47 protein-coding genes, 1 tRNA gene and 6 pseudogenes (2 of these 54 cut by a window edge) are annotated in these 56,568 nt (G+C 68.4%); 32 read left to right on the top strand and 22 right to left on the bottom strand.

Annotation, left to right across the window (positions count from 1 at the left end; translation table 11 throughout):
• Window positions 1-154 (top strand): annotated as a pseudogene (locus F1643_RS24540) (hypothetical protein) (its annotated part extends 140 nt beyond the left edge of the window); the annotation flags it as partial.
• A gap of 252 nt (window positions 155-406) precedes the next feature.
• Window positions 407-2,287: a 1-acyl-sn-glycerol-3-phosphate acyltransferase gene (locus tag F1643_RS22525; protein WP_370540511.1), complete on the top strand. Its 1,881-nt coding sequence runs from the start codon at window positions 407-409 to the stop codon at window positions 2,285-2,287.
• A gap of 19 nt (window positions 2,288-2,306) precedes the next feature.
• On the opposite strand, the gene F1643_RS07355 is transcribed toward F1643_RS22525, so the two are convergent.
• The 5 genes and pseudogenes from F1643_RS07355 to F1643_RS07340 all read right to left on the bottom strand — a co-directional run bounded on the left by F1643_RS07355 (window position 2,307) and on the right by F1643_RS07340 (window position 5,970).
• Window positions 2,307-3,062 carry a hypothetical protein gene (locus tag F1643_RS07355; protein ID WP_255542506.1) on the bottom strand — a complete coding sequence of 252 codons (756 nt, stop codon included), beginning with the start codon at window positions 3,060-3,062 and terminating at the stop codon, window positions 2,307-2,309.
• Window positions 3,063-3,143: 81 nt separating this feature from the next.
• A pseudogene (locus tag F1643_RS24535) lies at window positions 3,144-3,272 on the bottom strand (hypothetical protein); the annotation flags it as partial.
• A gap of 281 nt (window positions 3,273-3,553) precedes the next feature.
• The gene (locus F1643_RS07350; protein WP_194912286.1) at window positions 3,554-4,588 is read right to left on the bottom strand and encodes a LysR family transcriptional regulator; all 1,035 of its coding nucleotides are present in this window, start codon (window positions 4,586-4,588) and stop codon (window positions 3,554-3,556) included.
• 142 nt (window positions 4,589-4,730) lie between these two features.
• Window positions 4,731-5,222, bottom strand: coding sequence for a TIGR02588 family protein (locus F1643_RS07345; RefSeq protein ID WP_255542504.1), 492 nt, complete (start codon window positions 5,220-5,222; stop codon window positions 4,731-4,733).
• A gap of 17 nt (window positions 5,223-5,239) precedes the next feature.
• Window positions 5,240-5,970: pseudogene (locus F1643_RS07340) on the bottom strand (TIGR02587 family membrane protein).
• A gap of 309 nt (window positions 5,971-6,279) precedes the next feature.
• Here F1643_RS07340 and coxB point away from each other — a divergent pair.
• The 3 genes and pseudogenes from coxB to F1643_RS07325 all read left to right on the top strand — a co-directional run bounded on the left by coxB (window position 6,280) and on the right by F1643_RS07325 (window position 10,210).
• Window positions 6,280-7,284 carry a cytochrome c oxidase subunit II gene (gene coxB / locus F1643_RS07335; RefSeq protein WP_194912283.1) on the top strand — a complete coding sequence of 335 codons (1,005 nt, stop codon included), beginning with the start codon at window positions 6,280-6,282 and terminating at the stop codon, window positions 7,282-7,284.
• A pseudogene (ctaD, locus tag F1643_RS07330) lies at window positions 7,281-9,835 on the top strand (cytochrome c oxidase subunit I). Before coxB ends, ctaD begins: the two are co-directional and overlap by 4 nt.
• A gap of 12 nt (window positions 9,836-9,847) precedes the next feature.
• Window positions 9,848-10,210, top strand: a complete 363-nt coding sequence (locus F1643_RS07325; RefSeq protein ID WP_194912281.1) for a hypothetical protein — start codon at window positions 9,848-9,850, stop codon at window positions 10,208-10,210.
• Between the two features lie 290 nt (window positions 10,211-10,500).
• Here the strand turns inward: F1643_RS07325 and F1643_RS07320 are convergent, their stop codons facing one another.
• The 3 genes from F1643_RS07320 to F1643_RS07310 all read right to left on the bottom strand — a co-directional run bounded on the left by F1643_RS07320 (window position 10,501) and on the right by F1643_RS07310 (window position 13,354).
• The gene (locus F1643_RS07320; RefSeq protein WP_194912279.1) at window positions 10,501-11,187 is read right to left on the bottom strand and encodes a peptidoglycan-binding protein; all 687 of its coding nucleotides are present in this window, start codon (window positions 11,185-11,187) and stop codon (window positions 10,501-10,503) included.
• 141 nt (window positions 11,188-11,328) lie between these two features.
• The gene (locus F1643_RS07315) at window positions 11,329-12,495 is read right to left on the bottom strand and encodes a c-type cytochrome (RefSeq protein WP_194912278.1); all 1,167 of its coding nucleotides are present in this window, start codon (window positions 12,493-12,495) and stop codon (window positions 11,329-11,331) included.
• A 4-nt stretch (window positions 12,496-12,499) separates the two neighbouring features.
• Window positions 12,500-13,354, bottom strand: a complete 855-nt coding sequence (locus F1643_RS07310; protein ID WP_194912277.1) for a cytochrome c oxidase assembly protein — start codon at window positions 13,352-13,354, stop codon at window positions 12,500-12,502.
• Between the two features lie 198 nt (window positions 13,355-13,552).
• On the opposite strand from F1643_RS07310, the gene F1643_RS07305 reads away from it, so the two are divergent.
• The 3 genes from F1643_RS07305 (at window position 13,553) to F1643_RS07295 (ending at window position 19,169) form a co-directional block, all read left to right on the top strand.
• A complete protein-coding gene (locus F1643_RS07305) occupies window positions 13,553-14,824 on the top strand; it encodes an efflux RND transporter periplasmic adaptor subunit (RefSeq protein WP_194912276.1) in 1,272 nt (423 codons plus the stop codon).
• Between the two features lie 4 nt (window positions 14,825-14,828).
• Window positions 14,829-17,981: an efflux RND transporter permease subunit gene (locus tag F1643_RS07300; protein WP_194912274.1), complete on the top strand. Its 3,153-nt coding sequence runs from the start codon at window positions 14,829-14,831 to the stop codon at window positions 17,979-17,981.
• Window positions 17,982-18,203: 222 nt separating this feature from the next.
• Window positions 18,204-19,169 (top strand): RNA polymerase factor sigma-32, encoded by a 966-nt coding sequence (locus tag F1643_RS07295; RefSeq protein WP_194912272.1) that lies wholly within the window; start codon window positions 18,204-18,206, stop codon window positions 19,167-19,169.
• Here F1643_RS07295 and F1643_RS07290 read toward each other — a convergent pair.
• Together F1643_RS07290 and F1643_RS07285 are read right to left on the bottom strand one after the other, a co-directional pair.
• The gene (locus F1643_RS07290) at window positions 19,117-19,992 is read right to left on the bottom strand and encodes a DUF2243 domain-containing protein (protein ID WP_206692389.1); all 876 of its coding nucleotides are present in this window, start codon (window positions 19,990-19,992) and stop codon (window positions 19,117-19,119) included. The two genes, F1643_RS07295 and F1643_RS07290, sit on opposite strands and share 53 nt — an antisense overlap.
• A gap of 71 nt (window positions 19,993-20,063) precedes the next feature.
• Window positions 20,064-20,225, bottom strand: a complete 162-nt coding sequence (locus tag F1643_RS07285; RefSeq protein ID WP_194912271.1) for a hypothetical protein — start codon at window positions 20,223-20,225, stop codon at window positions 20,064-20,066.
• A gap of 150 nt (window positions 20,226-20,375) precedes the next feature.
• Here F1643_RS07285 and F1643_RS07280 point away from each other — a divergent pair, with 150 nt between their 5' ends.
• Window positions 20,376-21,554 (top strand): OpgC family protein, encoded by a 1,179-nt coding sequence (locus F1643_RS07280; protein WP_194912269.1) that lies wholly within the window; start codon window positions 20,376-20,378, stop codon window positions 21,552-21,554.
• A 63-nt stretch (window positions 21,555-21,617) separates the two neighbouring features.
• On the top strand, window positions 21,618-21,911 hold the full coding sequence (locus tag F1643_RS07275; RefSeq protein WP_194912267.1) for a hypothetical protein: 294 nt from the start codon (window positions 21,618-21,620) through the stop codon (window positions 21,909-21,911).
• Between the two features lie 107 nt (window positions 21,912-22,018).
• Here the strand turns inward: F1643_RS07275 and F1643_RS07270 are convergent, their stop codons facing one another.
• Window positions 22,019-22,645 (bottom strand): ATP-dependent Clp protease proteolytic subunit, encoded by a 627-nt coding sequence (locus F1643_RS07270; protein ID WP_194912266.1) that lies wholly within the window; start codon window positions 22,643-22,645, stop codon window positions 22,019-22,021.
• A gap of 446 nt (window positions 22,646-23,091) precedes the next feature.
• Here F1643_RS07270 and F1643_RS07265 point away from each other — a divergent pair, with 446 nt between their 5' ends.
• The 5 genes and pseudogenes from F1643_RS07265 (at window position 23,092) to F1643_RS22505 (ending at window position 28,786) form a co-directional block, all read left to right on the top strand.
• Complete coding sequence (locus F1643_RS07265) at window positions 23,092-23,952, top strand: glycosyltransferase (protein ID WP_370540507.1); 861 nt, start codon at window positions 23,092-23,094, stop codon at window positions 23,950-23,952.
• A gap of 94 nt (window positions 23,953-24,046) precedes the next feature.
• Window positions 24,047-24,394: a hypothetical protein gene (locus tag F1643_RS07260; protein WP_194912261.1), complete on the top strand. Its 348-nt coding sequence runs from the start codon at window positions 24,047-24,049 to the stop codon at window positions 24,392-24,394.
• Window positions 24,395-24,497: 103 nt separating this feature from the next.
• Complete coding sequence (locus tag F1643_RS07255) at window positions 24,498-25,667, top strand: efflux RND transporter periplasmic adaptor subunit (protein WP_194912260.1); 1,170 nt, start codon at window positions 24,498-24,500, stop codon at window positions 25,665-25,667.
• Window positions 25,668-25,671: 4 nt separating this feature from the next.
• Window positions 25,672-27,489: pseudogene (locus F1643_RS22510) on the top strand (efflux RND transporter permease subunit); the annotation flags it as partial.
• Window positions 27,490-27,565: 76 nt separating this feature from the next.
• Window positions 27,566-28,786, top strand: a complete 1,221-nt coding sequence (locus F1643_RS22505) for an efflux RND transporter permease subunit (protein ID WP_370540506.1) — start codon at window positions 27,566-27,568, stop codon at window positions 28,784-28,786.
• A 332-nt stretch (window positions 28,787-29,118) separates the two neighbouring features.
• On the opposite strand, the gene F1643_RS07245 is transcribed toward F1643_RS22505, so the two are convergent.
• From F1643_RS07245 to folK, 3 genes are all read right to left on the bottom strand, one after another.
• Window positions 29,119-29,277 (bottom strand): hypothetical protein, encoded by a 159-nt coding sequence (locus tag F1643_RS07245; RefSeq protein WP_167562495.1) that lies wholly within the window; start codon window positions 29,275-29,277, stop codon window positions 29,119-29,121.
• Between the two features lie 309 nt (window positions 29,278-29,586).
• On the bottom strand, window positions 29,587-29,994 hold the full coding sequence (locus tag F1643_RS07240; RefSeq protein WP_194912259.1) for a hypothetical protein: 408 nt from the start codon (window positions 29,992-29,994) through the stop codon (window positions 29,587-29,589).
• Window positions 29,995-30,096: 102 nt separating this feature from the next.
• The gene (folK, locus tag F1643_RS07235; protein ID WP_194912255.1) at window positions 30,097-30,618 is read right to left on the bottom strand and encodes a 2-amino-4-hydroxy-6-hydroxymethyldihydropteridine diphosphokinase; all 522 of its coding nucleotides are present in this window, start codon (window positions 30,616-30,618) and stop codon (window positions 30,097-30,099) included.
• A 198-nt stretch (window positions 30,619-30,816) separates the two neighbouring features.
• Between folK and F1643_RS07230 the strand changes: the two genes are divergently transcribed.
• The 3 genes from F1643_RS07230 to F1643_RS07220 all read left to right on the top strand — a co-directional run bounded on the left by F1643_RS07230 (window position 30,817) and on the right by F1643_RS07220 (window position 32,755).
• Window positions 30,817-31,284 (top strand): hypothetical protein, encoded by a 468-nt coding sequence (locus F1643_RS07230; protein WP_194912253.1) that lies wholly within the window; start codon window positions 30,817-30,819, stop codon window positions 31,282-31,284.
• Window positions 31,285-31,444: 160 nt separating this feature from the next.
• Window positions 31,445-32,245 carry a carbon monoxide dehydrogenase subunit G gene (locus tag F1643_RS07225; RefSeq protein WP_255542502.1) on the top strand — a complete coding sequence of 267 codons (801 nt, stop codon included), beginning with the start codon at window positions 31,445-31,447 and terminating at the stop codon, window positions 32,243-32,245.
• Between the two features lie 129 nt (window positions 32,246-32,374).
• Entirely contained in the window at window positions 32,375-32,755 is a 381-nt protein-coding gene (locus F1643_RS07220) for a cytochrome c family protein (protein WP_194912249.1), read from the top strand.
• Between the two features lie 106 nt (window positions 32,756-32,861).
• Here the strand turns inward: F1643_RS07220 and pepN are convergent, their stop codons facing one another.
• From pepN to F1643_RS07205, 3 genes are all read right to left on the bottom strand, one after another.
• Window positions 32,862-35,519: an aminopeptidase N gene (gene pepN / locus F1643_RS07215; protein WP_194912246.1), complete on the bottom strand. Its 2,658-nt coding sequence runs from the start codon at window positions 35,517-35,519 to the stop codon at window positions 32,862-32,864.
• Between the two features lie 154 nt (window positions 35,520-35,673).
• Complete coding sequence (locus F1643_RS07210; RefSeq protein WP_194912243.1) at window positions 35,674-36,156, bottom strand: hypothetical protein; 483 nt, start codon at window positions 36,154-36,156, stop codon at window positions 35,674-35,676.
• 161 nt (window positions 36,157-36,317) lie between these two features.
• Window positions 36,318-36,758 carry a hypothetical protein gene (locus F1643_RS07205; protein ID WP_194912242.1) on the bottom strand — a complete coding sequence of 147 codons (441 nt, stop codon included), beginning with the start codon at window positions 36,756-36,758 and terminating at the stop codon, window positions 36,318-36,320.
• A 660-nt stretch (window positions 36,759-37,418) separates the two neighbouring features.
• Between F1643_RS07205 and F1643_RS07200 the strand changes: the two genes are divergently transcribed.
• Window positions 37,419-37,667, top strand: a complete 249-nt coding sequence (locus F1643_RS07200) for a hypothetical protein (RefSeq protein WP_194912241.1) — start codon at window positions 37,419-37,421, stop codon at window positions 37,665-37,667.
• Window positions 37,668-37,730: 63 nt separating this feature from the next.
• Here F1643_RS07200 and F1643_RS07195 read toward each other — a convergent pair.
• The 4 genes from F1643_RS07195 to erpA all read right to left on the bottom strand — a co-directional run bounded on the left by F1643_RS07195 (window position 37,731) and on the right by erpA (window position 39,773).
• A tRNA-Ser gene (locus F1643_RS07195) sits at window positions 37,731-37,820 on the bottom strand.
• An 85-nt stretch (window positions 37,821-37,905) separates the two neighbouring features.
• Window positions 37,906-38,478: a hypothetical protein gene (locus F1643_RS07190; protein ID WP_194912240.1), complete on the bottom strand. Its 573-nt coding sequence runs from the start codon at window positions 38,476-38,478 to the stop codon at window positions 37,906-37,908.
• A gap of 116 nt (window positions 38,479-38,594) precedes the next feature.
• On the bottom strand, window positions 38,595-39,368 hold the full coding sequence (locus F1643_RS07185; protein WP_194912238.1) for an exodeoxyribonuclease III: 774 nt from the start codon (window positions 39,366-39,368) through the stop codon (window positions 38,595-38,597).
• A gap of 48 nt (window positions 39,369-39,416) precedes the next feature.
• Complete coding sequence (gene erpA / locus F1643_RS07180) at window positions 39,417-39,773, bottom strand: iron-sulfur cluster insertion protein ErpA (RefSeq protein ID WP_194912237.1); 357 nt, start codon at window positions 39,771-39,773, stop codon at window positions 39,417-39,419.
• Between the two features lie 192 nt (window positions 39,774-39,965).
• Between erpA and F1643_RS07175 the strand changes: the two genes are divergently transcribed.
• The 13 genes and pseudogenes from F1643_RS07175 (at window position 39,966) to F1643_RS07115 (ending at window position 53,123) form a co-directional block, all read left to right on the top strand.
• Window positions 39,966-41,165: a deoxyguanosinetriphosphate triphosphohydrolase gene (locus F1643_RS07175; protein WP_194912236.1), complete on the top strand. Its 1,200-nt coding sequence runs from the start codon at window positions 39,966-39,968 to the stop codon at window positions 41,163-41,165.
• 58 nt (window positions 41,166-41,223) lie between these two features.
• The gene (argS, locus tag F1643_RS07170; protein WP_194912235.1) at window positions 41,224-42,984 is read left to right on the top strand and encodes an arginine--tRNA ligase; all 1,761 of its coding nucleotides are present in this window, start codon (window positions 41,224-41,226) and stop codon (window positions 42,982-42,984) included.
• On the top strand, window positions 42,981-44,018 hold the full coding sequence (locus tag F1643_RS07165; protein ID WP_194912234.1) for an SPOR domain-containing protein: 1,038 nt from the start codon (window positions 42,981-42,983) through the stop codon (window positions 44,016-44,018). The genes argS and F1643_RS07165 overlap by 4 nt, the downstream gene beginning before the upstream one ends.
• Window positions 43,990-45,093, top strand: coding sequence for a beta-N-acetylhexosaminidase (gene nagZ, locus F1643_RS07160; protein ID WP_206692388.1), 1,104 nt, complete (start codon window positions 43,990-43,992; stop codon window positions 45,091-45,093). Before F1643_RS07165 ends, nagZ begins: the two co-directional genes overlap by 29 nt.
• Window positions 45,094-45,109: 16 nt before the next feature.
• Complete coding sequence (locus F1643_RS07155; protein WP_194912232.1) at window positions 45,110-45,787, top strand: site-2 protease family protein; 678 nt, start codon at window positions 45,110-45,112, stop codon at window positions 45,785-45,787.
• 10 nt (window positions 45,788-45,797) lie between these two features.
• Window positions 45,798-46,613, top strand: a complete 816-nt coding sequence (locus tag F1643_RS07150) for a ScpA family protein (protein WP_194912231.1) — start codon at window positions 45,798-45,800, stop codon at window positions 46,611-46,613.
• Window positions 46,614-46,618: 5 nt separating this feature from the next.
• Complete coding sequence (scpB, locus tag F1643_RS07145) at window positions 46,619-47,251, top strand: SMC-Scp complex subunit ScpB (RefSeq protein ID WP_194912230.1); 633 nt, start codon at window positions 46,619-46,621, stop codon at window positions 47,249-47,251.
• A 154-nt stretch (window positions 47,252-47,405) separates the two neighbouring features.
• Window positions 47,406-47,645 carry a twin-arginine translocase TatA/TatE family subunit gene (locus F1643_RS07140; RefSeq protein ID WP_194912228.1) on the top strand — a complete coding sequence of 80 codons (240 nt, stop codon included), beginning with the start codon at window positions 47,406-47,408 and terminating at the stop codon, window positions 47,643-47,645.
• A gap of 77 nt (window positions 47,646-47,722) precedes the next feature.
• Window positions 47,723-48,238 (top strand): Sec-independent protein translocase protein TatB, encoded by a 516-nt coding sequence (tatB, locus tag F1643_RS07135; RefSeq protein ID WP_194912227.1) that lies wholly within the window; start codon window positions 47,723-47,725, stop codon window positions 48,236-48,238.
• A 15-nt stretch (window positions 48,239-48,253) separates the two neighbouring features.
• On the top strand, window positions 48,254-49,045 hold the full coding sequence (gene tatC, locus F1643_RS07130) for a twin-arginine translocase subunit TatC (protein ID WP_194912226.1): 792 nt from the start codon (window positions 48,254-48,256) through the stop codon (window positions 49,043-49,045).
• Between the two features lie 129 nt (window positions 49,046-49,174).
• A complete protein-coding gene (gene alaS / locus F1643_RS07125; protein WP_194912225.1) occupies window positions 49,175-51,844 on the top strand; it encodes an alanine--tRNA ligase in 2,670 nt (889 codons plus the stop codon).
• A gap of 75 nt (window positions 51,845-51,919) precedes the next feature.
• Window positions 51,920-52,252, top strand: coding sequence for a DHCW motif cupin fold protein (locus tag F1643_RS07120; RefSeq protein ID WP_194912224.1), 333 nt, complete (start codon window positions 51,920-51,922; stop codon window positions 52,250-52,252).
• 27 nt (window positions 52,253-52,279) lie between these two features.
• Window positions 52,280-53,123 (top strand): annotated as a pseudogene (locus tag F1643_RS07115) (MoxR family ATPase).
• Between the two features lie 82 nt (window positions 53,124-53,205).
• Here F1643_RS07115 and F1643_RS07110 read toward each other — a convergent pair.
• Window positions 53,206-56,568 carry the 3' portion of an AAA family ATPase gene (locus F1643_RS07110; RefSeq protein WP_194912223.1) on the bottom strand. Its footprint extends 414 nt past the window's final position, so the window shows 3,363 of its 3,777 coding nt (coding positions 415-3,777); its start codon lies off the right edge, out of view; the stop codon is at window positions 53,206-53,208.

Genomic DNA, 56,568 nt, shown 5'->3' with positions numbered 1-56,568 from the left:
CTGGCGGGGGCTGGACGGCGAACTGCCTTGCCCGCGCTTCGAAGGGGCGGCCCTGGACGTGCCGCTGCGCTGGAAATATCGCGGTCAGGTGGTCCCCACCAACCGGACCGTCACCACCGAGATCGAGATCTTGCGGATCGAGCGCGACGAGCGCGGCATCCTGGCCGTCGCCCGCGGCAGCCTGTGGGCCGACGACCTGCGCATCTACGAGGTGGACGGGCTGGCGGCGCGTCTGGTGCCCGGCGATGGCGGCGGCAACGGCGGCATCCGTCTGGATCTGGACAGCGCTCCCTGGCTCGGCGACCATCGCCCCACCCATACCGCAGCCGCGGTCCCGCTGACCTGTCTCGCCGACATCATGGCAGCGGCTCTTGGGGACTGCGTCGCCGCCCTGGAGGATGTCAGGGTGCAGCGCTGGGCGACGGTGCCGGTGACGCTGGTTCGGGCGGTGGAGCCCGACGGGCGCGTCACACTGCGGGACGAGGGCGGCATCCTGGCGACCGGCCGGGTGGTGCGGGCGGACGCATGGCCGGCCCCGCCGCAGCCCTTCACCCCCCTGGAGGATGCCCGGCCCTCGCCTTGCCCCTATGCCGCGGCGGAGCTGTTCCACGGCCCGGCCTTCCGGATGCTGAGCGGGTTGCGAACCGGCTCCCGCGGCGCATCGGCTGATCTGGATGCGGCCAAGGCGGCGCGGGTGCCGGGGCCGATCGGTCCGGCGCTGCTGGATGCCGGGCTCCATGCCACGCCCCGCCATGCCCCCGAACTCTGGTGGGGAGACAGGGCTGCAGGGATGCTCGCCTATCCCAGTGCCATCGAGCGGCTGAGCTTCTTCGGTCCGACACCGCGCGACGGCATGGTCCGCATCGAGGTGCGTGCGCTTCCCTTTGATGCCCAGGGGCGTGCCCGGTCGCGGCTGCAATGGATTGCCGATGGCAGGGTATGGGCCGAAATGGAGCTTGCCGACGTGCTGTTCCCCAAGGGCGCGCTCGGCAACGCGCCCGCCCTGGCGCGGCAGGCGTTCCTGCGCGACCGCAAGCCGGCACCCGGCGTGCGCCTGTCGCGGGCGGAGAACGGCGCCAGCCGGCTGAGCGCCCGCGAGGTGGCGGCGAGCAACTGGCTGCCGGGAACCCTGGAGAGCCTCTATGGCGTGTCGGGCAACCCCGCCGACATGGCCCGCGCCATTGCCGCAAAGGAGCATGCGGCGGCGCAGCTCGGCGTCCATCCGGGTGTGGTGACGGTCGAGGGCGATGTCGCCCGCTGCGCCGGCGCGCCGCTCAATCCGGTTCCGCTGTCTGTCGGTCGCGACGGGAACGATTGGGTGGTGAGCGGTACGGTCCCCGCCGCTCCCGACATCGCGCCGCTCAAGGCCTTCTGGCGCTCCCGTCTGGGGACCGGGGACTGGCCGGTGGAGGATCTGTTCTCGGCCCTAGCCGCCGAGTTCGTCGGTCAGGTGCGCGTGGCGGAGCCGGAGCAACTCGCCCGCATCCGCGACCGCGGCGCGCTGTTCCTCGGCAACCATCAGGTGGCGGTGGAGTCGCTGACCTTCACGCTGGTGGCCGCCGCCCTGACCGGCCGCCCGATCCTGACGGTCGCCAAGGCGGAGCATCGCAACACTTGGCTGGGTAGCCTGCTGGCCCTGTCCGGCAGCGCTCCGGGGCTTTGCCTGCCGCAGATGATGCTGCTGTTCGACCGGGAGGATCCGGCGGCCATGCTGGGGCTGGTGGAGCAGGCATGCGACGCGGTGAGGCGGGACGGCATGTCGATCATGGTCCATGCGGAGGGCACGCGGTCGCTGTCCTGCCGGGCGCCGGTGTCCCGGCTGTCCGGGGTGTTCCTGGATCTGGCGGCGAGGCTGGAGGTTCCCATCGTGCCGGTCCGCTTCGCCGGCGCCCTGCCGGTGGAGCCCGCGCCGGAGCGGCTGGAGTTCCCGCTGGGCTTCGCACGTCAGGACATCCACATCGGCGCCCCGCTGTGGCCGGACGACCTGGCGAGCCTGCCCTTGGCGGAGCGCAAGAGGGCCGTCCTCGACGCCATCAACGTGACCGGCCCTGGACTGACCGGCGAGTGTCCGAACGAACCGCGTCCCGACTTCGAAGCGGCGGCGAGGGCGATTGCCTCCACGCAAGGGCTCGCCTTGCCCCGCGCGGCGACCCTCCAGGCGGTGTCGAACGCGATCCCATGCGATCGTCCGCTGGCCCGTCTCGCCCGCAGCATCGCGGCGGGGGAGGGGGTGGAGGAGGCCGACCCGTGGCTGTCCGCCCTGGCCGGCTGGTTCCGAAATCAGTAGATGGGGATGCCCACGACCATCAGCCCGAAGACGCCGAGGATGGCATGGGACACGCTGCTGCCGACCAGCGATCCCTGCCGGGCGAAGATCCAGCCCCAATAGAGGCCGATGGGAACACCGCGAGCGCGAGCGCGATGGACACATGCAGGTGGGTGGCGCTGAACAGCATGTTGGACAGGACGATGGCCTCCGCCGTCTTGTATTTGCTGGTCAGGAAAAGCTGGAAGGACGCCTGGGTGCCGCGGGCGATGGTTTCCTGGATCGGCGTAAAGGCGCAATAGGCGCTGCCGTAGAAAAGGATTTCGCCCAGCGACAGCCCGGTGGACCGCGCGAAGTCGAACACCGGCTGCCCTTGCAGGGATGGGATCATCGTCACGCCGATCCATTTCAGAACGACGATCAGCAGGGCGATGGGGATGGACAGCACCACGCCTTCCAGCGCGTTGCGCCGCCAGTTCTTCAGGGTGAAACCATAGGCGCTGGGCGGCCAGGGGCTGGTCTTGACGGTGCGGTACACGCCGAAGGCGAAGGCGGTCAGGATCGGCAGGCTGATGAGGGAGGTGTCGGGAACCACCTTGCTGAGCGCCGTGGTGACGCCCAAAGCGAACATGTAGAAGCAGAGGCCGACCAGCAGGCGGAAGATGAACTTGCTCATCTCCACGCGGTTCTCGGCCTCGTTCAACTGGCGGCGCAGGGTCTGGACCGTCACCTCGTTGGTGCGGCGCAGGCGTGCGGCCAGCTCATAGGCCAGATTGATCTTGAGACGGCCGTCCACGCCGAGCCGGCTGTCGGGGTGTTCGCGCAGGCGGGCGAGCGGAACGGCGATGACCTCGCTGTCCTCGGTCGCGCGGACGGCGCCGGAGCGCGGGCCGCTGTCCAGCAGCGATACCTCGCCGATGGACTGGCCCGCCGTCAGCAGGGCGAGCCGGTGGCGGACGTCGCTGCCCTCCTCGCGCTTCAGGACCTCGAAGCTGCCGGAGAGGATGAAGAAGAGCGCGTCGCCGGGATCGCCCTCTTCGAACAGAAGCTGGCCCTGGGGATCTTGCAGGGGCCATCCATGATGGCGGCCAGCTGCCGGATGTTCTCGTCCGAAAAGCCTTCCAGAAGAGGCGCGCTCCTCAGACGCTCGTCGATTTCCAGATGCCGCGCATCCGACGGCGCGCCACCAACAACGTCCATCTCATCCCCCTCGCCCGAAAAGCGCGGGCACCTTAACGCAAGGGAGAAGGGGTTAGAAGTGACATGAGAAATCGGAACGCGCCCGGCTCACACGACGCAGAGGCAGGCACCCTCCTGGTCCATGGCGACGGAATCGACGGCGACCGGCAGTTTCTGCGCCTTCGCCGGCATCTTGGGCCGGTGGGCCTCGCCGCGGCAGGCATCGATCGGCACATCCTCCCCCTGCATCAGCGGGCAGCGCTCGAAGATCTCCGCCACCCAGTCGACGAAGACCCGCACCTTCGGCGACAGATGGCGGTTCTGCGGATAGAGGGCGGAGATCGGCATCAGGGCCGGGCGCCAGTCCGGCAGGATCTCCACCAGGGCGCCGCTGCGCAGATGGGGCAGGGCCATGAAGCGGGCGGGCTGGATGATGCCGAGCCCCTCCACCCCGCAGGTGACGTACGCGTCGGCGTCGTTGACCGAGACGGTGCCGGCCATCTTCACCTCGCGCTCCACCCCGTCGCGCTCGAAGCTGGGCTCGTGGACCTTGCCGGTCCGGGTGAAGTATTTGACGGCGACGTGGCTTTGCAGTTCGTCCAGCGTCTTCGGCGTGCCGTGGGCGGCGAGGTAGGACGGGCTGGCGCAGGTCACCGACCGGAAGGCGCCGACCCGCCGGGCGATCAGGCTGGAATCCTGAAGCTCGCCGACGCGCAGGACGCAGTCCACCCCCTCCTGGATCAGGTCGATGGGCCGGTCGCTGAGCCCCAGCATCAGTTCGATGTCGGGATAGGCGCTGTGGAACTCGTGGATCGCCGGGATGATGACCAGCCGGCCGATGGAGCCCGGCATGTCCACGCGCAGCCGGCCGCGCGGCGTCTTGCGCGCGCTGGTGAAGGAGGATTCGACCTCCTCCAGTTCCTGCAGGATGCGGGTGGCGCCCTCCAGATAGGCGGCGCCGTCCAGCGTCAGGTTCAGCTTGCGCGTCGTCCGCTGCAGAAGCCGGACGCCCAGCGACGCCTCCAGGTTCTGGATGGTGGTGGTGACGGAGGCGCGCGGCAGCCCCAGCGTGTCGGCCGCCTTGGTGAAGCTGTTTGCCTCCACAACCCGAACGAAGACGCGCATCGCGTGAAGCTTGTCCATGGCCGTCCTGTCCCGCCCTGCGTCGGCACCGCTCCCGGGCATGGGTGGTGCCGCTGGTTGAAGAGGCGCTATTTAACCACGACACGCGCCGCTGTCGATCATTCGGACGGACATGGCTGGGCAGATGGACCGGCGGAGGGCGCTACGGTTCGCTGTAGCTGGTGGGGATGATGCGCAACTCAAAGCGGGCGGGGTCCTGCTGGAAGATCAGGCCGCCGAAGCGTTCGGAGTAGGGTGGGAGATAGTCGAACTCGGCCTCCACCGCCTCGACCACACGGTCACCGGACCGCAACTCCCCGCGCACGCGCAGAGTGGCGGCGGTGGCGGTGGTGCGGTTGCGGATCTGGAAGCGCACGGTGTGGCCATGGCCACTCGCCTGCGTCTCCACGACGGTGATGTCGATCCTGCCGGGCACCTCGCCGTGCTCCCGCAGGCCGTACTGCACCATGTAGGCGATCATCGCGGCGATCAGCAGGGCGCCGATGCCCGCCACGACCCATTCCAAGGGGGAGGTCGGCGTCGCCCGCTCGGTCTCGCTCCTGCCCGTCTTCCGGTCCGCCGGTTGCGGCGGAGGCCGGGTCCGCTCCGTCGCGGAGTCCTTGGGCCGGGGGGCCGGTGCGTCTTGCGGGGTCATGGGGCCCTCTCTTCCCGTCACAGGATCAGGCGGGCGGCTGCTGCGCCGATGGCGCAGGGGAAGCCCAGGACGACGGTGGCGCTGATGATCTCGGCCAGCCCCGTGCCGTCGGTCCGGCCGAAGGTCCACAGCAGATAGAGGCAGATCGCCAGCACGATGACGTAGCCGACGACGGTGAAGCGCAGGAACAGGCTCCAGAATCCCACGCCGCCGGGCGGCTTCGACCCGCCGGGCAGTTCCACCGCATAGACGAAGGCGTGCATCAGCACGAGCGACAGCAGCAGAAGCGCGATTTCCCGCCACGGATCCATCATGTAGGACAGCAGGACCATCTCCTCCGTCGGGGCGACGTTGAGGCCGAGGAAGAGCGCGCCGACCGCCATCAGGAACAGCTCCTGCCCGTAGGTCATGGAGTCCTGGCGCTGCATGCTCTCGGCCGACTTCTCGCCCAGCTGGTCGCGGGCCAGCATGGCGCCGATGGCGGCGGGGAAGCTCTGCAGCGCGATCTTGCCGATCACCTCGCGCGCGGCATGTCGAAGGACAGCACCTTGAAGATGCCGAGGATGACGGCCGACATCGTCACCGCCACCGCGATGGCGACGAAGGCGTCGGCGATGTCGTCGCGCAGGCTGGCGTTGGTCTTGAAGCCGCTGACCACCGACAGGCCGATCAGCAGCGGGATCAGCAGGACCAGCAGCAGCACCAGCCGCCAAGGCGTCATGGTGAAGCCGATCCACCACATCTCCATGGTCATCAGCATCGGCAGCGAGAAGATCAGCGCCCCGGCGAAGGCGCGCGCCAACCCCACCAGGAAGGACCGGTTGTCCTCGTAGGCGGGCCGGCCGGTATCGGCGGTCATGCATCGTCTCCCCAACCCGGCCGCGCGGTCGTCGCAGCCCGCTTCCCAGGGTCAACACTCAAGGCCACGCATAGGTTTCCGCGCTCTCCGAAGGAAGATGAGGGTGCCGAGGAAACCGCTGAGCCTCTGCTGTGTTGACCCTGGTGGGACCATGGGGCGCGGGGCGACGAGCCTTCCCCATTGACGGCAGGAGGTGGCATGGACGGGCCGAGCCGGCGAACAGCGCGAAATCCTCTGCGGCCGGTCCTGCCGGCGGCGGTTCTGGCGCTTGCCGGGTGCGAGGGGCGGCAGTCGGCGCTCGATGCGGCCGGCGTCAGTGCGCAGGAGATCCTGGTCACCAGCTGGATCCTGTTCATCGGCGGGGCCGTGATCTTCCTGGTGGTGATGGCGCTGGCGCTCTATGCCGCCTTCGTCCGGCCGGAGCGCTTTCCCGGCCGCCGCGCCTGGGTGATCGGCGGCGGCATCCTGTTCCCGGTCGTCACGCTTACCGCGCTCCAACTGCATGAATTCGCCCTGGCCCGCCGACTGGCGACGCTGGCGCCGGAACCCGCCTTCGTGGTGGAGGTCACCGGGCTGATGTGGTGGTGGGATGTCCGCTACCTCGTGCCGGGGCAGGAACCGCTGCGCGCCGCCAACGAGATCGTGCTGCCCGCCGGGAAACCGGTGGAGATCAGGGTGGCCAGCGCCGACGTCATCCACAGCTTCTGGGTGCCCAGCCTCGCCGGCAAGATCGACATGATCCCCGGCCATGTGAACCGCCTGCCGCTGGTGGCGCAGCGGCCGGGGCTCTACCGCGGCCAATGCGCCGAATACTGCGGGGCGCAGCATGCCCTGATGGCCTTCGACGTGCGGGTTCTGCCGGCCGGCGAGTTCGACGCCTGGATGGCGGCGCAGCGCCGCCCGGCGCCGGAACCGCCGACGCCGGAACTGGTGCGTGGCCGCGATGCCTTCTTCGCGCTCGGCTGCCAGTCCTGCCATGCGGTGCGCGGCACCGAGGCGGCGGGGCTGGCCGGGCCGGACCTGAGCCGCATCGGCGCGCGTGCCTCGCTCGCCGCCGGGACGCTGCCGACGCGGGTGGAGACCATCGCCGCCTGGATCGCCGGCGCCCAGCACATCAAGCCCGAAAACCGCATGCCGTCCTTCGACGTGACCGATGGCGAGACCCTGCATGCCATGGCCGCCTGGCTGGAGAGCCTGAAATGACGCTGCGTACCGACGAGCCCCGCGACGAGTTCCCCGGCGGCCGGACGACTCCCAGCCCCATTCCCCGACCGCCGGGCGAGGAGGAGGAACTGCTCCGCCTCTGGCGTCTGCCGCAGGGTATCGCGCGCGTCACCGCGGTGAACAACACCAAGGTCGGCGTCTGGTACATCGGTACGGCGCTGCTGTTCTTTCTGATCGCCGGGGTGCTGGCGCTGGTGATGCGGCTGCAGCTGGCGATGCCCGGAAACGACCTGCTCGACCATGGCACCTACAACCAGTTCTTCACGGTCCACGGCACCGGGATGATGTTCCTGTTCGCCGTGCCGATCGTCGAGGCCATCGGCGTCTTCCTGCTGCCTTCCATGCTGGCGGCGCGCGACCTGCCCTTCCCCGGCTGTCGGCCTTCGCCTTCTGGGCCTACTTCTTCGGCGGCATATTCTTCTTCTGCTCGCTGATCTTCGACGCCGCCCCCGACGGCGGCTGGTTCATGTATCCGCCGCTGACCAGCTACGAGCATTCGCCCGGCATCAACACCGATTTCTGGCTGCTCGGCATCGGCTTCATCGAGATCTCGGCCATTGCCGGGGCCATCGAGATCGTGATCGGCATCCTGCGCACCCGTCCGCCGGGCATGACGCTGGACAAGCTGCCGATCTATGCCTGGTCGATGCTGGTGATGGCGGGGATGATCATCTTCGCCTTTCCCGCCGTCATCGTCGCCACCGCCCTGCTGGAGATCGAGCGCGCCTTCCACTGGCCCTTCTTCATCGCCGAGCGCGGCGGCGACCCGCTGCTGTGGCAGCATCTGTTCTGGTTCTTCGGTCATCCGGAGGTCTACATCATCTTCCTGCCGGCGGCCGGGCTGGTGTCGATGATGGTGCCGACGCTGGCCCGCCGGCCGCTGGTGGGGCATGACTGGGTGGTGCTGGCGCTGGTCGGCACCGGGTTCTTCAGCTTCGGACTGTGGGTCCACCACATGTTCGCCACCGGCATCCCGTCGCTGTCGCTCAGCTTCTTTTCCGCCGCCAGCATGGCGGTGGCGGTGCCCAGCGGCATCCAGGTGTTCGCCTGGATCGCCACGCTGGGGGCGGGGCGGGTACAATGGACCGTCGCCACCCATTTCCTGTTCGGCTTCCTGTTCATCTTCGTGCTGGGCGGGCTGACCGGGGTGATGGTGGCGGTGGTGCCGTTCGACTGGCAGGCCCATGACAGCTACTTCATCGTCGCGCACCTGCATTACGTGCTAATCGGCGGCATGGTGTTCCCTGTCTTCGCCGGGCTGTACCACTGGTGGCCGACGCTGAACGGCCGGCTGCTGTCGGAGCGGCTGGGGCGCTGGGCCTTCTGGCTCATGTTCATCGGCTTCAACGTCGCCTTCTTCCCCATGCACATCAGCGGCCTGCTGGGCATGCCGCGCCGGGTCTACACCTATCCCGGCGATCTCGGCTGGAACCTGCTGAACATGATCTCCACGGTCGGTTCCTTCGTTCTGGCCCTGGGCGTGCTGCTGGTGCTGATCGACATCGCGCGCAGCGCCTTCGGCGGCGGCCGGAAGGCGCCCGACAATCCATGGAACGCCGGGACGCTGGAATGGCTGCCGAACGAGCTTTACGGCACCCGCAGCATCCCGCACGTCACCGGCCTCTATCCCTTGTGGGACAAGCCGGACCTGTCGCGCGAGGTGCGCGAGGGCGCGCATTTCCTGCCCGGCGCCCCGACCGGCCGGCGCGAGACCATCGTCACCAGCCCGATCGAGGCCAAGCCGCAATATCTGATGCCGTTGCCCGGGCCGCATTGGGGCCCATTCCTGGCCGGGCTGTTCACTGCGGTGCATTTCATGTGCCTGACCGTGCAGTGGTATTATCCCTCCCTGATCCCGGCGGTGCTGGCCATCGCCATGGTGATCTGGTGGGTTTGGGGCCTTGATGCCGGCACCGACCGACCGCCGCAGGATGTCGGCGGCGGCTGGCGCGTGCCGGTCTACGTCCAGGGGCCGAAGAACCATTCCTGGTGGGGCGTGGTGGTCCTGATGCTGGTGGACGGCACGGCCTTCGCCTGCCTGATCTTCACCTACCTGTTCCTGTGGACGGTCAGCCCCGATGTCTGGCCGGCGGGTGGAGACGGGCTGCCGGGCCTGCCCTGGCTGGCCGGCGGGCTGGCGCTGTGGGGGCTGTCGGCGCTGGCCATCGGCTGGGCGCGGAGAGCGGTCGACCGCAACCGGCACGGCCGCGTCCGCGTCGGCCTGATCGTTGCGTGGGCGGCGATGGTCGGCGGCATCCTGCTGGACGCCAATGCCCAGATCGGGACCGGCCTCGTCGGTGCGGCCAGCGCCTATGGCGCCATCACCTACATGCTGGTGGCGTGGCAGGCGTTCCATGTGGCGGTGATGACGCTGATGCTGGGCTATACGCTGGCCCGCTCGGCCACCGGGCTTCTGCATGCGGAGCGGCGGGTGACCTTCGACAACACCATGCTGATGGGCTGGTACAGCGCGGCGCAGGGGACGATCGCCCTTCTGCTTCTGCACCTGTTCCCACGTCTGGCGATCTGAGAGGGGGGCGTCATGTCGGGCCGCAGCTTTCCCGTTACCTTCGGCGCGATGCTGGCGCCCTTCCTGATCTGGGCCGGGCATTTCGGCCTGGTCTACGCCATCAACGGCGCGGTCTGCGCGCGGGCGCCGGAGGGGGCGATGCTGTTCGGCTATCCGATGTCGGCGGCGCTGGTCACCGCCGCGACGGTCCTCGCGATGGTCTGGGTCGCGGTGCTGCTGGCGATGGCGCTGCAGGGGCGCGGTCCGGCCGGCCATGTCGCCTCCGCCGATCCCCGCCGCTTCGCCCGCTGGTTCGTGATTGCCGGGGCGGGCGCGGCATTGGTCGCCATCCTGTGGGTCGCTCTGCCGGCGCTGCTGGTGCCGGCCTGCGGGTGACGGCCGATCCGAGGTATAGGCGCTGACCTACGGGACTTTGCGCGCATCCCGATGGCCCCGCACCTTTCCGCTCGTCATCCCTGCGGAGGCGCTACGGAATGGACGAATCTCGCATCTGCGAGGTAGATACAGCCTTTGGGCGTGAATGGCCCTTCTCCCCTTGCGGGGCTTTCCTCAACGCCAATTCCTCAACAGACTTCGCCGGTTCCGAGGCACCTGCGGCGGCCGAGGGGGCCGCCGCGGATGTCTCGAAACCGGCGATGCGGTTTCAGAAGACCCTGACTGCCGGATTACTGCTGGGTGCCGGTCTGGCCCATCGAGCCCTGCGGAGTGCTCTGGTTCTGCGGGGTGTCGCTCGGCACGCTGCCGGTGGTGTTGCCCATGGTGTTGGTGCTCCCGGTCGTGCCGGTGCCCGTGTTGCCGGTCGTGCCCGTGCCGCCGGCGGTGCCGGTGTTGGTGGTGCTGCCGTTCACGTTCAGCGCGGCCATGGTCTGCTGGTCGGCGCGGCCGGTGACGCGCAGGCCGTTCTCGCGCTGGAACTGCATCAGGGCGCGGCGGGTGTTGGCGCCCCACATGCCGTCGACGGCGATGTCGCGGCCGTCGGTGCGGTCGTTCAGCGCCTGCTGGATTTCGCGCACCTGCTCGCTGCTGAGGTTGCTGGAGGACATGCTGCCGGAGCGGCGGGTCGACGAACGGTCGGAACCGCTGCCCGACGTCTCTTCCCGAACCTCCGCAGTCGCGCGGTCGGTCACACGGTCGGTCTTCTTGCTCAGGCTTTCGTCCATGGTGTTGCCGGCGACGGCACCGCCGACGCCACCGACCACCGCACCGACCGGGCCGCCGACGACGGCACCGGCCACGGCACCGCTGCCCGCGCCGGTCGCCGTCCGCGAGGTCTCCGTGCTGCCGCAGGCGCTCAGCGCGAACAGGGCGCCGGCTGCCGTGGCGGTCATGACGATCTTCGAAATCCCACGCATGGTTGCCATCCTTCTCGATTACGCTTCGATGTTGGCGACCCGCCGCCCGGTGCGGCCTGTACTGTCCTGCCGCGCGGCAAGCGACAGCTGGGTCATGTGATGAACAATCAGCAGCGGGCCTTCTTGTTCCCTGACGTCGTCTCAGGATTTTCCGTCATCGCCCTTCACCATGGCGTCACCGTGAGCGCGGCGGGAGTAATACTCGGCGACTGCATCGATCTGCTCGTCGGTCAGTCGGCGGACCGCGGCCTCCATGATGCGGGACAGCGCCGTGTTGCCGCGCGCCTCGTCGCGCCACAGCCGCAGCTGCCCGGCGATGTAGGAGGCATGCAGGCCGTCCAGGGTGGGATAGCGCGGGTCGCGCGCATGGCGGCTGTCGCCCGCCCCTTCGTGACAGCCGGAGCAGGCGGCGACGCCGCGTCCCGGATCGCCGGAGTCCGCGATCCGCCGGCCGAGCTCCAGCAGTTTCGGATCGGGTTCTCCGGCTGCAGGCGTTGGTGTTGCAGGCTTTTGCGCCGCGTAATGGTCGGCCAGCCCACGGATGGCCTCCTCGTCCAGACCGGCGGCGACGGGCTGCATGATGCCGCTGAACCGATTGCCCTGGGCATAGGCGCGCAGCGTCTCGAACAGGTAGTCCGCCGACTGCCCGGCGAGCCGCGGGAAGGCGCCGTCGGCCCCGCCGTTGCCGTCCCGGCCGTGGCAGCGGGCGCAGTCCTGCAGCGTCTCGCCCAGCCGGCCGGTTTCCGGGCCGCTGACGGGGCCGGTCAGATCGGCGACGCGGGCACGCCCATCCGGCTGGGTCCCGCCGAAAGCGAGGCTGCGGTATTCTTCCGCGCTCATCCCTTTGAGCCGCAGGAGAAAGGCGGTAACCGCCCAGGGTTCGTCCTTGCGCTGCTGCGCCGGCCAGGCCGGCATCCCGGCATATTTGATGCCGTTCAGCGTGATCCAGTACAACTCATGCGGCTTCCAGTCCGCCAACTGGCTTGGCAGATAGGGCGGCTCCGGCATCATGTGGCGGGAGATCGGGTTGCGCGTCGCGTCGGGCGCACCGTGGCAGGGCGCACAGCCATTCTCATAGTGGCCGGCGCCGCGGCGGATCAGTGCCGGGTCGTTCAGGTCGGGCGGCTCCTCGACGAAGGCGGCATGCGTCTCGACCGAGCTGCGCATCGCCATCTCGAAGAACATCTCGACGGGCGTCCAGTGCTCCTTGGTCGCCGCGACGCTGTAGAGGCCGGACCATGCGAACAGCAGTCCGCCGATGCCGGCCGCCACCGCCGCCAGGGCGAGGGTCGTCAGGGTGCGCCGCATGCCCTCACCCGGCCTTTCCGCCGGAGAACCGGCCGTCCTTGGTGCGATCGTCCCAAATCCGGTCGTCAGCGCTCTGCCGCAGCCAGCGCGCCGCACCGGCCAGCACCAGCGCCACATAGGCCAGCGACCCGACCACCCCCATGATCAGCCCGCCGAGCTGCTGGTCGGCCAGCGGCGACAGGCCCCAGGCCGCGGTGGTGGTCAGGTGGTAGGGGAACAGCGGCGTCCCGGCGAAGATCAGCAGCCCCGCCAGCATCGCCAGATGGACCGAGGTCCCGAAGGCCGCCAGCAGCCCGCGCAGGCGCATGGCGTTTCCGGCCGGCGCCAGCACGCTCCGCCACGCCGCCACCGCTCCGGCGAGCAGGGTGCCGTGCATCAGCCACAGCACGGCGTCGTTCGCCAGAGCCGCCATGTAGGGGCCCGGCAGGTGCCAGACCCACAGCGTGATGCCGAACAGGCCCCAGGCCAGCTCAGGCCGCTCCAGCGGCCCGACCGCGGTCCGAAGCCAGCCCGGCCAGCGCACCGCCCCGGCCGGCCAGCCGAGCACGAACAGCGGGGCCGCGACCTGCACGGTCAGCAGATGCTGGGCGACGCGGGCGGAGAACAGGGCGGAGGTGAGGTTGCACAGCGGAGAGACGAAGGCGATGCCCAGGACCAGCCAGCCGGCGGCGAGGCACCAGGGCCGGTGCCCGGACGCGCCGCCCGCAGTCCGCGTCCGACGCGTTACCGTCGCCAGCCCGGCCGCCGCCAGGACGAAGACGGCCAACAGCCATGGATCGGTGTTCCAGGCCGTCGACAAGTCACCCGGCACCGGTGGGGTGCCGCAGTAGGGGACGAAGGGTAGGGCGTCTGTCGGCATGGCTTGGCCTCGCGGAATCCGGGATCTCTCCGTCCTGTCCAATGACCGGGGTGGCGGGATGTTCCCGATAAAGCGACGTTTCAGTCCGAAAGGCATCGAGCGCAGGGAGCAGAACGCCCGCTGGGATGTTGTTCGCGCATGGCCGATCGCACATCCAACCGGTTATGGGCCAGTCGAAAAATGTTGCCGGAGACCGTGATGCCCGCCGCCCATCCCTGCCGCGCCGGCGCCCTTCCCGCCCTCTGCGCGGCGATGCTGGCGGGGCTGCTCGCCGCCGGACCCGCGAAGGGGCAGGGACAGCCGGGCGCCGGCCAGAATGCGCCGCCGCCGGCGGTGACAACCGTGCCGGTGCAGAACCGCAACGTGGCCCCGGCGACGGAGTTCATCGGCCGGATCGAGGCGATCCGCTCCTTCGACGCGAGGCCGCGGATTGAGGGCACCGTGGAGCAGGTCGCCTTCCAGGAGGGGCAGGACGTCCATGAGGGCGACCTGCTCTATGTGATCGAGCCGGCGCCCTATCAGGCGGCGCTCGACAGTGCCAAGGCGCAGCTCGCCAGTGCAGAGGCCAAGCTGCGCGAGGCGGAGCGCGCCTACAGCCGCGCCGACGAGCTGCGGCAGCGCGGCAACGTCTCGCAGGCGCAGCTGGATCAGGCGCTGGCCGACCGCGACGCGGCCCAGGCGGACGTGATGATGAACCAGGCGCAGGTCCGCACGGCGGAGATCAATCTCGGCTATACCCGCGTCTCCAGCCCGGTGGATGGCCGCATTGGCGCCACGGTGGTGACCCAGGGCAACCTCGTCAACCCGTCCACCGGCGTGCTGGCGACGGTGGTGCAGCTCGACCCCATCCGCGTCGTCTTCTCGGTCGCCGACCGCGACATGCTGGCCTTCCAGCGCCGGTTCGACGTGCGCCGGCCGACCCAGGCCGCGGCGGAGAAATACGTGCCCACGCTGATCCTGCCCGACGGCAGCGAGTACGCCGAACAGGGCCAGGTCGAGTTCGCCAACAACCGCGTCGATCCGCAGACCGGCACCGTCAGCATCCGCGCCACCTTCGCCAACCCACAGCGCCTTCTCCTGCCGGGCCAGTATGTGACCGTGCAACTCCGCCGCGACCAGCCGGAGCAGCGCCCGGTGGTGCCCGTCGCCTCCATCCAGCAGGACCAGCAGGGCAGCTACGTCCTGGTGCTCGACGACCAGAACAGGGTGCAGCGGCGCCCGGTGGAGACCGGAGCGCAGGTCGACCAGTCGCTGGTGGTGGAAAAGGGCCTAACCGCCGGCGAGACCGTGGTGGTCGGCGGCGCGCAGAAGGTGCGTCCGGGCATGGTCGTGCAGCCCACCCCGGCGGAGCCGATGGCCGAAGGCACGCAGGCGGGGGTCGCTCCAAGCGGAACCGACCCTGCGGGTGCCGCCGGCAGCAGCGGGACCGCTCCGGCGAACGGTGCCGGCTCCGGTGCGGTGAAGGAGTGAGGCGATGTTCTCCGCGCTCTTCATCCGCCGTCCGAATCTGGCGATCGTCATAGCGGTCGTCACCCTGATCGCCGGCTTCCTGGCGCTGACCGCCATCCCGGTCGCGCAATATCCGTCGATCACCCCGCCCACCGTCCAGGTGTCCGCGACATATCCCGGCGCCAATGCCCAGGTGGTGGCCGACAGCGTCGCCGCCCCCATCGAATCGCAGGTGAACGGCGTGGAAGGCATGCTCTACATGTCCTCCACCAGCACCGACACCGGCAGCTATTCGCTGACCATCACCTTCGCCCCCGGCACCGATCCGGACATCGCCGCGGTGAACGTGCAGAACCGCATGTCGCTCGCCACTGCGAGCTTGCCATCAGAAGTGACGCGGCAGGGCGTCACCGTGCGCCGGCAGTCGTCCAACATGCTGATGGCGGTGAACGTCTATGCGCCCGGCGGGAAATTCGATCCTATCTTCATCTCCAACTATGCCAGCCTGAACCTGCGCGATTCCATCGCCCGCGTTCCCGGCGTCGGCGACGCGCAGGTGCTGGGTGCCTTGGACTACAGCATGCGCATCTGGATGAACCCGGACCGCATGACGGCGCTTGGCATCACCGCTTCGGACGTGATCGGCGCCATCCAGAATCAGAATGTCCAGGCGCCTGCCGGCCAGATCGGCGCCCCGCCCATCGGCGGCGACCAGCAGCAACAGCTGACCATCATCGCCCGCGGCCGGCTGAACGATCCGCAGGAATTCGCCAACATCATCATCCGCAGCAACGAGAATGGCGGCATCGTCCGCCTCAGCGACGTGGCGCGGGTGGAGCTGGGGGCGCAGTCCTACACCTCCTCGTCCAAGCTGAACGGCGCGCCCGCGGCGACGCTGGTCGTCTACCAGTCGCCTGGAGCCAACGCGCTGGACGTCGCCAACTCGGTGCAGGCGGAATTGCAGCGCCTGTCGCAGCGTTTCCCCGAGGGGCTGGAATACGCGGTCGTCTTCAACACCACCAACTTCGTTACCGCGACCATCGAAGAGATCGTGCTGACGCTGGGCATCACCTTCCTGCTGGTGGTGGTGGTCATCTACGTCTTCCTGCAGGATTGGCGGGCGACGCTGATTCCGACGCTGGCGATCCCGGTATCGATCATCGGCGTCTTCGCCGTGCTGCTGGTCCTGGGCTACAGCGCCAACACCATCACGCTGTTTGCGCTGATCCTTGCCATCGGTTTGGTCGTCGACGATGCCATCGTGGTGGTGGAGAATGTCCGCCGCGTGATGGAGGAGCATCCGGAGCTTTCCGCAAGGGAGGCGGCGGGCAGGGCGATGGGGCAGGTCAGCGGCGCCATCGTCGCCTCCACCCTGGTGCTGGCGGCGGTGTTCGTGCCGGTGGCCTTCCTGCCGGGCATCACAGGGCAGCTCTACCGCCAGTTCGCCGTCACCATCGCGGCGTCCTTCATCATCTCCGGCATCAACTCGCTGACGCTCAGTCCGGCGCTGTGCGGCCTGCTGCTGCGCCCGCCGACGGCACCCTGGCGGCCGCTGGCGGCTTTCAATCGCGGGCTGGACCGGGTGCGCGATGGCTATGGCCGGCTGGTCCATGGGCTTGGGCGACGGCTGATCGTCGGGCTCGTGCTGTTCGTGGCGATCACCGCCGGCGCCTTCGCCCTGCTGCGGGCCTTGCCCACCGCCTTCCTGCCGGCGGAGGACCAGGGCTATTTCTTCGTCAACGTCCAGCTGCCCAGCGCCGCGTCGGTCACCCGCACCCAGACCGTGATGGATCGCGTCAGCGAAACCATCAAGCAGGAACCGGGAGTCGCCGACGTCATCGCCATTTCCGGCTTCAGCATCCTCAGCGGCCAGGGCTCCAATGTCGGCCTCGTCATCGTCTCCCTGAAGCCCTGGGCGGAGCGGGGGAGCGACCAGACCGTCGACGCCATTCTCGGCAGTTTGCGCCCGCGATTCAACGCAATGCCGCAGGCAACGGTGACCGCCTTCAACCCGCCCTCCATTCCGGGGTTGGGCGCCACCGGCGGCTTCGATCTGCGCGTGCTCGCCACCGGCGGCCAGACTCCGCAGGAATTGGGTGCGGTTCTGCGCGGCCTGCTGGTCGCCGCCAACCAGGATTCGAACCTGCAGGCGGTGTTCAGCACCTACAGCGCGGAGGTACCGCATCTGTATCTGGATGTCGACCGCACCCGCGCCTCGCTGCTGGGGGTCTCGCCGGCCGACGTCTTCACCACACTGCAGGCTCATCTGGGAGCCAGCTACGTCAATGATTTCAACCTGTACGGCCGTGTTTTTCAGGTGAAGGTGCAGGACGCCGCCGGCTATCGCGATCAGGTGAAGGAGATCGACCAGCTCTATGTCCGCAGCCAGACCGGCGACATGGTGCCGCTGCGCAGCCTCGTCTCCGTCCGTACTACCCTCGCCCCCGACAGCATTACCCGCTACAACCAGTTCATGTCCGCCTCGGTCAACGGCCAGCCGGCGGCCGGGATCAGCACCGGACAGGCGCTGACCGGGATGCAGGCGGTGGCGCAGAGCACGCTGCCGCAGGGCTACGCCACCGAATGGACCGGCCTGTCCTATCAGGAGAGCCAGGTCGGCAACCAGGGCCTGATGGTGTTCGGGCTGGCCCTGCTGTTCGGCTACCTGTTCCTGGTGGCGCAGTACGAGGACTGGCTGGTGCCGCTGGCGGTGCTGCTGTCGGTGGCGGTCGCCGTGCTGGGGGCCGGTGTCGGGCTGTGGATTGCCGGGCTCCCGAACGACGTCTATGCGCAGATCGGGCTGGTTCTGCTGGTCGGTCTGGCGGCGAAGAACGCCATCCTGATCGTGGAGTTCGCGCGGGAACGGCGGGCCGACGGCCGGTCCATCGTCGATGCGGCGGTGGCCGGCGCCCGCCAGCGCTTCCGCGCCGTGCTGATGACGGCGCTGGCCTTCATCCTGGGCACGGTCCCGCTGCTGGTCGCCACCGGCGCCGGAGCGGCCAGCCGGCGGTCGATCGGCACCACCGTGTTCGGCGGCATGGTGGCGGCGACGGTGATCGGCATCATCTTCGTGCCGGTGCTGTTCGTCGCCTTCCAGCGCCTGACCGAACGGCTGCGGCGCCGCCCGGCAGAGGCGCGCGTGCGCCCGGCGACGGAGGGGAGCATGGGCGACGATTGACTCGCTGGGACCTTGATTAGCATGCATAAGATCCCACATCAGCGTGGTCCCCGACATCCTTGAAATTGGCGTCCTTCGTGCGACGCTCCCCGCGCATCGGCGCGATGGCGGCCGGCTCCGGGCCAGACGCCGACCGACCTGTACCTTGCCCGGTCTGCGGCTGACCGGGAGGGCGGGCGGCGGCCTTGCAGAGCGACGGGAGGTCGGGGCAGGGAGTTTTCCATGCCGAACAGGAACCAACCGCAACCCGAAACCCGGTCGGCCGAACCGCTGACCCTCTTCCTCAAAGACATGCGCCGCTACGAGATCCTCACCGCCGAGGAGGAGCGGGAGCTTGCCCGCCGCTGGCGCGACCATGACGATGCCGAGGCGCTGGACCGGCTGATCGGCGGACACCTGCGTCTGGTCGTCGGCGTCGCCAAGCGCTTCCGACGCTATGGGCTGCCGTTGGCCGATCTGGTGGCGGAGGGCAACATCGGGCTGATGCGCGCCGCGCGGAAGTTCGATCCCGACAAGGGCTTCCGCTTCTCCACCTATGCGCACTGGTGGATCCGCGCGGCGATCCAGGACCATGTCCTGCAGAACTGGTCGCTGGTGAAGATCGGCTCTACCACCGCGCACCGCACCCTGTTCTTCAGCCTGCGCCACCTGAAGGCCAAGCTGAAGGAGTTGGACAGCGGCGACCTGTCGCCAGAGACGGCGACTGCCATCGCCACCGAGCTCGACCTGCCGGAACGCGACGTGGTGGAGATGAACCGCCGCCTCACCGCCGACCGCTCGCTGAACGCCACGGTGGGCGAGGAGAGCGGGATGGAGTGGCAGGACCTGCTGGCCGACGACCGCGCCGACCAGGAGACGGCGCTTGCGGAGATGGAGGAGCGCATCCAGCACAAGCGCCTGATCGCACTGGGGCTGGAGAAGCTGACCGAACGCGACCGTCAGATTCTGATCGCCCGCCGCCTGCTGGACGAACCGGTGACTGCCGACGAACTCAGCCGGCGCTTCAACCTGTCGCGCCAGCGCATCGGCCAGATCGAGGCGGCGGCGATGCAGACCGTCCGCAAGGCGGTGCTGGCCGGACGGGCTGCCCAGGCGACTCAGCGGCCCGCCAACCGGCCTGCCGCCAGGAAGCCGGTCAAAGCGCGGCCGACACAGCCGGGTCGGCGGACGGACGGGGTGCCTGTCTGAACCAGTCCAGGCACCCGGCGGGGACCACCCCGTTGCTGACCAGCAGCGCGCCTCTGCGATAGAGTCCGAGTGCGCTGCCACCCTCCGGCAGGTCGATGGCCCAGAGCCGCCCGCTGGGGTCGCTCCACACCATGCGGCCATCCACGGCGGCCAGGGCGCTGAGCGCCTCGGCCGGTGCGGTGCCCTGACGGAACAGCACCAGCGTGGCGGTCCCCCCCGGCGGCGGCAGGGCGGCGACTGCCCCGGCGATGCCCGTCGACAGCGCCAGCAGGAGCGGTGCGGCGCCGCGCCGCATGCCACCATCGCCGGCTCGTCCACTGCCGGTCCGCGTCAGCCACCAGCCGGCCGCCACCGCGGCGACGCCGAAGGCGAAGAACCACAGCAGGTCCCAGAACAGCTTGTCGTCCACGTCCATGCGGATGCGGTGAAGGCCCAGAAGCCAGTGCGACATCAACCCGTCCAGCATGTGCCAGACCCCGAAGCCGACCAGCGCCCAGCCCATCAGCCGGCGCCCACCCACCTCGGCAAGCCCCCGGCGCCCGCGCCACAGCAGCCACAGCCCCACCGCGGCGATCACGTACATCAGCGCATGGAACAGTCCATCCGCCAGGATCTGGACCCTGATGTCGGCAAAGGCCGGATCGGCGAGGCCGGAGAGCAGGTGGTGCCATTGCAGGATCTGGTGCAGCAGGATCCCGTCGAAGAAGCCGCCCAGTGCGAAACCCAGGCAGACCCCGCCCAGCAGCAGGGTCCGGCCGGGGCCGCGCCTGACATCCGACATCGGCATGGGGTGCGGCAGCGGATCGTTCGGGTCGGCGATCATGGACTGATGTCCCCGGCTTTTGTTTGGTGGCTTCTGTTTGGCAGCTTCTGCTTGGATTTGGCCCCACATCCCTAACAAAGCCGCCAATGGCAGGTTCCTGTCTTTTCGGGTTCGCCCGATTCCGGGTTGGTCTCCACAACCGCCGCAAGATGGGCGTAACGCTTTTCCTCTCCCGCGCAGCGATGGAAGGATCCCCCCATCGCGTTGGACACCCGGCCGGTGAAAATGGCCATGGTGGACTAAGTCCCCCGTGGCGATGCCGGACCGGCAGTGGTCCTGCGTCGCCGCGATTCGTGCGCCCTTGCCGAAGGTGGTGAGCGGCCAGTCCTGCCCGGCCAATTCCCCGGCAGGAAGCCCCGCGACAGCAGGAGAGGCACAGCCGCATGCAGCAACGTCAGGCTCGCGACGTCCGGCTCGATCTGTTCAAGGGCGTGGCCCTTCTGATCATCTTCATCAACCATGTGGGCGGAAATCCGCTGGCCAAGGTGACGCCCGGCCGGTTCGGCCCGTCCGATTCGGCGGAGATCTTCGTCTTCATCTCCGGCTATGCCATAGCCCTGGCCTATGGCCCGGTGCTGGCGGAGCGCGGATTCGCGGCCTGCCAGCGCAAGGCGCTCGGCCGCTGCCGGCAGCTGTGGGCGGCCAACATCGCCACCATGCTGGTCAGCGCGCTGGTGGTGGCGCTGGCGGTTCATGTCGGCGACCTGCCGATGGAGGCCTCCAATCGGCTGCAGAGCTTCGCGCCGCTGTTCGACAGCCCGGTCGTGGCGATGGCGTGGCATCTGGTGCTGATGTACCTGCCCTTCGCGCTCGACATCCTGGCGCTCTACATCCTGCTGGTGGCGGCGGCGCCGCTGTTCCTGTGGTCCTACGCCCGCTTCGGCATGGCGGCGGTGGCGGGGTCGGTGGCGCTCTATCTGCTCGCCCAGGCGGCACCCGGCCTGATGCCGCCCAACCTGTGGGAGGGAAGCTGGAACTTCAGCCCGCTGGCCTGGCAGTGCGTGTTCTTCCTCGGCACCAGCCTGGCGCTGGTGGTGCGCAGCGGCAAAGTGACGCTGCCGCGCTCCCCCTGGCTGCTGGCGGCGGCGCTGGCGGTGGTGGTGGGCATGGCTCTGTGGAAGGGGGCGGCCTCCGACATCGGCCGGGCGCTGGTTCCGGCAGGGCTGCATGGCTGGTTGCCGGAGCAGACGATCCCCTGGGCGGACAAGGACACGCTGGGTCCGATGCGCCTTCTGCATTTCCTGGCGCTCGCCTGCGCGGCGGCGCTGCTGGTGCCGCGGGATGCGGGATGGCTGCGCTCGGCGCCTGCGCGGCTGCTGACCGCCTGCGGACGGCATTCGCTGCCGGTCTTCTGCGTCGGGGTCGTGCTGTCCATCACCGGAACTGCGCTGCTGATGGCGGGGAAGGGGGCGGCGATGGTGCTGGCGGTCAATCTGGGCGGCATCGCCCTGCTGCTTGCGCTGGCGGCGGTGCTGGAGCGCCGGCGGACCCGGCGGCTGCCGGCGAAGGCCGCCGCGGTTCCGGCATCGCCGTCCGCAGCGGCGGTTCCCGAAACGCCCTGAGGCCGGGGGAAAGCTACGGCTGGGCTTCTTGAATCCTGCGCTGGATAAGCGCATATTTCTTATATGCAGCTCAACCCGGCCATACCGTCTTTCCAGACGCTGAAGCCAAACCCGCAGACGCCCGCGGTGCAGATCGCGATGTCTCCGGCGGTGCAGGCGGCACAGCAGACGGCTCCGCCGGTCCGTACCCAGACCATTGCCGCTCCCCAGGCCGCCGGCAAGGCCGACCAGGCGCGTGAGACGCGCACCGCCACCCAGGGCAGCCAGTCGGTGGACACCGTCGCCAACGCGTTGACCGCCCAGGTGAACGGGCAAGGCTATCGCAAACGCGGATCGCTGCTGGACGTTTCTGTCTGAAGGCCGGCTTTTCCAAAGCTCTTGCCGCTTAACGCACTGATGAAAGAAAAAGGGGCTTTCCTCCAGCTGGAGGAAAGCCCCTTTTCAATGTCCGTCGGAACGAACGGTTACTTCAACTCGTCCATCGTGTCGATGACATGGGTGACGATGCCGTATTCCTTGGCCTCGTCGGCTTGCATCCAATAGTTCCGGTCCGTATCCTTGGCGACCTTTTCGAAAGGCTGCCCGGTCTCGCGCGCGATGATCTTGTTCAGACGCTCGCGCATCCGGATGATTTCCTTCGCCTCGATGGCGATGTCCGTCGCCCGGCCGCCCGTTCCGCCCAGCGGCTGGTGGATCAGGAAGCGGGTGTTCGGCAGGCAGAACCGGTCTTCCTTCTTCGCCGCCAGATAGATGTGGCAACCGGCGCTGGCGACCCAGCCCGTACCCAGCATCTTCACCCGCGGCTTGATGAAGCGGATCATGTCGTGGATGGTGTCGCCCGCCTCGACGTGGCCGCCCGGCGAGTTGACCACGATGGTGATGTCGTCGTCGTTCTCATGGGCGAGCGCCAGCAACTGGGCCGAGACGACCTGCGCCAGCTTCATGTCGATCTGACCGAAGATCAGGACCGTGCGCGCCTTGAACAGGCTCTGCTGCACGGCGGCGAACTGCGGCTGGGCGCTTTCCTTCGACTTCTCGTCCGGTTCCTTTTCGGGTTCGTCGTCGAACCGGGTGTATCCGACCTGCGCCATTGATGTTCTTCTCCCTGGTATCGGAAGCGGGGTATCGGGACCGGGATGCGCTGCCGGAGGGGTGCCCCGACTGCCGTCCCGCTGCCGCATGCGCCTTGCCTGCTTCACCACATAGCCCGTCCGGGCTTCATGTTCAACGTCCGGCGGGGCAAAATCGATGGGCGGAGCCGCGGCCGGATGGAACGTTTGAAACGCCGTGCAACGGCTTTCCGGCCCTGTTCCACTGTTCAACTCGCCGAACACGAGGGTGTCCTCCAAGGTCGCAGGCACGACGCCCATTCCTACCACGCGGCAGTGGGGCAGGTAAGAGGCGGTTCGAAATCCCGGTCGGGGCACGGGAACGGCACGGCTCTGCGCCATTGACGCCGTTCGCCGCCCGCAGCCAAACTGCTCGCCCGAGTAGGCGTGGGGGCGGCGGAATGCACGGGATTGGAACGGGGCGCGGCGTGCCCGGCGAGACGCCCGACGATACGGTGACGGGCGTTTCGGTGATCATCGCCGCCCATTGCGCCCACGATACCATCGTCCGGGCGGTGCAAAGCCTGCTGGACCAGGATTGGACGGCATGGGAGGCGGTGATCGTCAGCGACGACGGCACCGATTACCGCCCGACCCTGCAGGCCGCCGGAATCGACGACCCGCGGCTGGTCTTCACCGGCACCGGGCGGGCGGGCGCCGGGGCGCCCGCCGCCCGCAATGCCGGGCTGGCGGCGGCGCGGCTGGCGCTGGTGGCGCCGCTGGATGCCGACGACCGGTTTCTCCCCGGACGCCTCTCCGCCCTGGCGCCGCTGGCACTGGCCCACGGTGCGGCCTTCGACAATGTCGCCGTGGTGCGCGACGAGGACGATTCGCCGCTGCTGCGGCTGTATCGGGAGGGTCAGGCACCGTTACGGCTGGACGGCGAAGGGTTCCTGGCGACCTCGGTGCCGATGTTCCCGGTGGTGCGGCGCGATCTGGTGCCGGGTTGGGACGAGGATGTGAATTTCTGCGACGACGTGGTGTTCAATGTCCGGGTGCTCGACGCCGCCGGTCCGGTGCCGCTGGTGGCGAGGACCTTGTACGAATACCGCCAGCGCGCCGGCTCGATCACCTTCTCCGCCGACAGCGGGGAGCGGGCGGAGCGCTGCTACCGCCATGTGCTGGACCGGCTGGCCGGCGACGGGCTGGGCATCCGGGACGAAGCGCTGCGTCGCCGGTTCACGCAGGCCATCGCCGCCAAGCGCGCCCGCAACGCCGCATACGAGGCCGCCTTCCGGGCCGGGCGCTGCGCCAATTTCCAGGAGTTCCTGGCGCTGGGGAAGGGGTAAGCTCTTAACCACCAAGCTCCCGCTGGCTTTGCTTTGCCATTTTGTGTCAGCTTTGGTGTGTCGCACACCGCCGGACCGGACACGGGTAATCCCCATGAGCGCCCCGACCTGCTGCCTCGCCCGCATTCCCGCCAATGGCAAGTTCTGGCTGAAGAACGCGCGGGTTCCCGATGGGCTGCGTGATATCCGGATCGAGGATGGACGGGTGCGGGCGCTGGTCCCGGCAGGCGAGTCGCCCTGCTGCGCCCCCGGTCTCGACCTCGACGGCGGCATGGTCCGCCGGATCGGCGACGGCGGAGCGGTGGCGGCCGGCGATCCCGCCGACCTGTGGGTGACGCTGTGCGGCGGACGGACCGTCCCGATGCGGGCGGGCAGGCTTGAGAATGGCGACCGTCGGGACGTGGCGGCCATAAACGGTCCGGCGGACGGTTCGGATGGTTGAACCTTCTCGACATCGGATGTGAACTGAACGATATAGTTCAGTTTGCCTCGCGCGCTTTTCGGTTGCGCTGCGGCAAGGTGAAACTCGTCCGGGTCCCGGTCCCATGCGCCACACGCTTCGCATCGCTGCTCTCCTCGTCCTGGCGGTTCTCGCCGGTGGGGCCTACTGGTATTTCGTGAAGCAGGGCGGCACCGTCGCCGGCCTGACCGCGATGCTGAGCGGCGCCGTTTCCGGCGGTGCTCCGGCTGCCGGCGGCGCAGCGGGCGGCGCGTCCGGAGGAGCCAAACCGCCGGGCGGCGCCCCGCCGATGCCGGTGGAGGCCGTCCCCGTCCGCATCGGCACGGTGGAGCGGACCGTTACCGCGGTCGGATCGCTGCTGTCCAACGAATCGGTGGTGATCCGTCCGGAGATCGCCGGGCGCATCAGCGAGATCGCCTTCAAGGAGGGGCAGCGCGTCGCCAAGGGCAGCGTGCTGGTCCGGCTGGACGACGCCATCGCCCGCGCCACGCTGGCCCAGGCCCAAGCGAGCATCGCCTTCTCCCGCGCCGAGCTGTCGCGCGCCGACCAGCTGGTCCGCCAGAACACCGGCCCCCTGCGCAACCGCGAACAGGCCTCGGCCAAGCTGCTGGCCGACGAGGCGGCGGTGCAACTGGCCAAGGCGCAGCTCGACAAGCAGGTGATCACCGCGCCCTTCGACGGGGTGCTGGGCCTGCGCAAGGTGTCGGTCGGGGACTTCGTCCAGGCCGGCAAGGACATCGTGAACCTGGAGGACATCGACACGCTGAAGCTGGACTTCCGCGTGCCGGAGATGTTCCTGCCGGCAGTGAAGGTCGGCCAGACGGTGAAGGTGGCGGTCGATGCGTTCGGCGGGCGCGGCTTCGACGGCACGGTCTATGCCATCGACCCGCTGGTGGACGTGAACGGCCGCGCGCTGGCGATCCGCGCCCGGGTGCCGAACCCGGACGGCTCGCTGCGCCCCGGCCTGTTCGCCCGCGTGTCGCTGACTCTGACCACGGTGCCGGACGCCGTGCTGGTGCCGGAACAGGCGATCGTCGCCTTCGGCAAGGACCAGTTCGTCTTCAAGGTGGTCGACGGCAAGGTGGCCCAGACCCGCGTCGTGCTGGGCGAACGCCGCAATGCGGAGGTGGAGATTTCCAAGGGTCTCGCCCCCGGCGACATGGTGGTCACCGCCGGCCAGCTGAAGATCCGCGACGGCGTGCCGGTTGCCGTGGTCCCGGCCAAGCCGGCCGCCAACAAGTCGACGGGGAGCTGAGGCGATGGTCCTCTCCGACATTTCCATCCGCCGCCCGGTGCTGGCGACGGTGATGAGCCTCGCCCTGATGCTGATCGGCATCGTGTCGTACCAGCGCCTGTCGGTGCGCGAATATCCGAAGATCGACGAGCCGGTCGTCACCGTTGAGACGACCTACAAGGGCGCCTCGGCCCAGATCATCGAAAGCCAGGTGACCCAGACGCTGGAGGACAGCCTCGCCGGCATCGAGGGCATCGACGTGATGTCCTCGATCAGCCGGGCGGAGAAGTCTCAGATCACCCTGCGTTTCCGGCTGGACCGCAATGTCGATGTCGCCGCCAGCGACGTGCGCGACCGGGTGGGCCGCGTCCGTGCCCAGCTTCCCGGCGAGATCGACGAGCCGGTGATCGCCAAGGTCGAGGCCGACGCCCAGCCGATCATCTATCTGGCCTTCTCCTCCGACCGGCATTCGCCGCTGGAGGTGACCGATTTCGCCGACCGCTACGTCAAGGACCGGCTGCAGAACCTGCCCGGCGTCGCCCAGGTCCGCATCTTCGGCGAGCGCCGCTTCGCCATGCGGCTGTGGCTCGACCGCAGCGGATGGCCGCCTACCGGGTGACGCCGCAGGATGTCGAGAACGCGCTGCGCCGGCAGAACGTCGAAATCCCGGCCGGGCCGCGTCGAAAGCGTGGCGCGCGAGTTCACCGTGGTGTCGGAGACCGACCTGCGCAGCCCGGCCGAGTTCGAGAACATCATCCTTCGCGATGATTCCGGCTATCTGGTCCGCCTGCGCGACGTCGGCCGGGCGGAGCTGGGGGCGCTGGACGAGCGGGTCAGCGCCCGGTTCAACGGCCGCGGCGCCGTCGCCATCGGCGTGGTGAAGCAATCCACCGCCAACCCGCTGGACGTGTCGAAGGCGGTCAACGACGCGCTGCCCAAGATTCGCGCGGCGGTGCCGGACGGGATGGGGGTGGATGTCGGCTACGACAGCTCCGTCTTCATCGCCAAGTCGATCGATGCGGTGTTCCACACCATCTTCGAAGCGATCATCCTGGTCGTTCTGGTCATCTTCTTCTTCCTGCGCTCGCTGCGGGCGACGCTGGTGCCGCTGGTGACCATCCCGGTGTCGCTGATCGGCGGCTTCGCCCTGATGTACGCCTTCGGCTTCTCCATCAACACGCTGACCCTGCTGTCGATGGTGCTGGCCATCGGCCTCGTGGTCGATGACGCCATCGTCATGCTGGAGAACATCTTCCGCTATGTCGAGGAGGGGATGCACCCCTTCCAGGCGGCGCTGAAGGGGTCGCGCGAGATCGGCTTCGCCGTCATCGCCATGACCATCACGCTGGCGGCGGTCTATGCGCCCATCGGCTTCATGACCGGCCGCACCGGGCGGCTGTTCACCGAGTTCGCGTTGACGCTGGCCGGGGCGGTCATCGTGTCGGGCTTCGTGGCGCTGACGCTCTCGCCGATGATGTGTTCCAAGCTGCTGAAGCATGAGACCAAGCACGGCATCCTCTACCGCGCCATCGAACGCCTGCTGGAGGGGATGACCAACGGCTACCGCGGCCTGCTGCGCCTGTCGCTGCGGGCGCGGCCGCTGGTGCTGCTGATCGGCTTCGGCGTCGCCGCGGCGAGCTACGGCCTGTTCACCGGGCTGAAGTCGGAACTGGCGCCGGTGGAGGACCGCGGCACGATCGTCGGCATCGCCATCGCGCCGGAAGGCTCCACGCTGGACTACACGATGGGCTATGCCCAGCAGATGGAGGCGCTGTTCCGGCAAATCCCGGTGCTGGAAAAGTTCTTCGTCGTCGTCGGCTTCCCCGTGGTCAACCAGGGCATCGCCTTTGTCCGCCTGATCGACTGGGACCTGCGCGACGTGAAGCAGCAGGCGGTCACCGCACAGCTGTTCCCCCAAGATGTTCGGCATCCCCGGCATCATGGGCTTCGTCACCAACCCGCCGTCGCTGGGCCAGAGCCCGACCGAGAAGCCGGTGAACTTCGTCATCCAGACCTCGCTGCCCTTCGAGGAGTTGCAGGCGATGGTCAACGCCATGATGGCGGAGGCCCGCAAATTCCCCGGCCTGGTCAACCTTGACACCGACCTGAAGCTGAACAAGCCGGAACTGAAGGTGTCGCTGGACCGCGACAAGGCGGCCGATCTGGGGGTGGATGTCGACACCGTGGGCCGCACGCTGGAAACCCTGCTGGGTGGGCGACAGGTGACGCGGTTCAAGAAGGACGGCAAGCAGTATGACGTGATCGTCCAGGTCGCCAACATCGACCGCCGCAACCCGGACGACATCGCCGGCATCTATGTCCGCGGCGGCACCTCGGCCACCGGCGGAGCGGGCCAGATGATCTCGCTCGCCAATCTGGTGAAGGTCGAGGAGCGGGTTGCGCCCAAGGAGTTGAACCACTTCAACAAGCTGCGCTCCGCCACCATCACCGCGACGCTGGCGCCGGGGACCTCGCTGGGCGAGGCGCTGGGGGTCATGCAGGCGGCGGCGAACAAGGTGCTGCCGGCCACCGCCCAGACCGACTATGCCGGGCAGAGCCGCGAATTCCGCGAGTCGGCGACCGGGCTCTATTTCGTCTTCGTGCTGGCGCTGGCCTTCATCTATCTGGTTCTGGCCGCGCAGTTCGAGAGCTTCGTCGACCCCTTCGTCATCATGCTGACCGTGCCGCTGTCGATGACCGGCGCGCTCGCCGCCTTGCAGATGAGCGGCGGGACGATGAACGTCTACAGCCAGATCGGACTCGTCACCCTGGTCGGCCTGATCACCAAGCACGGCATCCTGATCGTGGAGTTCGCCAACCAGCTCCAGCGCGCCGGCACCGACATCCGCAAGGCGGTGGAGGAAGCGGCCGTCCTGCGCCTGCGCCCGATCCTGATGACCACCGGCGCCATGGTGCTGGGGGCTCTGCCGCTGGCCTATGCCGAGGGCGCGGGCGCGGAAAGCCGGCAGGCGATCGGCGCCGTGATCGTCGGCGGCATGACGCTGGGCACGCTGCTGACCCTGTTCGTCGTGCCGACGGTCTACAGCTATCTTGCCCGCAAGAAGCCGATGCAGGATGAGGGGGAAGGGGTGGGCGTAGCGCATGGCGCGGTCCATCCGCCCGCCCATCCGGCCGAGTGAGGGCTGAGGGGGGCGATCCGATCCTCTCCCCTTCCATCCAAAACGCACAAGCGCAAACACCGCCGTTCCGGACATCAAGCCGGTTCGGCGGTGCTTCGCGTTTCGGGTGATCCCTGCTAGGGAAGGACCTGTCGGATGGCCGAGTTTGTTTGGAAAGGGATCCAGCCGACATGTTCTGGCCGGGCGGCCAGTGACCGGTTCCATCCGACGAGGGGGCCGACGAGGGGGCCGATGGGGGCGCGACGGCCGCCTTGCCCTCCGCCTGCTTGCCCTGTGCCTACCTGCCCTTCGCCTGCGCGATCGTCAGGCGGTCGGGTCAGGAAGAGGCAGGGTCAGGCGGCGAGCCGCTGCTCCTGTACTCGTCGGCTCCGGCGAAGGCGTTCGAACAGCTGCTGGATGCTGTCGGGGCTGATCCCGTCGCGCGCCATGACGGCGATCACGATCGGATCGGCGAGCAATTCGGAAAGGGTCGGCGTCGTGTTCCGGTCCATGCGTCCCTCCCTTTTGGTCCGGCCTCCGATCACCGTGGCCGTCCCGGAAGGGGGATCGGCGGACGGTCGAAGCCGGCAATGGCGATTGGCCTAATCCCTGCTGCGCGCTCGTCTCGGCTTTCGGCATCCGGATTGCCGCCGGGGATATAGCCCCTTTGATCCGGATTGTGCGTTGAAAATACAATATGGCGACCATACCGCAGCCGGAGTGGTATTGTCACCCGTCCTTTTGTCAATAAGCGCTATATCTTTCCGTGATTCAGTAATGGTCGGCGCCGCCGCCGGTCGGCGGATCATCGCCGTTACTGATCACCCCTGTCCCGGACGGGCCCGCGTCAGGCTTGCCCCGGCGGAGGGACCGCCGGAGTCGGGGGCGGGAATCGTAACGTCCGCCTGGACCCGGCGGACTTTCGCATGGGACAGGCAAAGCTCCGCGGCGCGGTCGGCAAGATAGTCCGGACCGGGTACATCGGATTCGGCACAAAGACGGCGCAAGTCTTCGACGATGTCCTCGTAAGACATCACGGCGGCGATGTCGTCCGGAAAGCCGGGGCCGGGATGGGTGACGGTCAGCGTCAGGTCGAAGGACACCCGCGGCCGGTCGGCGCGGCCGGCGATGGCGACCGGCGCCGCGAAGCCGCGCACCAGGATGGTGTAGGTGAGCGGCGCGCCGCCCGGCTGGACCATGACGGCCCGTTTTGCGCTATCGTCCGACAACACGCTCTCCCGGCCGGCGGTCCGCCACCGGCATTGCATTCAGGCCGGCACTATAAGCGGTGCCGCCGCCGCTTGCCACCGCACTGGGTCGGTTGTGGGCGCTCAGATCCCTTCGGCGATCCGCAACACGGTCTCCCGCCCCGGCACCGCGTCGCATAGCGCATCGATGCGGCGGTTCAGCACCGGATGCAGGACATCGGCGGCGATGTCCGCCAGCGGGCAGAGGACGAAGGCGCGCTCCGCCATGCGGGGGTGGGGGATTTCCAGATCCGGTTCGGTCAGCACCCGGTCGGCATAGAGCAGGATGTCGATGTCGATGGGACGCGGGCCGAAGCGAAGCCCGCCCTGATCGCGGCCCAGCGTCGATTCGATGTCCTTGAGGAAATGCAGCAGCGCCCGAGGGGCCAGCTGCGTGGTGCCGCGCACCGCCATGTTGAGGAAGGCCGGCTGGTCCGTCACGTACATCGGCGCGGTCTCGTAGAGCGCCGACTGCGCGTCGATCTCAACCGCCTCTCCCAGCCGACGGATCGCCTCGGCCAGATTGGCGGCGCGGTCGCCCATGTTGCCGCCCAGCGCCAGATGGACGGTGACGGGAGAGGAGGAGGTAGGCGTAAGCTCGGCCATGGCGTCGGCGGTCCTGATGTGCTGGGATGGGCGTGTGGCGGAACTCCTAGCAAATCTCCGCCCGCCCGTCATGTCGCCCGTCATGCGGGTGCCGCTCCGGCCCTTCGGGAACGGACGGGCGGCGGCGGGGTTTCAGCATCATATCAACCGGTTGAGATGAACCCGGAAATGACACGATATCCTGGTGGAGGACGAGACATGGGCCGCATACGGAGCATGGGCGCTGCGGTGATCCTTCTCGGCGGCACGGCCGCCATCCTTGCGGGCTGCGCCACCGGCCCCGATCCCGAAGTGGCGCGGCGCGCCCAGACCGCCATGATCGGCATGCCGAAGGCCGACCTGCTGGCCTGCGCCGGCGTGCCGGACCGTCAGGCGATGGCGTCGGGCCGGGAATACTACACCTATGTGGCGCGCCCGACGGCCGCCTACAGCCCCGGCAGCAGCATCGGCATCGGCGCCGGCAGCTTCGGCGGCAGCGGCGGGGTGGGGCTCGGCCTCGGCTTCGGGGTGCCGGTCGGCGGCAGCACCACGACCGGATGCGAGGCGACGGTGGTGGTCGGCCCGCGCGGCACGGTGGAGCAGGTCAGCTACCCCGCGGGTGCCTCGCTGTCGGCCTGCACGCCGATCGTCAGCAACTGCATGGCCGCCGGGTCTTCGCGCCCATAAGACTTAGAGACGAGGCGGTCGGGACTGTCGCGGCACCGGCCGATCCCGTATTCTCGACATGAACCCCGGCCCCGGAAATTCCGGCCATGGCCGGGGACCGACGGCCGCTAAGGGCCGCATCAGGGTCGGCATAGGGTTGGAGGAACCACGAACCATGGATATGAGCGGAAGCCACCGGATCGAGGCCAACCGCGAGGCGGTGTGGGCGGCGCTGAACGATCCGGACATCCTGCGCCAGTGCATCCCCGGCTGCGAGGAGGTGGTCCGGCAGTCGGACACCGAGATGACCGCCAAGGTCGTCGCCAAGGTCGGACCGGTCAGCGCCAAATTCGCCGGCAAGGTCACGCTGTCGGACCTCGACCCGCCCAACGGCTACACCATCACCGGCGAGGGATCGGGCGGAGCCGCCGGTTTCGGCAAGGGCGGCGCCACCGTGTCGCTGTCCGACGACGGCGGGGCCACCCTGCTGACCTACACCGCCAAGGCGCAGGTCGGCGGCAAGCTGGCGCAGATCGGATCGCGGCTGGTCGACGCCACCGCCCGCAAGATGGCGGAGGAGTTCTTCGCCCGCTTCACCCGGATCGTCGGACCGGCGCCGGCCGAGGCGGCGCCCGAACAGGAGGCGGTGGATGCGGGCGCTTCCGATGCCGAAGCGGCTCCGGCGGTGACGCCCACGGTCGCAGCCGAACCGGTTGGCGCCAAACCGGCCGTCCGGCCGGCCGTCTATTCCGACACCACGACAACTGCCGCGACCTCCCAGTCGAAGCCCGCGACCCGCATGGCGGAGCCGCCGCCGGAGATCCCGCTGCCTCTGCCGACCGGGCTCGGCAGTGGGCTCGGCAGTGGGCTCGGCAGCCGGATCGCGGGGGCGATGGGTGGCGGCAGCGGCGGTTTCTACGTTCCGTGGGCTGCACTGCTGTTGGTTGTGGTTCTGCTCGCGTCGCTTGCTTTGATTCACTAGTGTGACAGATTGTTCATTGGTCGTACGGCCGCATCAAAGGGGTTTGACATACCCCTGGATTGTGTATGCTGCCGCGCGATTCCGGTCGGCGCCGTCGGCCGGTCGATCCATCGGAAGGGAAGCCGAAGTATGAAGAAGCTGTTGATGGGCGTAGCCACCCTGGCCGCGATCGTGACGGGTGCCGGTGCCGCTCAGGCCGCCGATGCCGCCGCCGGCAAGGATGTCTTCAAGGTTTGCATGGCCTGCCACACCACCGAGCAGGGCAAGAACAAGGTCGGTCCGTCGCTGCACGGCGTCGTCGGCCGTCAGGCCGCTGCGGTCGATGGCTTCAAGTATTCTGGTCCGATGAAGGAAAAGGCCGCCGGCGGCCTGACCTGGACCGCTGAGAACCTGGACGCCTACATCAAGGCCCCGAAGGAAGTCGTCCCGGGCGGCACCATGGCCTTCGCCGGCCTGAAGGACGACGCCAAGCGTGCCGACCTGATCGCCTTCCTGGCCGAGCAGAAGTAAGACCGCGCGAGCCCCGGCCCAGCCGGGAGCCGCGGACGGCGAAAAGGGCCGGAGGCATAGCCTCCGGCCCTTTGTGCATATGCGTCCGGTCCTTTGGTACCGAGTCTCAGCCGGCAGCGGCCAAACTCTTGCTCGCCACCTCGTAGACGTCGGGCGATAGGCCCGCAGTGGCGACGATCCGCTCCAATTCGGCTTTCATCACCGCCTGACGGGCCGCGTCATAGCGCCGCAGGCGGGAGAAGGGACCCATGAGACGGGCCGCAACCTGCGGATTCATCGGGTCCAGGCGAAGCACCTGATCAGCGAGGAAGCGGTATCCGGCTCCACCGGCGTCGTGGAAGCGCACCGGGTTGCCGTTGGCGAAACCGCCGATCAGCGCATAGACCTTGTTGGGGTTCCGGATCTCGAAAGCGGGGTGGCCGAGCAGGGCGGTGACGCGGGCCAGCGTGTCGGGGCGGTGCGACATCGCCTGCACGCCGAACCACTTGTCGACCACCAGCGCCTCGCCCTTCCAGCGCTCGTAGAAGTCGGCCAACGCCTTTTCGCCTTCGGGCGAGGCGGCATTGGACAGGAATTGCAACGCCGCGATCTCGTCGGTCATGCCCTTGGCGCCGCGGTATTGGGTCAGGCACAGCTCCAGCGCCTCGTCGTCCTCCAGCGCCATCAGGTAGGCGAGGCAGAGGTTCTTCAGCGCCCGCTTGCCGATGGCGTCGGCATCGACGGAGAAGGGCTCCTGGCTGCGGTTGCGGCGGTAGAGGTCGAGGAACTGCGCCCGCAGGCGGCTCGCCAGCGTCTTGCGCGCGAACTCCCGCACCGTGTGGATGGCGTCGGGATCGACCACCGCCATCTGGGTGCCGAGATAGGCCTCCGTCGGCAGAACCAGCGCCTGGGCGGCGAAGGCCGGGTCGCGGCCGGCATCGGCAAGGATCCGGGCGAAGGCGTCGGCATAGCCCTCCGGCAGCACGAGGTCGCGACCGGCCTGCCGGTCGGCGACGAGGTTCAGCAGGATGCGGGTGCCGAGAATCTGCCCGGCCTCCCACCGGTTGAAGGCGTCGCTGTCGTGCGCCATCAGGAAGGTCAGATCGTCATCCGTCAGGTCGGTCTTCAGCTTCACCGGGGCGGAGAAGCCGCGCAGCAGCGACGGCACCGGCCGGGCCGGGATGTCGCGGAAGGTGAAGCTCTGGCTTTCCGCGGTGACGTGCAGGATGCGGCTGGTGCCGGCGGCGCTCTCCTCGCCATCCAGGCGCAGCGGCAGGTCCTGCCCGTCGGGGCCGAGCAGGCCGACCACCAACGGGATGTGCATCGGCTGCTTGGTCGGCTGGCCCGGCGTCGGCGGCACCGTCTGCTTGACCGTCAGGGTAAAGGTCTTCGCCGTCGCGTCATGGCTGCCGGCGATGTCGAGTTCCGGCGTGCCGGCCTGCCGGTACCACAGCTGGAACTGCGTCAGGTCGACGCCGCTGGCGTCTGCCATGGCGGCAACGAAATCGTCGCAGGTGACCGCTTGACCGTCATGGCGCTTGAAGTAGAGGTCGGTGCCCTTGCGGTACTTCTCCGGCCCCAGCAGGGTGTGGATCATGCGGATGACTTCCGCACCCTTGTTGTAGACGGTCGGGGTGTAGAAGTTGTTGATCTCGACATAGCTGTCCGGGCGTACCGGATGGGCCATGGCGCCGGCATCCTCCTGGAACTGCACGGTGCGCAGCCCCTGGACGTCGGCGATGCGCTTCACCGCGCGGGAATGCATGTCCGACGAGAATTCCTGGTCGCGGAAGACGGTCAGCCCTTCCTTCAGCGACAGCTGGAACCAGTCGCGGCAGGTGACGCGGTTGCCGGTCCAGTTGTGGAAATACTCGTGCGCGACGACGGCCTCGATGTTGAGGAAATCGGTGTCGGTCGCGGTTTCCGGCTTGGCCAGGATGTATTTGGTGTTGAAGACGTTGAGCGACTTGTTTTCCATCGCCCCCATGTTGAAGTCGCCGACCGCGACGATGTTGAAGATGTCCAGGTCGTATTCCAGCCCGTAGACTTCTTCATCCCAGCGCATCGACTTGATCAGCGAGCGCATGGCGTGGTCGATCTTGTCCTCGTTCCCCGGCTCCACATAGATGCGCAGGGTGACGTCGCGGCCGGACGCGGTGCGGAAGCGGTCCTCGCCATGGACGAGGCTGCCGGCGACCAAGGCGAACAGGTAGCAGGGCTTGGGGAAGGGGTCTTCCCAGCGCGCCCAGTGGCGCCCGCCTTCCATGTCACCGGACGCAGCGAGGTTGCCGTTGGACAGCAGCACCGGATAGCGCGCCTTGTCCGCGGTGATGGTGGTGCTGTAGCGCGCCATCACGTCCGGCCGGTCGATGAAATAGGTGATCTTGCGGAAGCCTTCCGCCTCGCATTGGGTGCAGAAGTTGCCGGAGGACTTGTAGAGCCCTTCCAGAGCGGTGTTCTCCTGCGGCTTGATGCGGACGATGGTCTCCAGCGTGTAGCTGTCCGGCACCTCCAGCACGATCAGGTGATCGGGGGTGACGGTGAACTCGTCCGGCCCCAGCGTCCGCCCGTCCAGCGCCACCGACACCAGGTCCAGCCTCTGCCCGTCGAGCGACAGCGGCTCCGTCGCCGCCTCCGGACGGTCGGGGTTGCGGCGGATCGCCAGCACCGTGCGGACGGTGGTGACATCCTCGCCCAGGTCGACGAACAGGTCGACCGTGTCGATCAGATGCGCCGGCGGGCGATAGTCCTGAAGCCGGATGGCCTTCGGCGTGCCTTTGTCCATGTGCCTTGTCTCTGGTTTGGGTCTCTGGTCTGTGTCTGTCTTGCGGATCGAGCCGTTCGGGACAGGTCCGAGGAACAGGGACTGTAGCAAGGCGGCGGCGGGCTGTCTTGAGCGGGAATGGGGGTGGAGCCGGGGCATGCCCGGCGGGGAGGCGCTACCGCTTGACCTGCGCCACCTTCAGCAGGGTGAAGGCGCCCATCTGGTCGATGTATTGCTGATAGAAGAAGCGCCATTTCTTGCCGTTGCGCACGCCGACCAGCGTGACCTTCACCGCATCGGTGCCCGGCACGTTCATGTATTGCGACTTGTGCAGGGTGGTGGCGTGCATGCGCATGCCCTGGCGCAGCCCGGCCTCGTCGATGCGTCCCTGTGCGGTCTGCAGGTTGCCGTGCGAGGCGGAGAAGGTGCCGCCGCCATGATCGCTGAACCCGAAGGAGCAACCATCCATCGTCGGCGTGAACATCACGTCGGCCTCGTCCTCCAGCACGACCAGATGCTTGAAGTCCTGGTCGTAGGGCAGCCAGTAGGCCTTCCAGCTTCCCGGCTGGTTGCCCTGGTCGTAGCGCACCGACCAGACATCGGCGTTCTTGGTGGAGAACTGGGAGATGATGCCGGTGCCCTTGCGGGTGCAGGTCATGCCGTCGTTGTCGAGGGTGAAGCTCTTGACGCCGCCGACGCGGTAATTGGGGCTGGTAGGACTGATACTGGATCCAGATCAGGTTGTTCTTGAGGAAGCTTTCCGGGTTCGCGACCAGATCGGCGATGTTCGGCATGGGGGCGTACTCCTTGCGCGGCGGATCAGACGACGCCGAAGACGGGCCGCTTGAACCCGGCCTCCGTCTCGTTGCCGGCGAGGAACCAATAGGGCTTCATCACCGCGAACTGCTGGTTGTCGTCGCGCAGCAGCACATAGGCGCAATAGACGGTCCCGTCATCCGGCCGCAGGAAGGCCGCGATCCACGGATTCTGCCTGGTGCCGATATGGGCGGCGTGACCCAGCTTGCGGGTGATGTCGTTGCGGTAGCCGACCAGCGTGGCCGCATGCCCCTGACGGAAGGGCAGTGCCGCAAGTTCCTGATAGTTCTGCAGAATGCGCGGGTTGCCGTCGCCTTCCTCGGCATACCACTGCGCCACCTCCATGTAGTCGTTGGCGCGCGCGTTGGCACGGTCGTACCGCGCCTGCTTCTGGCGGTCGGTATGGCCAGCGGCGGTCTTCTTCAGAAAGCTGATCAGTCCCATGGTTCGCTCCTCCCCCTGTCTCGAACGGGACGCTAGCAGAGCAATTGGGAGCGCGCAAAAGGGTGGGGGTCATATGATGGTATGCGGTTTGGCGGTTAACTCACGGGATAGGGGAAGGTTTTGACGACTGCTCCGCTCATTGGTCGCTGCTCGCGATACATGTGCATCACGCCCATCTCTTAAGGGCAATATACCGTCACCACTAAGCTTGCAAGTTAACATGATCTTTATATAGACAACTATCACTTGCCAGTGCATAAGCCCTCAGGTCGCGCCGAACGAAGGTCGTTCCACCTCCGGTATAGGGTGGGTGAGTTGCGCAGTAATTGGGGGCATTTATGAAAAATATTGCTGTAGTGGCGCTGTTTGGTGCCTTGGCTGTCACCGGCTGTGCCTCGATCACGGCGGGCACCACCCAATCGGTGGCGGTTAACACTCCGTCGAAGGATGGTGCCGAGTGCAAGCTGTCGAATGAAAAGGGCAGCTGGACGATTCCGAAAACGCCGGGAGCGACGACCGTTACAAAGGCCTATGGCGATCTGACCGTCGCTTGCGAACATGGTGACGGATCCAAGGGCTCCACATCCGTCACATCAAGCACGGCTGGCGCCGCGTTCGGCAATATCATCGCGCGGTGGGATCATCGGGGCTGCCGTCGACATGGGGTCCGGGGCGGCCTATGTCTATCCGTCCAATGTTTCAGTGGTACTTGCGGCGCCCGCTGGAAATATTCCCATGGGTGGCGCGTCACAAGGCAGTCCTTTAGTCATGAACTCTGCCCCTGCTCTCCGCTTGAGCAAAGAAGATGCGGAGTCGAAGCTCAAGGATTTGGCTTCGCTCAAAAAGCAGAAGCTCATTACTGAGGTCGAATACCGCGACCGTTCGCGTGAAATTCTGAGCCAGATGTAAGCCCTCGGCGCGCATCCCCCAGGGGTGCGCCGCCTGCTTCGGCCGGAATGCAGATGCTTGAATTGGCGGAAGAGGTGGGATTCGAACCCACGGTAGGCTCACACCTACGACGGTTTTCAAGACCGTTGCCTTAAACCACTCGGCCACTCTTCCCCAGGCCCACGGGAGTAGCGAATGCGTCGCGGTGGGTCAAGTGTCGCGCGTGTGTCGGCGCGATTTGCCCGTCCGTTGTGGCCCCTCAATTCCGGATCGGGCGGCCCAGGGTGCGGAGGCGGCGGGTCGGTTTGGGTGGGCTGGGGCTGTCGGAGAAGTCGGGCAGGCTGGGGGCGCGGGCGATGGTTTTGCGGATCAATTCCGCCGTGGCGTCCAGATCGTCCAGAATCTCCGGCGCCACGCGGTCGGCATAGCGGGGACCCAGCAGGCGGGTGCGGGTCTGGTCGATGCTGCGCAGTTCGGGCTCGAACAGTTCGCGGGCGCCGATGGGCAGGACCTGATCCTGGCGCATGCCGGAGAAGTAATTACGCATCGCCCGCACCAGCATGCGGGTCAACAGCAGGTCCATCCGCTCGAACTCGGCGCGCAGGTCGGTCAGACGCGACTCGTCGATGCCTTGCAGGCGTTCCTCGGTCAGGGCGAACAGGGCGCGGATTTCCTCCACCTTGCGGCGGAAGTCGAGGAAGGAGGCGAAGCGGTCGTCGCCCATGTCGCGCTGGGCCCGTTCGGCAAGCCCCGATGCCTCGGTCGCCTGACGTTCAAGCGCCGCCAGCAGCCCCTTTACTTCTTCCCGGCCATTGTCGCGCCGCCACGCCATGCCGCCCTTCGCTCCCACTGTGACCGTGGCGGCCGGTTGTCATGCCGGCCGCGCGGTCATCCTAGAAGCGAGAGTTTTAACAAAATGCTGTTGTTACGCAGATTCCACGGGCGTGGTCACGCGTCGCGCAGGTCCAGGATGACCGGGGTGTGGTCGGACGCCTTTTCCAAGCCGCGTGGTCCGCGGTCGATGGTGCAGCCGGCCAGACGGTCGGCCGCCTGGGGCGACAGCAGGAAATGGTCGATGCGCAGGCCGTTGTCGCGCGGCCAGCTGCCGGCCTGATAATCCCAGAAGGTATAGGCGTGGTCGTCGTCATGCAGGGCTCGGTAGGCCTCGGTCAGGCCGAGATTCAGCAGGGCGCGGAACTTGGCCCGCGATTCCGGGCGGAACAGGGCGTCGCCGGCGAAGGCCTGCGGCGAGAACACGTCGCGCGCCTCCGGGATGATGTTGTAGTCGCCGCCCAGCACCACCGGGATCTCCTGCGCCAGCAGGGTCCGGGCATGGTCGTACAGCCGGTCCATCCAGCGCAGCTTGTAGGCGAACTTCTCCCCCGGCACCGGGTTGCCATTGGGCAGGTAGAGCGAGGCGATGCGCACGCCGGACACGGTGGCCTCGACATAGCGCGCCTGCTCGTCCTCCGGCTCGCCGGGCAGGCGGGTCAGCACGTCTTCGGCCGGAGTCTTCGACAGCAATGCTACGCCGTTGTAGGCCTTCTGTCCGACGGCATTGACATGGTAGCCGAGTTCCTCGAACGCCGCAGCGGGGAAGGCGGCGGTTTCGCATTTGATTTCCTGGAAGAGCACGACATCCGGGGACGCCGTGCGCAGCCAGTCGGTGATCAGCGGAAGGCGGGCCTTCGCCGAGTTGACGTTCCAGGTGGCGATCTTCACGAAACAGGCCTGCCTTTTCTTCTTGTGCGCTGGTTTGGGACCGCGGCCTCAGACCGCGAAGGAGTTGCCGCAGCCGCAGGACGCACTGGCGTTCGGGTTCTTGATCTGGAACGCGGCACCCATCAGGTCCTCCACGTAATCCAGCGTGGCGCCGGCCAGCAGGTCGAGCGAGGCGTCGTCGGTGACCACCTTGGTGCCGTCCTTCTCGAAGACATGGTCCTCGTCGGTCGCGGTCTCGTCGAAGGTGAAGCCGTACTGGAAGCCGGAGCAGCCGCCGCCGGACACGGTCAGGCGCAGCATCAGCTTGGGATTGCCCTCCTGTTCGATCAGGAAGGCGACGCGCTTGGCCGCACTCTCGCTGACGGCGAGGACGCGGGCTTCGGTGGGCAATGCGGTATCGGGCATGGGGTGGCCCCTTTGGTGCGATGCGGGAGTTGCCACAAATGTAAGGGGGAACGACGCCTTCGTCAAAGTATGGGCACCGTTGCGCCAAACCGTTGCGCTTCTGGCACGCTCGTTTGCACCCTGCCCTCGGGGCTGGGGCATAGCACGCCTTCGCCGTTGCACCCGCGTCCCCCCGCCGGTAGTGTCCGCCCCATGACGGCGGACTGTTTTCACGATCGGCTGGCTCCCTATGCCTGCAACCCGGCGGACACGCGCGGGCGGCTGGTGGCGGAGCCGGAGAGCCCGACGCGCTCGTGCTTCCAGCGCGACCGCGACCGCATCGTGCATTCCGGAGCCTTCCGCCGGCTGAAGCACAAGACGCAGGTGTTCGTCTATCACGAGGGCGACTATTACCGCACCCGGCTGACCCACAGCCTGGAGGTGGCGCAGATCGCCCGGTCGATCAGCCGCACGCTGTCCCTGAACGAGGATCTGGCGGAGGCGGTGGCGCTGGCCCACGACCTTGGCCACACCCCCTTCGGCCATGCCGGGGAAGACGCGCTGAACGCCTGCATGGAGCCCTATGGCGGCTTCGCCCACAACGACCAGACCCTGCGCATCCTGACGCGGCTGGAACGGCGCTATGCCGAGTTCGACGGGCTGAACCTGACCTGGGAAGCGCTGGAGGGGGTGGTCAAGCACAACGGCCCGCTTCTGCCGCTGCTGCCGGGCCATCGCCTGCCCACCACGATTGCCGCGTTCCAGGGCGAGTGGGACCTGGAGCTGCACACCAATCCGGGCGCCGAGGCGCAGGTGGCGGCGCTGGCCGACGACATCGCCTACAACAACCACGACATCGACGACGGTCTGCGCGCCGGCCTGTTCACGGTCGAGGAGGTGGCGGAGCTGCCCCTGGTCGGCCCGATCATCCGCGAAGTCTGCGACCGCTATCCGGGGCTGGAGCGCTCGCGCCTGATCCACGAGACGGTGCGGCGGATGATCAACGCCATGGTCGTCGATCTGGTGACGGAGACGCGGCGGCGGCTGGCGGAGCACAGGCCGGGCACCGCCGCCGAACTGCGCGCCCTGCCGCTGGCGATGGTCAGCTTCTCCGACGGGATGCTGGAGGCGCAGGGCCCCTTGCGCGCCTTCCTGCGCCAGCGCATGTACCGGCACTATCGCGTGAACCGCGAGATGAGCAAGTGCAAGCGCGTGGTGCGCGCCCTGTTCCAGCTGTTCATGGACGAGCCCAACACCCTGCCGACCGAATGGCAGCGCGATATCGCGAGGCATGGCGGCGACGGCGACCTTGCGGTGCGCGCCCGCCATGTCGCCGATTACATCGCCGGCATGACCGACCGCTACGCGCTGGCCGAGCATGACCGGCTGTTCGACCTGCATGTGAAGACCTGACGCGTGAAGACCTGAGCCGACGGGCTCCTGTGACCTCCTGAAAAGACGACCTGAGACGATGAATATTTTCAAGGCCTTCGAGACCGATATTCGCAAGCTGCTGGAAGAACTGGCCGCGGAGGGGGCCATCCCCGCCGGGCTGGACGGCAGCCGTCTGACGGTCGAGCCGCCGCGCGAGGCCTCGCATGGCGACCTGTCCACCAACGCCGCGATGATCCTGGCGAAGCCGGCGAAGATGGCGCCGCGCGCCCTGGCGGAACTGCTGGTGGCCAAGCTGAAGGGCCGCGCCGACGTGGCGTCGGTGGAGATCGCCGGTCCGGGCTTCGTCAACCTGCGCCTGACGCCGGACGTCTGGCGCGCCCGCATCCGCGACGTGCTGAATGCCGGCACCGCCTATGGCGACAGCGACCTCGGCGGCAGGACGCCGGTCAATGTCGAGTATGTCTCCGCCAACCCGACCGGCCCGCTGCATGCCGCCCATGGCCGCGGCGCGGTGTTCGGCGATGCGCTGGCTTCGCTGCTGGAGAAGGCCGGCTACGCCGTCACCCGCGAATACTACATCAACGATGCCGGCGCCCAGGTCGATGTGCTGGGGCGGTCCACCTTCATCCGCTACCGCGAGGCGCTGGGCGAAGAGGTGGGCGAGATCCCGGCCGGCCTCTATCCCGGCGAATACCTGAAGGAGGTCGGTCAGGCCCTGGCGGAGCGCGACGGCAACCGCTGGGTCGGCACCGACGAGTCCGAATGGCTGCCGGCCTGCCGCGACTTCGCCATCGCGATGATCATGGGGTGGATCAAGGAGGACCTCGGCGTTCTCGGCGTCACCATGGACGTCTACAGCAGCGAGCGCGCGCTGGTGACGGCCGGTGCGGTCGACAAGGCGCTGACGGCGCTGGAGGAACGCGGCCTGATCTACACCGGCGTGCTGGAGCCGCCGAAGGGCAAGAAGCCCGACGATTGGGAGCCGCGCCCGCAGACCCTGTTCAAGTCCACCGACTTCGGCGACGACGTCGACCGGCCGCTGAAGAAGTCGGACGGTTCCTTCACCTACTTCTCGAACGACATCGCCTATCACTTTGATAAATATAAGCGTGGCTTCGGCAGCCTGATCGACGTGTGGGGCGCCGACCATGGCGGTTACGTCAAGCGCATGCAGTCGGCGACCACCGCGGTGACCGAGGGCAAGGCGTCGCTGGACGTGAAGCTCTGCCAGCTGGTCCACCTGATGCAGAACGGCCAGCCGGTGAAGATGTCCAAGCGGGCCGGCACCTTCGTGACCCTGCGCGACGTGATCGATCAGGTCGGCAAGGACGTGGTCCGCTTCATCATGTTGACCCGCCGCAACGACCAGACGCTGGACTTCGACTTCGCCAAGGTGACGGAGCAGTCGAAGGACAACCCGGTCTTCTACGTGCAGTACGCCCACGCCCGCTGCCGGTCCGTCCTGCGTCACGCCGCGACGGCGCTGCCGCAGCTGGACCAGACGCCGGCCGCCCTGGCCGCGGCGGCGAACCTCGCCCGCCTGGATGCCGAGGAGGAGATGGCGCTCGCCAAGCGCATGGCCACCTGGCCGCGGGTGGTCGAGGCGGCGGCGGAAGCGCATGAGCCGCACCGCATCGCCTTCTTCCTCTACGATCTCGCCAGCGATTTCCACGCGCTGTGGAACCGGGGCCGCGACGACGCCTCGCTGCGCTTCCTGATCGAGGGCGATGCGGAGCTGACCACGGCCCGTCTGGCGCTGATCGCCGCGGTGGCGACGGTCATCGCCTCGGGCCTGACGGTGATGGGGGTCGAACCGGTGGAGGAACTGCGTTCATGAAGTACGACGGCGACGTCAACTACGCGGCCAATCCCTATGGGATGCCGCCCCGACAGGCCGCGAGCAAGCGCGGGCTGCTGGCGCTGGGCTTTGCCGTGGTCGGCGTCGTCGCGTTCGCCGGTGCGGCGGTGGTCGGCCTGCGCGGGCCGTCGCGGCTGTCGGGCGACGGTCCGCCGCTGCTGACCGCCGATCCGGGTCCGGTCAAGGCGCGCCCCGACCAGCCGGGCGGGCTGGAGGTGCCGCATCAGGACATCCTGGCCTATGAGCGGCTGCGCGACCATGACGGTGGACGCGGCCAAACGGTGGAACGGCTGCTGCCGCCGCCGGAGGTGCCGCTGCCCCGTCCGGTGGTGACGCCGCAGATGCCGGCGGTGGTGCCTCTGCCGTCGGTGCCGTCGGTCGCCCAGCTGCCGCCGGGCGCCACCGCCACGGTGCCGCGCGACAACGTCGCCGCCGCGGTGGCCGCAGCCGCGCCACTGGCGGCGCCCGAGCCGGCGCCCGGACTGTCCGCTTTGCCGGCCGGGACTCCGCAGGCGCAACTGCCGTCCACGCAGCTACCGCCTGCCGCGGCCACCAAGCCGCAGCAGCCCGTTGCCGTTCCGGCCAAGCCTGCCGCGGCTCCGCAGCAGCAGGTCGCCGCCGTGAAGCCGCCCCCGGCGCAGCAGCAGAACGCGGCCCCCTCGGTTGGCCAGCTGATCGCCAAGCTGGAAGCGGCGTCGCTGCCCGCCGCCCCGCCGAAGGCGGCGCCCCAGCCGGCGAAGGCCGCCCCTGCCGTGATCGGCGGCAGCGGAAGCTGGCGCATCCAGCTCGCCTCGGTGCGCAGCGAGGGCGAGGCCGCGGCCGAATGGCGCCGTATCGCCGGCCGCCACCCGGATGCGCTGGGCGGTCTGTCGATGCAGGTGGCCAGGGTCGATCTGGGCGACAAGGGCGTGTTCTACCGGGTGCAGGGCGCCGGCGCCGATGAGGCGCGGGCGAAGTCGGTCTGCGCCCAGCTGCGCGCGCAAAATGTGGGGTGTGTGGTTGTCCGTCCCTAGTTTTTCGGGTCCAGCCTCCGTGGGCCGTGGTGCGGCGAGTTCCACTCCGGTTGCCCACCCGCGCGCGGTCGTCTTCGGCTGCGCCGGGCTGGAGGTCACGCCCGACGAGGCCGCCTTCTTCCGCGATGCCGATCCGCTCGGCTTCATCCTGTTCCGCCGCAACTGCGACAACCGCGACCAGATGCGCCGGCTGGTCGATGACCTGCGCGCCAGCGTCGGCCGGCCGGATGCCCCCGTCCTGATCGATCAGGAAGGCGGCCGGGTTGCGCGCATGCGCCCGCCGCATTGGCCCGCCCACCCGCCGATGGGCGTGTTCGGTGCACTGGCCGGGCGCGATGCGGACGCCGCCCAAGAGGCCGCTTGGATCAACGGCCGGCTGCTCGCCCACATGCTGGCGGAGGTCGGCATCACGGTGGATTGCGCGCCGGTCTGCGACGTGCCGGTGGAAGGGGCGCACGACATCATCGGCGACCGCGCCTTCTCGCGCGACCCCGCCGTGGTGATCGCGCTGGCCCGCGCCACCGCCGAAGGGCTGCTGGCCGGCGGCGTGCTGCCGGTGATCAAGCATATCCCGGGCCATGGCCGCGCCTTCGCCGACAGCCACGCCGAGCTGCCGGTGGTGGAGGCCGACCGCGCGGCGTTGGAGGCCACCGACTTCGCCCCCTTCCGCGCGCTGGCCGACCTGCCGCTGGCGATGGTCGCGCATGTGGTGCTGAAGGCGATCGACCCGACCGCCCCGGCCAGCACGTCGTCCATCGTGGTGCGCGAGGTGGTGCGGGGGCCGTCCATCGGCTTCGGCGGGCTGCTGTTCAGCGACGACCTGTCGATGAACGCGCTGCAGGGCGATCCGCGCACGCGGGCGGAAGCTGTGCTGGCGGCGGGCATGGATGTCGTGCTCCACTGCAACGGCGATCTGGCCGAGATGCGATCGCTGATCGGCGCCGTTCCGGTGCTGAGCGGTGCCGCGGCGGAGCGCTGGGCGCGGGCCGAGGCGATGCGCCATGCGCCGGAACCCGCGGACATCGCGGCATTGACGAACCGGCTGGCCGAGCTTCTCGGCACGGCCCAGGCCTGACGGACGGGAGCGGACGATGGAGGAATGGATCTTCCAGGTGACGGCCGTGGCCCTGCCGGCCATCATCGCCATCACCTTGCACGAGGCGGCGCACGGCTTCGTCGCGTGGCGGCTGGGCGACGACACCGCCTATCGGCTGGGGCGGGTGACCTTCAACCCGATCCGCCACATCGATCCGTTCGGCACGGTCCTGCTGCCGGCGCTGATGTTCTTCACCACCGGATTCGTCTTCGGCTGGGCCAAGCCGGTGCCGGTGAACTTCGCCCGGCTGGACCATCCCCGCCGCGACATGGTGTGGGTGGCGCTGGCCGGGCCGGGGACCAACTTCCTGCTGGCGGTGGCGTCGGCGGTGATCTGGCGGCTGGTCAATCCGGAAAACAGCTTTATCGAGCTCTGGATCCGCTCCGCCGCCGAGGTGTCGGTGCTGGTCAACGTCATCCTGATGGTCTTCAACCTGATCCCGCTGCCGCCGCTGGACGGCGGGCGCGTGGCGGTCGGCATCCTGCCGGACGTGCTGGCGGTGCCGTTGGCCCGGCTGGAGCGTTTCGGGCTGCTGATCCTGATGGCGGCCTTCTTCCTGCTGCCGATGCTGGGGCGCCAGATCGGCATGGATCTGAGCGTCATGCATTGGGTCCTGGGGCCGCCGGTGGATGCGGTGATCGACTTCATCCGCATCCTGACCGGCAACGACTGAAGGTTCTCCGATGGCCGAACTGCTGGCCGAGCTTACGGCCGACGCCGTCGCGGATGCGGTAGCGTCGCCGTCCGAACAGCTTTTGCTGGTTCTGGACGGATTCGAGGGCCCGCTCGACATGCTTCTGGCGCTGGGGCGCGACCAGAAGGTCGACCTGACGCGCATCTCAATCCTGGAACTGGCCGACCAGTACCTCGCCTTCGTGGCGGAGGCGCGGAAGGTGCGGCTGGAACTGGCGGCCGACTATCTGGTGATGGCGGCGTGGCTGGCCTACCTGAAGTCGCGCCTGCTGCTGCCCGAACCTGAGGGGGAGGAGCCGTCCGGCGAGGACATGGCCGCGGCGCTGGCCTTCCAGCTGCAGCGGCTGGAGGCGATGAAGGGCGTTGCGGCCAAGCTGTTCGCCCGCCCGCGGCTGGGCATCGACGTCCACCCCCGCGGCGCGCCGGAGGATTTGGACCTGCGCCGCAAGTCGGTCTATGAGGTCACGCTGTTCGACCTGCTGCGCGCCTATGGCCGGCAGCGTGCCCGCAAGGAGGCCGGCGTCCTGCACATCGCGCCGGTCCGCCTCTATTCCATGGAGGAGGCGGTGCAGCGCCTGACCGCTCTGCTGGGGCACATGCCGGATTGGGCGACGCTGGCCAGCTTCCTGCCGGGCGGGGAGAGCGGCGGGCTGCTGACCCGCTCCGCTCTCGCCGCCCATTTCGCGGCGACGCTGGAACTGGCGAAGGCCGGCCGGGTGGAACTGCGCCAGGAGGGCGCCTTCGCCCCGCTTTATGTCCGCGGACGCCAAGCCGGCGACACGCCCGCCGACCCATCGGATTCTTGAGGACCATGATCAAGGAAGTCACCGACGCCCAGGAGGCGGAGGCCCGCGTCGGCCGGCTGCGCCTTCTGGAAGCGCTGCTGTTCGCCTCGGCGGAACCGCTGGACGAGGAGACGCTGGCCGGCCGCGTCGGGCCGGAGGTAGGCCAGCTGCTGGAGGAACTGCGCGCCCATTATGCCCCGCGCGGCGTCAATCTGGTGCGCACCGGCGGCGGCTGGGCCTTCCGCACCGCGGTCGATCTGGCGCCCGAACTGCGCCGGGAGGAGGAGGTGTCGCGAAAGCTGTCGCGCGCGGCCATCGAAACCCTGGCGATCATCGCCTATCACCAGCCGGTGACCAGGGGCGAGATCGAATCCATCCGCGGCGTGGCGACCAGCAAGGGCACGCTGGACCTGTTGATGGAGCATGGCTGGATCCGGCCGGGCAAGCGGCGGGAGACGCCGGGCCGGCCGCTGACCTGGATCACCACCGACCATTTCCTCGACCATTTCGGCTTGGAAAGCCTGCGCGACCTGCCCAGCGTCGACGATTTGCGCGCCGCCGGCCTACTGGACAGCCGCCCGGTGCTTCTGGGGCTCGGCACCGCCGGGGATGACGGCGGTTTCGCCGCTGCAGGCGAGGATGGCGACGAGGAGTCCTGACCGGGGGCCATGATTTTCGGGCGGGGCCGCGCGAATTCCCGTGAATCCTCAATGACAACCGGTTAAGGATGGTGGGGCGAACGTTGCGGCCCAATGGCCTTTCTGCCATAGTGCCGGCCCGCCGCAAAGGCCGTTCAAACGTGATAGGCGCGCCATGGGTACTTTCAGCATCTGGCACTGGATTATCGTTCTACTGATCGTTCTTCTGCTGTTCGGCGCTGGAAAGTTGCCGAAGGTGATGGGCGATCTCGCCAAGGGTGTGAAGTCCTTCAAGGCGGGCTTGCAGGACGACAGCGATGACGCCGCTTCCGGTGCCAACGCGAAGGTCATCCCGAACCAGCCGGCCAACACGGCCGAAACCGCGGCCAAGAAGGACGAAGCGGTCCGCCACTGACCGGCGGGCGCGCGGGGTCCCTCGTGTGTTCCGTTCGCGCGCCATCCTGTCCACCGCATTCGTGAAGCCGGAAGAACATGTTCGACATCGCTTGGTCCGAACTGATGGTGATCGCCGTCATCGCCCTTGTGGTCATCGGGCCCAAGGATCTGCCCAAGGCGATCTTCACGCTCGGCAAATGGGTGCGCAAGGCGAGAGGCGTCGCCCGCGAATTCCAGACCCACATCGACGACATGATGCGGGAGACCGAGTTGGACGAGCTTCGCAAGGAAGCCCTGAAGACCCGCGACCTGAACATAAAGAAGATGATGGAGGACACCATCGACCCGAAGGGGGAGGTGGGGAAGGCCTTCGATTCCAAGGGCTTCGACGTGGGGCTGAACGGCCATGCCGGCAGCACCCCGGAACCGGACCTGCCCCAGGTGCCGGCGGCTCCCCCCGCAGTGGCCGACAGCGTGGCGCCCTCCGCCGCCCCGTCGCCGATCACCACCCAGCCGCACCCGGTGCAGTCCGCGCCGGTGCAGCCGGCCACTCAACCGGCAGCCCAGCCGGCCGAAGTGGCCTCCGCCCAGTCCACCGATAAGCAGACCTAAGGTCGAAGACGGACCATGACCGGCGAAACGCATCAGGACGAACTCGAAGAAAGCAAGATGCCGCTGATCGATCATCTGATCGAGCTGCGGAACCGGCTGATGTGGTCGGTCGGCGCCATCCTGATCGCCTTTCTGCTGTGCTACGCCGTGTCGGACCGGATCTACAATTTCCTGGTCCAGCCGCTGGCCGACCTGCTGGCGGGGCAGGGGCGCCGGATGATCTACACCGGCCTGACGGAAGCCTTCTTTACCTACGTGAAGGTTGCGTTCTGGGCCGGCTGCTTCATCTCGTTCCCGATCATCGCCAGCCAGATCTGGATGTTCGTGGCGCCGGGCCTCTACAAGCACGAGCGCAAGGCGTTCCTGCCCTTCCTGGTCGCTACTCCGGTGATGTTCCTGACCGGTGCAGGCATCGTCTATTACTTCATCTTCCCGATGGCCTGGCGCTTCTTCCTGGGCTTCGAGTTCCACCCCGGCGGCGACGGCAACGCCCTGCCCATCGAGTTCGAGGCGCGCGTCGGCGAATACCTGCATCTGGTGATGTCGCTGATCTTCGCCTTCGGCATCGCCTTCCAGCTGCCGGTGCTGCTGACCCTGCTGGTCCGCGTCGGCATCATCAGCACCGACGCGCTGGCGTCGAAGCGGCGCTATGCCATCGTCGGCGCCTTCGTCGCCGCGGCGATCCTGACCCCGCCGGACGTCATCAGCCAAGTCAGCCTGGCGGTTCCGCTGATCGGGCTGTACGAGATCGCCATCATCGTCGGCCGTCGCATCGAAAAGGCACGGGCCGCGGCGGAGACCGCGTAAGCCCGCCGCCTGTTGTCTGCTGTGCAGCAGGGTAATAATCCGTCCGTCGTGGACATGCCGCCAATCTCGCGCTAAAAGCACGGTTCGGCCAATGGAAGGCCTTAGCCGCGCACCCGGAGCCTTGACCGTATGCAGACCGCCAACGACATCCGTCGCACGTTCCTGGATTTCTTCGCCAAGCAGGGTCATCAGATCGTCGACTCGTCGCCGCTCGTGCCGCGCAACGACCCGACGCTGATGTTCACCAATGCCGGCATGGTCCAGTTCAAGAACGTCTTCACCGGTGCCGAGACGCGGCCCTACAAGCGCGCGGTCACCTCGCAGAAATGCGTGCGCGCCGGCGGCAAGCACAACGACCTCGACAATGTCGGCTACACCGCGCGGCACCACACCTTCTTCGAGATGCTGGGGAACTTCTCCTTCGGCGATTATTTCAAGGACGACGCCATCGCGTTCGCCTGGAACCTGATCACCAAGGAATACGGGCTTCCGGCGGACAAGCTGCTGGTGACGGTCCATACCTCGGACGAGGACGCGGCAGGCATCTGGCGCAAGGTCGCCGGCCTGTCGGACGACCGCATCATCCGCATCCCGACCGACGACAATTTCTGGCGCATGGGCGACACCGGCCCCTGCGGTCCGTGCTCCGAGATCTTCTTCGACCACGGCCCGTCCATTGCCGGCGGCCCGCCGGGCAGCCCGGACCAGGATGGCGACCGCTTCATCGAGATCTGGAACCTGGTGTTCATGCAGTATGAGCAGCTTGGTCCGGACAATCTGGTGCCGCTGCCCAAGCCGTCGATCGACACCGGCATGGGGCTGGAGCGTCTGGCCGCCGTTCTGCAGGGCAAGCACGACAATTACGACATCGACCTGATGCGGGCGTTGATCGTGGCGTCGGCCGAGGCGACCAAGACCGCGCCGGACGGTGCGCATGCCGTATCGCACCGCGTCATCGCCGACCATCTGCGCTCCACCTCTTTCCTGATCGCCGACGGCGTCCTGCCGTCGAACGAAGGCCGCGGCTATGTGCTGCGCCGCATCATGCGCCGCGCCATGCGCCACGCCCACATGATCGGCGCGCGCGAGCCGCTGATGCACCGTCTGGTCCCGGCGCTGATCCAGCAGATGGGCGACGCCTATCCGGAGCTGAACCGCGCCCGCGCCCTGATCGTCGAGACGCTGAAGCTGGAGGAAACCCGCTTCAAGCAGACGCTGGAGCGCGGTCTGCGCCTGCTGGAGGACGAGGTCGGTCATCTGGGGGAAGGCCAGCCGCTGGCCGGCGACGTCGCCTTCAAGCTGTACGACACCTATGGCTTCCCGCTCGACCTGACGCAGGACGTGCTGCGCGGCCAGGGTCGCGGCGTCGACGAGGCCGGCTTCAAGGCGGCGATGGACGAGCAGCGCCGCAAGGCCCGCGAATCCTGGGCCGGGTCGGGCGAGGTCGGCACCGAGAAGCTGTGGTACGAGATCAAGGACGAGCTGGGCGCCACCGAGTTCTTCGGCTACGACGCCGAGATGGCCGAGGGCAAGGTGACGGCCATCGTCAAGGGCGATGCTCGCGTCGAGAGCGCCGGCATCGGCGATCAGGTGATGGTCGTCGTCAACCAGACGCCCTTCTACGGCGAATCGGGCGGTCAGGTCGGCGATGCCGGCGTGATCTTCTCGGCCGGCGGCGCCGAGGTCGCGGTCTCCGACACGCTGAAGAAGCTGGGCGCGGTGTGGGCCCATGTCGGCACCGTCACCAAGGGCAGCTTGAAGGTCGGTGACGTGGTGGAACTGCGCGTCGACAGCGAGCGCCGCGCCGCCATCCGCGCCAACCACTCCGCCACGCACCTGCTGCACGAGGCGCTGCGCCACCGCTTGGGCGACCATGTCACCCAGAAGGGCTCGCTGGTCGCGCCGGAGCGTCTGCGTTTCGACATCAGCCAGCCGACCGGACTGTCCGCCGCCGACATCGCCGCCGTCGAGGACGAGGTGAACCGCCGTGTCCTTGCCAACAGCGAGGTCGTCACCCGCCTGATGTCCCCTGACGAGGCCCGCGCCCAGGGCGCCATGGCACTGTTCGGCGAGAAGTACGGCGACGAGGTCCGCGTGGTCTCCATGGGCGGTCCGCATGGTGAACTCGACCGCGACTATTCCATCGAGCTGTGCGGTGGCACCCATGTCCGTCGCACCGGCGACATCGGCGTCTTCAAGATCGTTTCCGAAGGCGCCGTCGCCGCCGGCGTCCGCCGCATCGAGGCGCTGACCGGCACCGGCGCCAAGGCGTGGCTGTCCGAGCGCGACCATCTGCTGACCGAGGCGGCAAGCGTCCTGAAGGTGAAGCCCGACGAGGTCCCGACCCGCGTCGCTGCGCTGGTGGAAGAGCGCCGCAGGATGGAGCGCGAACTGGCCGAGCTGCGTCGCCAAGTGGCCATGGGCGGCGGTGCCAAGGCCGAGGGCGGCAACGAGGCCAAGGACGTCGCCGGTGTGAAGTTCGCCGCCCGCGTGGTCGAAGGCCTGCCGGCCAAGGACCTGAAGCCGATGGCGGACGAGCTGAAGAAGCAGATCGGCACCGGCGTCGTGGTGCTGATCGCGTCCAACGAGGGCAAGGCGTCCATCGTCATCGGCGTGACCGACGATCTGACCGGCGCTTTGAGCGCCGTCGATCTGGTCCGCGTCGGCGCCGAGGCGCTGGGCGGCAAGGGCGGCGGCGGGCGGCCGGACATGGCGCAGGCCGGCGGCCCCGACGCCTCGCTGGCCCATGCTGCGATCGAGGCCATCGAAAAGGCGATCGCGGCCAAGAAGGCCTCCTGATCCCATCGACACCCGGCCCCCGGTTCGCTCCGGGGGCCGTTTTTCTGTTCATGCCGTTTTTGTCGAGGTCCGGCGATGGAACTCCCGACTCTTCCCTTCACCGTGACCGACTGGGCCGCCGTCCCGGTCACCGAACATCCGGGAGAAACCGGCAAGGCGCTGTGGCGCAGCTTCCATGCCGGCGAGTTGCGGGTGCGTCTGGTCGAATACACGCCGGGCTATCTGGCCGACCATTGGTGCGACCGCGGCCATGTGCTGTTCGTGGTCAGCGGTGAGTTGATCACCGAGTTGAAGGACGGCCGCCGCTTCGTCCTGACCGCGGGCATGAGCTACCAGGTGTCCGATTTCGGCGATCACCCGCACCGGTCATCGACCGAAATCGGCGCCACCCTGTTCATCGTGGACTGAAACGTTCTCGCTTGAGGGAGCCCACCCATGCGCTTCACCGGAACCGACCGTTATGTCGCCACCGATGACCTGATGGTGGCGGTCAACGCTGCGATCACGCTGGAACGTCCGCTTCTGGTGAAAGGCGAACCCGGCACCGGCAAGACCGTGCTGGCGGTGGAAATCGCCCGCGCTCTGAACAAGCCGCTGCTGTCCTGGCATGTGAAATCGACCACCAAGGCGCAGCAGGGGCTATACGAATACGACGCGGTCAGCCGCCTGCGCGACAGCCAGCTGGGCGAGGCGAAGGTCCACGACATCGCCAACTACATCGTCCGCGGCAAGCTGTGGGAAGCCTTCGAGGCACCGGAGGCCCCCGTCCTGCTGATTGACGAGATCGACAAGGCCGACATCGAGTTCCCCAACGACCTGCTGCTGGAACTCGACCGCATGGAGTTCCACGTCTACGAGACCCGTCAGACGATCACGGCGGCCAAGCGCCCCATTGTCATCATCACCTCCAACAACGAGAAGGAGTTTGCCGGACGCCTTCCTGCGCCGCTGCTTCTTCCACTACATCCGCTTTCCCGACCGCGAGACGATGGAGCGCATCGTCGATGTCCATTACCCCGGCCTGAAAGCCGCGCTGCTGCGCGAGGCGCTGAACCTGTTCTACGACCTGCGCGAGGTTCCGGGCCTGAAGAAGAAGCCATCCACCTCCGAACTTCTGGACTGGATCAAGCTGCTGATGGTCGAGGACGTGGATCCCGAGACCCTGCGCGCCAAGGACGCCCGCACGCTGATCCCGCCGCTGTGCGGCGCACTGCTTAAGAACGAGCAGGACGTGCACACGCTGGAACGGCTGGCGTTCCTGGCGAAGCGGGGGCGTTGAGGGGCGGTCAGCACTCGCCCCCACCCTTACCCTCCCCCGCCCAGCGGGGGAGGGTAAGGGTGGGGGCTAACTTCGCATCCCCTCAAACGCCCTCCACCTCCTCCATCGCCACCCCCGGTACCGTCCCCGTTACCGACTGCACCGTCACGCGGCTGCGCCCGCCGCCCAGCGGCACGATGCGGATCTGCGTGCCGATGCGCTCGACCATCGCCGGAACGTGGCTGATCACCCCCACCTGTCGCCCGCCGGCCTGCAGTGCTTCCAGGCAGGACAGCGCCACGTCCAGGCTGTCGGGATCGAGCGTGCCGAACCCCTCGTCGATGAACAGCGTGCCGATCCCGCCGGAGGTCCCCGCCGCCATCGCCGACAGCCCGAGCGCCAGAGCCAGCGACACCAGGAACAGCTCGCCGCCCGACAGGCTGTGCACGCCGCGGCGTTCATCGCCCATCTCGCGGTCGACCACCTGGATCTCCAGATCGGCCCCCGCCACCCGCTCCAGCCGATAGCGCCGGGCGAGGTCCTCCAGATGCCGGTTGGCGTGGGTCAGCAGCAGGTCCAGGCTCAGGCTCTGGGCGAAGTTGCGCATCTTCTGCCCGTTCGCCGAGCCGATCAGCTGCGCCATCTTGCTCCACAGCGCCCAGCGCGCCTGTTGCGCCTCGATTGCCACCCGCAGCCCGGCCAGCCGCTGCCGGTTGGCGTCATCCGCCTCCAACCGCCCGCGGGCAGAGCCCAGCCGGTCGCGGTCCCGCTCCAGCACCGCACGGGTGCTCTCCGCCGCCGCGGTGGCCTCGTCGACGCTCAGCGCCGGCCGGCCCGCCGCATGATGGCCCGCCGCATGATGGTCAGCGCGCTGACGGCGGCGTTCGGCAACCACCAGCGCCGCGTCGCCACGCGCCCGCTCCAGCACCGCCAGTGCCAGTTCTTCCGACTCCAGTTCGCTTTCGGAGACCGCCAGCAGCCGGCGGACCTCCTCCAGCCCGCCCCCCCGTTCGGCCACCGCCCATGTCAGCCGCTCCCCGGCAACCTCGGCCTTGTGGGCACACAGCCGGGCGGCCTCGCCGCGGGTTTCCCGTTCCTGCTCCGCTGCCGACAGCCGGGCGATGGCATCCTGCCGCGCAAAAATGGCCTTCTCCACCAGGGCTTCGGCCTCGTGCCGCTCTCCGGCCAGCAGCTTGCGCACCACCGCCACCGCCCGCCCGCCCAGCAGAGCACCGCGCGCCGTCCGCGCCTCCGCCAGCCGCGCGGCCAGATCGTCGGCGCGCCTGCGTGCCTCCTCCTCCGCCCGCAGTGCGGCGTCCAGCTCGGCGGTCTGCACCGCCCGCTCGCCAGTCGCCCGCTCGACCTCGCGGGTGGCACGGGCCAGCGCGTCGGTCTTTTTCCGATATTCGGCCACCCGTGCCGCCAATCCGGCCCGGTAGTCCTCCGGCTCGCGCTCCAGCCGAGACCGCCATTCGGCTTCTCCGGCCAACCCTTCAGCCAACTCCGCCAGAGCGGATTTCCGGTCGGCCTCGGTCCGCTCGAGTGCGGCCACCGCGAGCGCCAAGGCCTGCCGTCCGTCCGCCAGCCGCTGCCGGGTCGCTTCGCATTCCACTGCCAGCCCGGCCGCCGCAGTCTCCAGCCGCCGATGATCCTGCTGTGCCGCATCCACCCGCCGGCGATGGTCGAGCGCCTGTTCCTCGTCGGCCGCGATGGCCGCAAGCCGCCGATCCACCGCTTCGACCGCCTGACGGATGTCGGCGAGCGTTCCGTCCTCAACCTCCCAGCCGACCGCCGCCGTCTGATCTGCCCAAAGGAGCTGGAGCCGTTCGGCCTCCCGCGCCAGAGCTGCAAGCCGTTCCGTCAGCCCGTCGGCCTCCTTGCGCGCCGCCCGTTCCGCCGCCTCCAGCGCGGCATGGCGGGCGACCGTCGCGGCCAGGGTCTCACGCAACCCGGCAAGGTGGCGCTCCTGATCCTGCGTTACCCGGCCGAGCGGCGTCACGGCGGCGCCTGCCCAGGGATGGTCGACCGATCCGCAGACCGGGCAGGCTTCCCCTTCCGCCAGCCTCCCGCGCAGGCTTTCCACATCCTCACGCTGGGCCAGCAGCAACCGTTGCAGGGTCCGTTCCGCTTCCTCGACTGCCGCGCGCTGCCCAGCCCGGCTTTCGGCAAGCTCCCGCGCCGCCGTTCCGTCACGCCCCGCCTCGCCCAGCCGCTGCAGATGTTCCCTCTCGGCCGTGTCGCGCTCGGTCGTCAGCCGCTGGCGGGCCTCTCCGGTGGTGAGCAGCGCCAGCAGCCCGTCCCGTCGCCGGCCGGCCTCGCCCCGTGCCTGCCGTGCCTCGTCGAGCGACGGTGCCGGCTCGCTCCGCAGGGACTCCAGCCTCTGCTCGGCCATACGGCAGCGCTCCCGTGCCTCGGCAAGCCGGATTTCCACGCCTTCGGCAGCGGCTTCCGTCGAGGCAAGCTCCCGTTCCATCCGTTGACGTTCCCGGGCTGCGGCCTCCCAGGCTCGACCATCGGCGATGGCGCGTTCCAGCAGCCTGTCCCAGCGCTCCCACTGATTGGCCACCACGGCGAAGATCGACTGATCCCGCAGCCAGACCTCCAGCCGCGCGGCATCGTTGCGTGCCGCCGACAGGGTGGTGTCGATGTCCTGCACCGCCTTCCGCGCCGTGCCGCTTCGCTGTGCCGCCGCCTTTGCCGTCGCCTCGGCAGTTCCTTGCTCGCTCGTCAGCGCCGTGATCCGCCCGTCCAGGTCGGCCGCGCGTTCAAGATCCGGTTCCGCCTTGGCTTGCTCCGCGCAAGCGGCTTCGAAGCGCCGCCGGGACTCGCCATGACGGGCGGCGGCTTCCTCCACCGCCAGCCGCGCCGCCTCCCAGGCCTCCGTTGCGCGCCCCACGGCCGCGGTCGCTTCGGCCGCTTCGCCGCTCGCCCGGTCGGCATCGGCCATCAGCGATCGCAGCGGTTGAAGCCCTCGCAGCCGGGCAGCCGCCTCACGCCGTCCCTCCGCCTCGACCCATGCCCGCTCAGCCGCTTCGGCCGCCTCGACCGCCTTGCCCTCGGCCGCCGCGAGTTGCCCGTCGCGTTCATGCCAAGCCAGCGCCGCCTGGGCAAGGGCCAGCGCCCGCTCGCCAGCCCGGACCGCCTCCGCCGCGTCGCCGGCCTCATTCTGCAAGGCCGCACGGTCATCGTCGTTCAGCACCCCGATGCCGCCGCCTTGCGCCATCAGCCTGTCGAGCGCCTGCTTCTCCGCATTCGCCCGTTCATGCGCCGCAATGGACAGCCGGGAGTAAATCTCCGTTCCCGTCAGCAGTTCCAGCAGGGCGGAACGCTCGCGGGGTGGCGCCTTCAGAAAGGTGGCAAAATCGCCCTGGGCCAGCAGGACAGCTCGACGGAACTGCTCGAACGTCAAGCCGAGCCGCCGTTCGATCTCCTCCAGCACGCTCTTCTTGCCGTCGCCGAAGCGCCG

Source organism: Azospirillum sp. INR13 (genome assembly GCF_015390205.1).
Taxonomy (GTDB): domain Bacteria; phylum Pseudomonadota; class Alphaproteobacteria; order Azospirillales; family Azospirillaceae; genus Azospirillum.
This window is presented reverse-complemented; position numbering and strand designations above follow the sequence as displayed.

Bases quoted from the DNA above. Each gene is read 5' to 3' on its own strand.
- F1643_RS07275 (WP_194912267.1), top strand. From the start codon at position 21,618: ATGCAGCTCAACCCGGCCATACCGTCTTTCCAGACGCTGAAGCCAAAC.
- F1643_RS07165 (WP_194912234.1), top strand. From the start codon at position 42,981: ATGAAGTACGACGGCGACGTCAACTACGCGGCCAATCCCTATGGGATG.
- F1643_RS07315 (WP_194912278.1), bottom strand. From the start codon at position 12,495: ATGCGGCGCACCCTGACGACCCTCGCCCTGGCGGCGGTGGCGGCCGGC.
- erpA (WP_194912237.1), bottom strand. From the start codon at position 39,773: ATGCCCGATACCGCATTGCCCACCGAAGCCCGCGTCCTCGCCGTCAGC.
- F1643_RS07285 (WP_194912271.1), bottom strand. From the start codon at position 20,225: ATGGCCATTTTCACCGGCCGGGTGTCCAACGCGATGGGGGGATCCTTC.
- F1643_RS07325 (WP_194912281.1), top strand. From the start codon at position 9,848: ATGTCGGGCCGCAGCTTTCCCGTTACCTTCGGCGCGATGCTGGCGCCC.
- F1643_RS07345 (WP_255542504.1), bottom strand. From the start codon at position 5,222: ATGACCCCGCAAGACGCACCGGCCCCCCGGCCCAAGGACTCCGCGACG.
- nagZ (WP_206692388.1), top strand. From the start codon at position 43,990: ATGTGGGGTGTGTGGTTGTCCGTCCCTAGTTTTTCGGGTCCAGCCTCC.
- tatC (WP_194912226.1), top strand. From the start codon at position 48,254: ATGACCGGCGAAACGCATCAGGACGAACTCGAAGAAAGCAAGATGCCG.
- F1643_RS07220 (WP_194912249.1), top strand. From the start codon at position 32,375: ATGAAGAAGCTGTTGATGGGCGTAGCCACCCTGGCCGCGATCGTGACG.
- F1643_RS07225 (WP_255542502.1), top strand. From the start codon at position 31,445: ATGAGCGGAAGCCACCGGATCGAGGCCAACCGCGAGGCGGTGTGGGCG.
- coxB (WP_194912283.1), top strand. From the start codon at position 6,280: ATGGACGGGCCGAGCCGGCGAACAGCGCGAAATCCTCTGCGGCCGGTC.
- F1643_RS07290 (WP_206692389.1), bottom strand. From the start codon at position 19,992: ATGATCGCCGACCCGAACGATCCGCTGCCGCACCCCATGCCGATGTCG.
- F1643_RS07310 (WP_194912277.1), bottom strand. From the start codon at position 13,354: ATGCCGACAGACGCCCTACCCTTCGTCCCCTACTGCGGCACCCCACCG.
- F1643_RS07270 (WP_194912266.1), bottom strand. From the start codon at position 22,645: ATGGCGCAGGTCGGATACACCCGGTTCGACGACGAACCCGAAAAGGAA.
- F1643_RS07200 (WP_194912241.1), top strand. From the start codon at position 37,419: ATGGGGTCCGGGGCGGCCTATGTCTATCCGTCCAATGTTTCAGTGGTA.
- F1643_RS07120 (WP_194912224.1), top strand. From the start codon at position 51,920: ATGGAACTCCCGACTCTTCCCTTCACCGTGACCGACTGGGCCGCCGTC.
- F1643_RS07295 (WP_194912272.1), top strand. From the start codon at position 18,204: ATGCCGAACAGGAACCAACCGCAACCCGAAACCCGGTCGGCCGAACCG.
- F1643_RS07175 (WP_194912236.1), top strand. From the start codon at position 39,966: ATGACGGCGGACTGTTTTCACGATCGGCTGGCTCCCTATGCCTGCAAC.
- F1643_RS07305 (WP_194912276.1), top strand. From the start codon at position 13,553: ATGCCCGCCGCCCATCCCTGCCGCGCCGGCGCCCTTCCCGCCCTCTGC.
- argS (WP_194912235.1), top strand. From the start codon at position 41,224: ATGAATATTTTCAAGGCCTTCGAGACCGATATTCGCAAGCTGCTGGAA.
- F1643_RS07260 (WP_194912261.1), top strand. From the start codon at position 24,047: ATGAGCGCCCCGACCTGCTGCCTCGCCCGCATTCCCGCCAATGGCAAG.
- F1643_RS07320 (WP_194912279.1), bottom strand. From the start codon at position 11,187: ATGCGTGGGATTTCGAAGATCGTCATGACCGCCACGGCAGCCGGCGCC.
- pepN (WP_194912246.1), bottom strand. From the start codon at position 35,519: ATGGACAAAGGCACGCCGAAGGCCATCCGGCTTCAGGACTATCGCCCG.
- F1643_RS07245 (WP_167562495.1), bottom strand. From the start codon at position 29,277: ATGGACCGGAACACGACGCCGACCCTTTCCGAATTGCTCGCCGATCCG.
- tatB (WP_194912227.1), top strand. From the start codon at position 47,723: ATGTTCGACATCGCTTGGTCCGAACTGATGGTGATCGCCGTCATCGCC.
- F1643_RS07255 (WP_194912260.1), top strand. From the start codon at position 24,498: ATGCGCCACACGCTTCGCATCGCTGCTCTCCTCGTCCTGGCGGTTCTC.
- scpB (WP_194912230.1), top strand. From the start codon at position 46,619: ATGATCAAGGAAGTCACCGACGCCCAGGAGGCGGAGGCCCGCGTCGGC.
- F1643_RS07280 (WP_194912269.1), top strand. From the start codon at position 20,376: ATGCAGCAACGTCAGGCTCGCGACGTCCGGCTCGATCTGTTCAAGGGC.
- F1643_RS22505 (WP_370540506.1), top strand. From the start codon at position 27,566: ATGTTCGGCATCCCCGGCATCATGGGCTTCGTCACCAACCCGCCGTCG.
- folK (WP_194912255.1), bottom strand. From the start codon at position 30,618: ATGGCCGAGCTTACGCCTACCTCCTCCTCTCCCGTCACCGTCCATCTG.
- alaS (WP_194912225.1), top strand. From the start codon at position 49,175: ATGCAGACCGCCAACGACATCCGTCGCACGTTCCTGGATTTCTTCGCC.
- F1643_RS07300 (WP_194912274.1), top strand. From the start codon at position 14,829: ATGTTCTCCGCGCTCTTCATCCGCCGTCCGAATCTGGCGATCGTCATA.
- F1643_RS07205 (WP_194912242.1), bottom strand. From the start codon at position 36,758: ATGGGACTGATCAGCTTTCTGAAGAAGACCGCCGCTGGCCATACCGAC.
- F1643_RS07140 (WP_194912228.1), top strand. From the start codon at position 47,406: ATGGGTACTTTCAGCATCTGGCACTGGATTATCGTTCTACTGATCGTT.
- F1643_RS07230 (WP_194912253.1), top strand. From the start codon at position 30,817: ATGGGCCGCATACGGAGCATGGGCGCTGCGGTGATCCTTCTCGGCGGC.
- F1643_RS07190 (WP_194912240.1), bottom strand. From the start codon at position 38,478: ATGGCGTGGCGGCGCGACAATGGCCGGGAAGAAGTAAAGGGGCTGCTG.
- F1643_RS07150 (WP_194912231.1), top strand. From the start codon at position 45,798: ATGGCCGAACTGCTGGCCGAGCTTACGGCCGACGCCGTCGCGGATGCG.
- F1643_RS07210 (WP_194912243.1), bottom strand. From the start codon at position 36,156: ATGACCTGCACCCGCAAGGGCACCGGCATCATCTCCCAGTTCTCCACC.
- F1643_RS07350 (WP_194912286.1), bottom strand. From the start codon at position 4,588: ATGGACAAGCTTCACGCGATGCGCGTCTTCGTTCGGGTTGTGGAGGCA.
- F1643_RS07155 (WP_194912232.1), top strand. From the start codon at position 45,110: ATGGAGGAATGGATCTTCCAGGTGACGGCCGTGGCCCTGCCGGCCATC.